The organism is Algoriphagus sp., assembly GCF_046296635.1.
GTDB lineage: Bacteria > Bacteroidota > Bacteroidia > Cytophagales > Cyclobacteriaceae > Algoriphagus.
On the sequence record NZ_JBKBKZ010000012.1, the window covers coordinates 57,672 to 114,152 of the forward strand.

Annotated in this window: 65 protein-coding genes and 2 tRNA genes (2 of these 67 running past the window's edge); 2 read left to right on the forward strand and 65 right to left on the reverse strand. The window is 40.8% G+C overall.

What is annotated here, in order from left to right:
• The 4 genes in view from ACK4HU_RS10710 to ACK4HU_RS10725 are tightly spaced (at most 3 nt apart) and all read right to left on the reverse strand, a layout consistent with a single transcriptional unit that may run on beyond the window.
• A protein-coding gene (locus tag ACK4HU_RS10710; RefSeq protein ID WP_409806614.1) for a DUF4249 domain-containing protein crosses the window boundary here: on the reverse strand, positions 1-826 show its 5' portion. 347 nt of this gene lie to the left of the window's left edge; 826 of the gene's 1,173 nt are visible here — the first part of the coding sequence; its start codon is at positions 824-826; its stop codon lies beyond the left edge, outside the window.
• Positions 823-2,496, reverse strand: coding sequence for a hypothetical protein (locus ACK4HU_RS10715; RefSeq protein ID WP_409806616.1), 1,674 nt, complete (start codon positions 2,494-2,496; stop codon positions 823-825). The genes ACK4HU_RS10710 and ACK4HU_RS10715 overlap by 4 nt, the downstream gene beginning before the upstream one ends.
• Entirely contained in the window at positions 2,496-5,228 is a 2,733-nt protein-coding gene (locus ACK4HU_RS10720) for a carboxypeptidase-like regulatory domain-containing protein (RefSeq protein WP_409806618.1), read from the reverse strand. Before ACK4HU_RS10720 ends, ACK4HU_RS10715 begins: the two co-directional genes overlap by 1 nt.
• Positions 5,229-5,231: 3 nt before the next feature.
• The gene (locus ACK4HU_RS10725) at positions 5,232-5,936 is read right to left on the reverse strand and encodes a hypothetical protein (protein ID WP_409806620.1); all 705 of its coding nucleotides are present in this window, start codon (positions 5,934-5,936) and stop codon (positions 5,232-5,234) included.
• 92 nt (positions 5,937-6,028) lie between these two features.
• Here ACK4HU_RS10725 and ACK4HU_RS10730 point away from each other — a divergent pair, with 92 nt between their 5' ends.
• Positions 6,029-6,952, forward strand: a complete 924-nt coding sequence (locus ACK4HU_RS10730; protein WP_409806622.1) for a sugar phosphate isomerase/epimerase family protein — start codon at positions 6,029-6,031, stop codon at positions 6,950-6,952.
• Between the two features lie 63 nt (positions 6,953-7,015).
• Here the strand turns inward: ACK4HU_RS10730 and ACK4HU_RS10735 are convergent, their stop codons facing one another.
• Positions 7,016-7,927 (reverse strand): hypothetical protein, encoded by a 912-nt coding sequence (locus tag ACK4HU_RS10735; protein WP_409806623.1) that lies wholly within the window; start codon positions 7,925-7,927, stop codon positions 7,016-7,018.
• Positions 7,927-10,647, reverse strand: a complete 2,721-nt coding sequence (locus ACK4HU_RS10740; RefSeq protein WP_409806625.1) for a hypothetical protein — start codon at positions 10,645-10,647, stop codon at positions 7,927-7,929. The genes ACK4HU_RS10735 and ACK4HU_RS10740 overlap by 1 nt, the downstream gene beginning before the upstream one ends.
• A 315-nt stretch (positions 10,648-10,962) precedes the next feature.
• On the opposite strand from ACK4HU_RS10740, the gene ACK4HU_RS10745 reads away from it, so the two are divergent.
• On the forward strand, positions 10,963-12,099 hold the full coding sequence (locus ACK4HU_RS10745; protein WP_409806627.1) for an ATP-binding protein: 1,137 nt from the start codon (positions 10,963-10,965) through the stop codon (positions 12,097-12,099).
• A 6-nt stretch (positions 12,100-12,105) separates the two neighbouring features.
• Here the strand turns inward: ACK4HU_RS10745 and cysM are convergent, their stop codons facing one another.
• From cysM to ACK4HU_RS11040, 59 genes are all read right to left on the reverse strand, one after another.
• Positions 12,106-12,984 (reverse strand): cysteine synthase CysM, encoded by an 879-nt coding sequence (gene cysM, locus ACK4HU_RS10750; protein WP_409806629.1) that lies wholly within the window; start codon positions 12,982-12,984, stop codon positions 12,106-12,108.
• Between the two features lie 61 nt (positions 12,985-13,045).
• Positions 13,046-13,894: a serine O-acetyltransferase gene (locus ACK4HU_RS10755; protein ID WP_409806631.1), complete on the reverse strand. Its 849-nt coding sequence runs from the start codon at positions 13,892-13,894 to the stop codon at positions 13,046-13,048.
• Positions 13,895-13,914: 20 nt separating this feature from the next.
• Entirely contained in the window at positions 13,915-14,463 is a 549-nt protein-coding gene (locus ACK4HU_RS10760) for a hypothetical protein (protein WP_409806633.1), read from the reverse strand.
• Positions 14,444-14,731, reverse strand: coding sequence for an FtsB family cell division protein (locus ACK4HU_RS10765; protein ID WP_409806635.1), 288 nt, complete (start codon positions 14,729-14,731; stop codon positions 14,444-14,446). The genes ACK4HU_RS10760 and ACK4HU_RS10765 overlap by 20 nt, the downstream gene beginning before the upstream one ends.
• A gap of 93 nt (positions 14,732-14,824) precedes the next feature.
• Complete coding sequence (gene eno / locus ACK4HU_RS10770) at positions 14,825-16,108, reverse strand: phosphopyruvate hydratase (protein ID WP_409806637.1); 1,284 nt, start codon at positions 16,106-16,108, stop codon at positions 14,825-14,827.
• 22 nt (positions 16,109-16,130) lie between these two features.
• The gene (gene carA / locus ACK4HU_RS10775; protein ID WP_409806639.1) at positions 16,131-17,228 is read right to left on the reverse strand and encodes a glutamine-hydrolyzing carbamoyl-phosphate synthase small subunit; all 1,098 of its coding nucleotides are present in this window, start codon (positions 17,226-17,228) and stop codon (positions 16,131-16,133) included.
• 117 nt (positions 17,229-17,345) lie between these two features.
• On the reverse strand, positions 17,346-17,882 hold the full coding sequence (gene rplQ / locus ACK4HU_RS10780) for a 50S ribosomal protein L17 (RefSeq protein ID WP_409806640.1): 537 nt from the start codon (positions 17,880-17,882) through the stop codon (positions 17,346-17,348).
• A 6-nt stretch (positions 17,883-17,888) separates the two neighbouring features.
• Positions 17,889-18,878 carry a DNA-directed RNA polymerase subunit alpha gene (locus ACK4HU_RS10785; protein ID WP_409806642.1) on the reverse strand — a complete coding sequence of 330 codons (990 nt, stop codon included), beginning with the start codon at positions 18,876-18,878 and terminating at the stop codon, positions 17,889-17,891.
• Between the two features lie 35 nt (positions 18,879-18,913).
• Positions 18,914-19,519, reverse strand: a complete 606-nt coding sequence (rpsD, locus tag ACK4HU_RS10790; protein WP_409806644.1) for a 30S ribosomal protein S4 — start codon at positions 19,517-19,519, stop codon at positions 18,914-18,916.
• An 18-nt stretch (positions 19,520-19,537) separates the two neighbouring features.
• On the reverse strand, positions 19,538-19,936 hold the full coding sequence (rpsK, locus tag ACK4HU_RS10795) for a 30S ribosomal protein S11 (protein ID WP_092731260.1): 399 nt from the start codon (positions 19,934-19,936) through the stop codon (positions 19,538-19,540).
• 15 nt (positions 19,937-19,951) lie between these two features.
• On the reverse strand, positions 19,952-20,329 hold the full coding sequence (rpsM, locus tag ACK4HU_RS10800) for a 30S ribosomal protein S13 (RefSeq protein WP_409806646.1): 378 nt from the start codon (positions 20,327-20,329) through the stop codon (positions 19,952-19,954).
• A gap of 2 nt (positions 20,330-20,331) precedes the next feature.
• Positions 20,332-20,448 (reverse strand): 50S ribosomal protein L36, encoded by a 117-nt coding sequence (gene rpmJ, locus ACK4HU_RS10805; RefSeq protein WP_077346330.1) that lies wholly within the window; start codon positions 20,446-20,448, stop codon positions 20,332-20,334.
• A gap of 95 nt (positions 20,449-20,543) precedes the next feature.
• Positions 20,544-20,762: a translation initiation factor IF-1 gene (infA, locus tag ACK4HU_RS10810; protein ID WP_009183359.1), complete on the reverse strand. Its 219-nt coding sequence runs from the start codon at positions 20,760-20,762 to the stop codon at positions 20,544-20,546.
• Position 20,763: 1 nt separating this feature from the next.
• Positions 20,764-21,537, reverse strand: coding sequence for a type I methionyl aminopeptidase (gene map, locus ACK4HU_RS10815; protein WP_409806649.1), 774 nt, complete (start codon positions 21,535-21,537; stop codon positions 20,764-20,766).
• 1 nt (position 21,538) lies between these two features.
• Positions 21,539-22,858: a preprotein translocase subunit SecY gene (gene secY / locus ACK4HU_RS10820; RefSeq protein ID WP_409806651.1), complete on the reverse strand. Its 1,320-nt coding sequence runs from the start codon at positions 22,856-22,858 to the stop codon at positions 21,539-21,541.
• Positions 22,859-22,862: 4 nt separating this feature from the next.
• Entirely contained in the window at positions 22,863-23,309 is a 447-nt protein-coding gene (rplO, locus tag ACK4HU_RS10825; protein WP_409806652.1) for a 50S ribosomal protein L15, read from the reverse strand.
• A 2-nt stretch (positions 23,310-23,311) separates the two neighbouring features.
• Positions 23,312-23,491: a 50S ribosomal protein L30 gene (gene rpmD / locus ACK4HU_RS10830; protein ID WP_086500303.1), complete on the reverse strand. Its 180-nt coding sequence runs from the start codon at positions 23,489-23,491 to the stop codon at positions 23,312-23,314.
• 5 nt (positions 23,492-23,496) lie between these two features.
• Positions 23,497-24,015, reverse strand: a complete 519-nt coding sequence (gene rpsE, locus ACK4HU_RS10835) for a 30S ribosomal protein S5 (protein WP_077346324.1) — start codon at positions 24,013-24,015, stop codon at positions 23,497-23,499.
• Between the two features lie 5 nt (positions 24,016-24,020).
• On the reverse strand, positions 24,021-24,371 hold the full coding sequence (gene rplR / locus ACK4HU_RS10840; protein WP_409806654.1) for a 50S ribosomal protein L18: 351 nt from the start codon (positions 24,369-24,371) through the stop codon (positions 24,021-24,023).
• A 6-nt stretch (positions 24,372-24,377) separates the two neighbouring features.
• The gene (gene rplF / locus ACK4HU_RS10845) at positions 24,378-24,935 is read right to left on the reverse strand and encodes a 50S ribosomal protein L6 (RefSeq protein WP_409806656.1); all 558 of its coding nucleotides are present in this window, start codon (positions 24,933-24,935) and stop codon (positions 24,378-24,380) included.
• 9 nt (positions 24,936-24,944) lie between these two features.
• Positions 24,945-25,340 carry a 30S ribosomal protein S8 gene (gene rpsH / locus ACK4HU_RS10850; RefSeq protein WP_409806657.1) on the reverse strand — a complete coding sequence of 132 codons (396 nt, stop codon included), beginning with the start codon at positions 25,338-25,340 and terminating at the stop codon, positions 24,945-24,947.
• A gap of 81 nt (positions 25,341-25,421) precedes the next feature.
• Positions 25,422-25,691, reverse strand: a complete 270-nt coding sequence (gene rpsN, locus ACK4HU_RS10855) for a 30S ribosomal protein S14 (protein ID WP_409806659.1) — start codon at positions 25,689-25,691, stop codon at positions 25,422-25,424.
• Between the two features lie 2 nt (positions 25,692-25,693).
• Positions 25,694-26,254 carry a 50S ribosomal protein L5 gene (rplE, locus tag ACK4HU_RS10860; RefSeq protein ID WP_409806660.1) on the reverse strand — a complete coding sequence of 187 codons (561 nt, stop codon included), beginning with the start codon at positions 26,252-26,254 and terminating at the stop codon, positions 25,694-25,696.
• The gene (gene rplX / locus ACK4HU_RS10865; RefSeq protein ID WP_409806662.1) at positions 26,247-26,591 is read right to left on the reverse strand and encodes a 50S ribosomal protein L24; all 345 of its coding nucleotides are present in this window, start codon (positions 26,589-26,591) and stop codon (positions 26,247-26,249) included. The genes rplE and rplX overlap by 8 nt, the downstream gene beginning before the upstream one ends.
• 2 nt (positions 26,592-26,593) lie before the next feature.
• Positions 26,594-26,962 (reverse strand): 50S ribosomal protein L14, encoded by a 369-nt coding sequence (gene rplN / locus ACK4HU_RS10870; RefSeq protein ID WP_026966248.1) that lies wholly within the window; start codon positions 26,960-26,962, stop codon positions 26,594-26,596.
• A gap of 2 nt (positions 26,963-26,964) precedes the next feature.
• Positions 26,965-27,228 (reverse strand): 30S ribosomal protein S17, encoded by a 264-nt coding sequence (gene rpsQ, locus ACK4HU_RS10875; protein WP_092731237.1) that lies wholly within the window; start codon positions 27,226-27,228, stop codon positions 26,965-26,967.
• Positions 27,229-27,247: 19 nt separating this feature from the next.
• Positions 27,248-27,430 carry a 50S ribosomal protein L29 gene (rpmC, locus tag ACK4HU_RS10880; RefSeq protein WP_409806663.1) on the reverse strand — a complete coding sequence of 61 codons (183 nt, stop codon included), beginning with the start codon at positions 27,428-27,430 and terminating at the stop codon, positions 27,248-27,250.
• A gap of 9 nt (positions 27,431-27,439) precedes the next feature.
• Positions 27,440-27,859 (reverse strand): 50S ribosomal protein L16, encoded by a 420-nt coding sequence (gene rplP / locus ACK4HU_RS10885; RefSeq protein ID WP_092731233.1) that lies wholly within the window; start codon positions 27,857-27,859, stop codon positions 27,440-27,442.
• Positions 27,860-27,886: 27 nt separating this feature from the next.
• Positions 27,887-28,633 (reverse strand): 30S ribosomal protein S3, encoded by a 747-nt coding sequence (rpsC, locus tag ACK4HU_RS10890; protein WP_409806665.1) that lies wholly within the window; start codon positions 28,631-28,633, stop codon positions 27,887-27,889.
• 8 nt (positions 28,634-28,641) lie between these two features.
• Complete coding sequence (gene rplV / locus ACK4HU_RS10895) at positions 28,642-29,034, reverse strand: 50S ribosomal protein L22 (RefSeq protein WP_409806666.1); 393 nt, start codon at positions 29,032-29,034, stop codon at positions 28,642-28,644.
• Positions 29,035-29,036: 2 nt separating this feature from the next.
• A complete protein-coding gene (gene rpsS / locus ACK4HU_RS10900; protein WP_074226879.1) occupies positions 29,037-29,315 on the reverse strand; it encodes a 30S ribosomal protein S19 in 279 nt (92 codons plus the stop codon).
• A 2-nt stretch (positions 29,316-29,317) separates the two neighbouring features.
• The gene (gene rplB, locus ACK4HU_RS10905; RefSeq protein ID WP_409806668.1) at positions 29,318-30,142 is read right to left on the reverse strand and encodes a 50S ribosomal protein L2; all 825 of its coding nucleotides are present in this window, start codon (positions 30,140-30,142) and stop codon (positions 29,318-29,320) included.
• Positions 30,143-30,155: 13 nt separating this feature from the next.
• Positions 30,156-30,443 (reverse strand): 50S ribosomal protein L23, encoded by a 288-nt coding sequence (rplW, locus tag ACK4HU_RS10910; RefSeq protein ID WP_409806670.1) that lies wholly within the window; start codon positions 30,441-30,443, stop codon positions 30,156-30,158.
• A gap of 4 nt (positions 30,444-30,447) precedes the next feature.
• Positions 30,448-31,077 carry a 50S ribosomal protein L4 gene (rplD, locus tag ACK4HU_RS10915; RefSeq protein WP_409806672.1) on the reverse strand — a complete coding sequence of 210 codons (630 nt, stop codon included), beginning with the start codon at positions 31,075-31,077 and terminating at the stop codon, positions 30,448-30,450.
• Positions 31,078-31,080: 3 nt separating this feature from the next.
• A complete protein-coding gene (gene rplC / locus ACK4HU_RS10920) occupies positions 31,081-31,713 on the reverse strand; it encodes a 50S ribosomal protein L3 (protein ID WP_409806674.1) in 633 nt (210 codons plus the stop codon).
• A 245-nt stretch (positions 31,714-31,958) separates the two neighbouring features.
• Complete coding sequence (gene rpsJ / locus ACK4HU_RS10925) at positions 31,959-32,264, reverse strand: 30S ribosomal protein S10 (RefSeq protein ID WP_024284766.1); 306 nt, start codon at positions 32,262-32,264, stop codon at positions 31,959-31,961.
• An 11-nt stretch (positions 32,265-32,275) separates the two neighbouring features.
• Positions 32,276-34,393 (reverse strand): elongation factor G, encoded by a 2,118-nt coding sequence (gene fusA / locus ACK4HU_RS10930; RefSeq protein WP_409806676.1) that lies wholly within the window; start codon positions 34,391-34,393, stop codon positions 32,276-32,278.
• Between the two features lie 5 nt (positions 34,394-34,398).
• Entirely contained in the window at positions 34,399-34,866 is a 468-nt protein-coding gene (gene rpsG, locus ACK4HU_RS10935) for a 30S ribosomal protein S7 (RefSeq protein ID WP_092731221.1), read from the reverse strand.
• 18 nt (positions 34,867-34,884) lie between these two features.
• Positions 34,885-35,307: a 30S ribosomal protein S12 gene (gene rpsL, locus ACK4HU_RS10940; protein ID WP_409806679.1), complete on the reverse strand. Its 423-nt coding sequence runs from the start codon at positions 35,305-35,307 to the stop codon at positions 34,885-34,887.
• A 392-nt stretch (positions 35,308-35,699) separates the two neighbouring features.
• Complete coding sequence (locus ACK4HU_RS10945; protein ID WP_409806680.1) at positions 35,700-37,304, reverse strand: trypsin-like peptidase domain-containing protein; 1,605 nt, start codon at positions 37,302-37,304, stop codon at positions 35,700-35,702.
• Positions 37,305-37,364: 60 nt separating this feature from the next.
• Positions 37,365-37,829 (reverse strand): hypothetical protein, encoded by a 465-nt coding sequence (locus ACK4HU_RS10950; protein WP_409806682.1) that lies wholly within the window; start codon positions 37,827-37,829, stop codon positions 37,365-37,367.
• Positions 37,830-37,833: 4 nt separating this feature from the next.
• Positions 37,834-38,586 carry a hypothetical protein gene (locus tag ACK4HU_RS10955; RefSeq protein ID WP_409806684.1) on the reverse strand — a complete coding sequence of 251 codons (753 nt, stop codon included), beginning with the start codon at positions 38,584-38,586 and terminating at the stop codon, positions 37,834-37,836.
• Positions 38,587-38,609: 23 nt separating this feature from the next.
• Positions 38,610-38,741 carry a hypothetical protein gene (locus tag ACK4HU_RS10960; protein WP_409806686.1) on the reverse strand — a complete coding sequence of 44 codons (132 nt, stop codon included), beginning with the start codon at positions 38,739-38,741 and terminating at the stop codon, positions 38,610-38,612.
• A gap of 344 nt (positions 38,742-39,085) precedes the next feature.
• The gene (locus tag ACK4HU_RS10965) at positions 39,086-41,317 is read right to left on the reverse strand and encodes a trypsin-like peptidase domain-containing protein (protein ID WP_409806688.1); all 2,232 of its coding nucleotides are present in this window, start codon (positions 41,315-41,317) and stop codon (positions 39,086-39,088) included.
• Positions 41,314-41,784, reverse strand: coding sequence for a hypothetical protein (locus tag ACK4HU_RS10970; protein WP_409806690.1), 471 nt, complete (start codon positions 41,782-41,784; stop codon positions 41,314-41,316). Before ACK4HU_RS10970 ends, ACK4HU_RS10965 begins: the two co-directional genes overlap by 4 nt.
• A 29-nt stretch (positions 41,785-41,813) precedes the next feature.
• Entirely contained in the window at positions 41,814-42,377 is a 564-nt protein-coding gene (locus tag ACK4HU_RS10975) for a hypothetical protein (RefSeq protein WP_409806692.1), read from the reverse strand.
• Between the two features lie 87 nt (positions 42,378-42,464).
• Complete coding sequence (locus ACK4HU_RS10980; RefSeq protein ID WP_409806694.1) at positions 42,465-42,998, reverse strand: hypothetical protein; 534 nt, start codon at positions 42,996-42,998, stop codon at positions 42,465-42,467.
• Positions 42,999-43,313: 315 nt separating this feature from the next.
• Entirely contained in the window at positions 43,314-43,628 is a 315-nt protein-coding gene (locus ACK4HU_RS10985; RefSeq protein ID WP_304902281.1) for a DUF3467 domain-containing protein, read from the reverse strand.
• Between the two features lie 68 nt (positions 43,629-43,696).
• Complete coding sequence (gene rpoC, locus ACK4HU_RS10990) at positions 43,697-48,013, reverse strand: DNA-directed RNA polymerase subunit beta' (protein WP_409806696.1); 4,317 nt, start codon at positions 48,011-48,013, stop codon at positions 43,697-43,699.
• 47 nt (positions 48,014-48,060) lie between these two features.
• A complete protein-coding gene (gene rpoB, locus ACK4HU_RS10995; protein ID WP_409806697.1) occupies positions 48,061-51,936 on the reverse strand; it encodes a DNA-directed RNA polymerase subunit beta in 3,876 nt (1,291 codons plus the stop codon).
• A 156-nt stretch (positions 51,937-52,092) separates the two neighbouring features.
• Positions 52,093-52,476, reverse strand: coding sequence for a 50S ribosomal protein L7/L12 (gene rplL / locus ACK4HU_RS11000; RefSeq protein ID WP_409806699.1), 384 nt, complete (start codon positions 52,474-52,476; stop codon positions 52,093-52,095).
• 39 nt (positions 52,477-52,515) lie between these two features.
• On the reverse strand, positions 52,516-53,058 hold the full coding sequence (rplJ, locus tag ACK4HU_RS11005) for a 50S ribosomal protein L10 (protein ID WP_409806701.1): 543 nt from the start codon (positions 53,056-53,058) through the stop codon (positions 52,516-52,518).
• A 2-nt stretch (positions 53,059-53,060) separates the two neighbouring features.
• The gene (rplA, locus tag ACK4HU_RS11010) at positions 53,061-53,759 is read right to left on the reverse strand and encodes a 50S ribosomal protein L1 (protein ID WP_409806703.1); all 699 of its coding nucleotides are present in this window, start codon (positions 53,757-53,759) and stop codon (positions 53,061-53,063) included.
• A 10-nt stretch (positions 53,760-53,769) separates the two neighbouring features.
• Positions 53,770-54,213 carry a 50S ribosomal protein L11 gene (gene rplK, locus ACK4HU_RS11015; RefSeq protein WP_409806705.1) on the reverse strand — a complete coding sequence of 148 codons (444 nt, stop codon included), beginning with the start codon at positions 54,211-54,213 and terminating at the stop codon, positions 53,770-53,772.
• A gap of 3 nt (positions 54,214-54,216) precedes the next feature.
• Positions 54,217-54,774: a transcription termination/antitermination protein NusG gene (gene nusG / locus ACK4HU_RS11020; RefSeq protein WP_409806707.1), complete on the reverse strand. Its 558-nt coding sequence runs from the start codon at positions 54,772-54,774 to the stop codon at positions 54,217-54,219.
• A 13-nt stretch (positions 54,775-54,787) separates the two neighbouring features.
• A complete protein-coding gene (gene secE / locus ACK4HU_RS11025) occupies positions 54,788-54,976 on the reverse strand; it encodes a preprotein translocase subunit SecE (protein ID WP_008203051.1) in 189 nt (62 codons plus the stop codon).
• 17 nt (positions 54,977-54,993) lie between these two features.
• Positions 54,994-55,064: transfer RNA gene (locus ACK4HU_RS11030), tRNA-Trp, on the reverse strand.
• A 111-nt stretch (positions 55,065-55,175) separates the two neighbouring features.
• Positions 55,176-56,363 (reverse strand): elongation factor Tu, encoded by a 1,188-nt coding sequence (gene tuf, locus ACK4HU_RS11035; protein ID WP_409806708.1) that lies wholly within the window; start codon positions 56,361-56,363, stop codon positions 55,176-55,178.
• A gap of 59 nt (positions 56,364-56,422) precedes the next feature.
• Positions 56,423-56,481 (reverse strand) — tRNA-Thr (locus tag ACK4HU_RS11040); it runs 13 nt beyond the window's last position.

The following is a 56,481-nucleotide window of genomic DNA, read 5'->3' on the forward strand; positions in this document are numbered from 1 at the left end:
GACTGAAGATCGAACCGATATCTTCGGTGTTCCTTTTTAGAGTTTCCCAAAATTTTACTGCATCGGCATCTATCGCTTTTTGAGAGATCAGAATGCTATAGCGCTCTTGGATTCGCTCGTTTCCCGTAGGAATTTCAGTAATGGTCTTTCTAAAGACCACCTGATCCTGAAATCTGGAACTCGTCTCAAGGAGTATTCCGGGGTTTTGCTCACTTTTAAAACAAAGCGAAATCCGTTCTGCTTCGGTTCGGTTTCTGACATTTCTGATTGTTGAATCATAGATGTAGGCAGTTCGAATTCGTGGACGATAAATCCAAGTTTCCTCGAAAGTCCACAGGAAGTCATCGGCGGTTTCATTTCCTTTAGTATTGACATATACCTCTACCCTATTTTCATCTTTGACAAAACCTGCGTCAAGAATATCTGGGGTTACAATCGGTCTAATCGGTAAGGATTCAAAACGCTCACCGCCACGGAGTTCTATTAAAATTCGATAAGTAGCATTTTCTGGAATATTTTGTGAAAATAGATAAATCCCTGGTTCCCCCTCTGTTAAGGAATAGGCAGTACCATTTTCTGAAAACACAGTCACTCTAGCCCCAACTACCAAACTGGATGACGTAGAAGAGTTAAGCGGGACAGTCCGACTGATTTTAAGTTCACTTTCCAGACCTTCGGTATCGAGATACCCTTCCACTACCAATACCGAAGAAATTGTTTGGGGAATTTCAGGATCAAAAGGTTCCCTGCATGCCAAAAAACCCAAAAAGGTAACAGCCACCAAAGCTATATGTCGGAAGGTTATTTCTAATTGTTCTAGCTTCATGGCGCAATGGTGAATTTATTCTTTGACACTTGAATCCGTCCCGACTCATCTAAATATCTGATCCAAAGCACGAAATCTCCAGATAATATTGAGGACTGAATAGGTACATTCTCGGATTTTCCCCAAAACAATACAGATCGATAGTCCGGGAATTTACCATCTACTTTAGGTCTTCTGAACTGCGATTTGTCAAGTTCGATATTTGGTTGAAGACCCAAATAGTCAAAAAACCTCGCAGTTGGCTCCAAGGGGTATAGTCCAAAATTATTTTCAAAACTTGTAAAGCTTAGTACTCCGGGATAAACCCGTTCATTGAGATAAAACTCCCTGTTTAGTACCTCCAGTTTAGCAATAAATTTGGGATTAAAGGTTGAAAGCAAATCCGAATTAAACAAAGGCATAGCATCAATCAATATCAGCGGATTCGTTTCAAAAACCGATTTCACTGCTTCATTTACCAGCCTAAACTCCTTTCTTTTATCCTGACTCCGTACAAATACACTCGGGACATATTCTCTGATGACGGTTTCCACTGTTTCAAACCGAGTATAATCATCCAGAAAGTAGGTGTGGTCTGCAACAAAACCGGTGACTATTTCCAGCGAATCCATGGAATAGTTTTCCAAATAGTATGTTTCAATGACTGCTGCTTTTTGAAGCTGGCTCAGATAATCAAGATCGCTTGGAGGAATGGTAAGGGAAGGAAATTCAAATCCCTCCTTAAATTTAGTGGTGATGACAGGAGAAATGATTTCCAAACCCTCCATTTCTGCTCCATCCTCAAGTTGGATAATCAGCCGATCCCAATGGGAAAGTCCTCCTGCATCAAATAGAATCTGCCCACTTTCATCTGCCCTATCCGTGTAAAGTGCACTTTGCTTCCCGTGTAGGGAAAGAAAATAAGTCAATGTTGTATCGGCCTTAGGTACTTTGGATTCCAAGATATGTCCGAAAAGTTCCGGCAAAAGAGTGCGCTGCTCAATTGATGCATAAGTTTCTTGAGAACTTAACTGAATTTGCTCCCCATCCAGATAGCGATTGGAAATAGAAATACCTGAGGCTATAATTTGCTCCGTATTCGTGAAAGAAATTTGAAATGACTCAGCAGATTTAGGGTTTGAAGGACTTACCTGACCAAGGACTGCTGTTGATAGCCCTTGTTTAATTGGAGAATTTGAGCTTGTAAGCTTTGGTGGGATTTTGGGATTGATAACAGTTACAAATTGTTGGGCAATTCCTAGATCCAAATCCAAATAAGGGCTAATGCGGGTATAAACCCGTAGTAAGTATTGGTCTGAGGGGATACCATCGGAAATCAAAAGGTAATTTGCGGATTTGCCATCCTCCAAAGGAACTTTGGTATGAGACACAGAATTGGAAAAACGATCTACCAATTCTGCATAAAGTACCTGAGAAGGACTGGCACTTTGGCCAATTTTCACTTCCGCATCAAACCATATCTTTTCTCCCACTAGGTAGAGCGTTTTAGGAGTGCTGAATCGCACAGTCTCTTTAGGCAAATCGGTTTGCTGGGCAAATAATTGGGCAATCGAACTAAATAGGGTAAGACTAATGAACAGTAAGGCACAAAAAATATTTTGGCCTCTCAGCTTTTGGGATTTCATTTTGAAAATCATTTTACTCGGACCTAAAAGTATTTTGATATTCATCAGAACCTGAAATTATAAGTGATAAACGGAATCGGTTTTGCAAAGATGGATAGCTGATAACCCTGCAATTTTCCTCCCTCAGGAATGTAATACACGGAATAAGGATTTGCCCTACCTAAAATATTATAAACTCCAAGTGACCACGAAGCGTGGGCCAATTTGTTGACTTTATGATTTCCCTCCAGATTTACTGAAAAGTCCAATCTGAAGTAATCCGGAATTCTGATGGAATTTCGATCTCCAAAGTAAACTCGCTCTGAGCCTCCATATTCAAACTTTGCCACAGGCAGTGTCACGGGTCTACCCGTGCTATACTTCCCGGCCAAGGTGGTATTGAGTCTTCTGCTCAGCTCATAATTCATGACCACATTTGCATTATGCGGCTGGTCAAAATTACTCGGATACCACTCGGATCGATTGATTTGTTCCTTTCCTTCACTCGGATCGGTCTGAAGAAGCGATCGGCTATACGTGTATGCAATTGACCCATTAAGTTTTCCTGTGGATTTCAGAAGATAGAGTTCGAGACCGTAGGCTCTTCCTCTGGTTACCAAAACATCCTGCTCGATACGGTCATTTAATACGATTGAAGCGCCGGATCTGTAATCCAAGAGATTTTGCATCGTACGATAGTAAACTTCTGCAGAAAACTCGATCGTGTTATTTTTCAGGTTTTGGAAATAGCCCAACGCATATTGAATTCCTCTTTGCGGAGCAATGAAAGCATCACTCAGTTTCCAAGTGTCAGTCGGTGTGATCACTGAAGAATTACTCAAAAGGTGAATATTCTGACGCATGGTATTTAGGCCAGCTTTGATCGAGGACCAATTGGTCAGGGAATATCGGCCTGAAAGTCTAAATTCCGGGCCATGATAAGAGTTGACCAATTCGCCTGAATTGTAATTTTGCTCTCCAGTAATATTGCTTGGCAAATTGGGTTCTCCAGGAGCATAAACCGGTAAAGTCTGTGGGCCGAAGTAACCGTAAAGGTTATATCGCAGCCCTCCCGTCACTGTCAATTGATCATTCACTTCAAACTCATCTCCGAAAAAGAAGGAGGTTTCAAGTGCTCGTTCTGTGGCAAGAGTCTCAGGGATCACAATACTCTCAGCACCAAATGGAGCAATTTTCCCGGGATTCAGATCATACCAAATCGAATGAACTCCGTAGGAAAAGATGTGTCGATTTCCTTTTTCCTGACGGAATTGAGCTTTCAGAAATCGCTGTCGGATATCAAAATTATATCTGTAAGAATTTAACGGATTGTCTTCTCCCTGAACTTGAAAATCATAGGCATCTTGCCCGGCAGAAAACGTTGCCTCTACCCGATCATTGAAATAATGAGTCCAGGAGAGTGCGAAATTCTGATTGGAATAGCTGTAAACCGTATCGGGGTCAAATTGGAATTTATCTTCGCTATAATATCCAGTAAATCGGAGTGTGTTTTTTTCATTGAATTTATGCTCGATAGTTCCGTTGAAATCGGCAAAAAATGCACGACTCGCACCCAAATCAGCTCGATCTTCCAAGTAATCCAACAGCCAGTCCGAATAGGTCATTCTTGCTCCAACGATAAATGTGGTTTTACTCCCAATCGGACCATCCAAACTTAATCTACTTGTTAACGGACCAATTCCCCCTGATCCACCGATTTTATCAGTTCGGCCTAACTTGGGAGTGACTTGAAGGACAGATGATAATCTACCTCCCAAACTGGCCGGAATACCTGCTTTATACAATTCAACTCCTTGAATCATATCCGAATTGACTGAGGAGAAAAATCCAAACAAGTGGGAAGGATTGAACAAAGTATTTTGATCGAAAAGGATAAGATTTTGGTCAGCTGCCCCACCACGTACATTGAACCCAACACTCGCTTCACCTGCGGTGTTGACACCAGGCATGGTCAAGATTCCTTTTAAAATATCAACTTCCCCCATGACCGAAGGCAACTTTCTCATTTGCTGTACGGAAAGTGACTGGACTCCCATCTCAGGACGGGAGACATTAGTCAACCCACCAGAACGCACTACTACTTCACTGAGCGAGAAAATGCCTTCTCCAATACTCATATTCAACTCTCCATCACCTTGAAGGTCAATGAGCCGTTGCTCTGTGTATCCACCAATATTTTGGACTAAAATGGTCTGATTTCCTTTCAAAATCGAAAGTTCATATCGTCCTTCCTTATCAGTAATTGTCTGAGTTTGGCTTAGTTTTTCATACACGATAGCCCCGACTATTGGCTCTCCCTTTTCCAGACTGATGACTTGACCTCTAATTTTGGCAATTGAAGAGGATCCGCTTGGTACACCAATTATATACCTCCGATTTCTGACAAATTCGTCTTCTGCTCCAAGCGATGCCGTGGATTGAGTATCGGATGTTGAGGTAAAAAATGATTCCGGAAAATCCACAGTAAGCTTTTGTCCCTTGCTTATGTAAACTTCTCCGGTTTTGGAGATAGAAAATTTCAAATCAGTATTCTGAAATATCAGACTCAAGACATCTTCAAGTTTATCATTGTTGGCCTGAAGGTTTACGGTAAGTCCGTCAATGTCTGTTTCTTTGAAGTAGAATTTAAAAGAAGTCTCTTTCTCTGTGAGCTCCATAAATCGCACGAATGAAATTCCGGGGAAGAATCCCGTAATTCGATCAGTTGTTTGCTGCGCTACAGTTCGCAGGGAAAGAAGACATAGGATGCAGATTAATCCTTTGGTAAACATTCTCATGGATTACTTATTCTCAGAAGATTTAGTGACTAAAAATTGAAGAAATGTTTCGGGATTTTGATTGAAATTTAGGCCAGCAGTGCGGAGCTGTTTATTGATCTCCTTCCTATTCAATCCAAGAATTTCAATTGCCTGACTTTTTTTACTGACAGGGGAAAATTTTCCATCCTTCCACAGAAAAAAATCACTTTTATCTACAAAAACCGCATCAAACTGGGACATTTCTCGTAAAGCTTTAGTGGATTTATATCGTTTGACAAGTGCTATAAACTCCCCCTCTCCCAAAATTTCATAAATTCCGTTTTGATTGTGGAGATATCCTGAATTACCGGGAATAAACCGGAAACTAGCCCCATTAGAAAGTACAAAACGATCGATTTTCTCCGGTTTAATTAGGATCTTTTGGTTGAAAATGGGATGAAATGTCACCACCTGATCCAAGTAACTGTCATAGAGTAAGGGGACTTCTGGGTAAACGATACCATTGATACTAAGAGTGCCCTTCTCAAATTGTCGAGAAGCAAAATAAGGATTACCTTGGATGAGTCTTGAGGCCTCTGCATATTGACCTCCTGTGATCAATTCCTGGAAATAAGGAAGCTGTTCCTTGTACTCCGGAAGGTATGATAAATTATCGCCAACCACTTGTGAGAATCCATTGCTCACAAAACATGTCGCGATCAAAAGAAAAAATATTATTTTTTGCATGCCGTAAAATACGATTGAAAATCCTAACCGTTTAGATTTATTCAAAATATCTATGAATGGCATTCTGTTCTTATAGATGGAAACTTTAACCCATGACGCAAGCTATGACTACCCGAAGAAACCTATTAAAAACCTTGGCCTTAGCACCATTGGCAATTACCGCCACCCCGGTTTTTGGACATAACGCTAAAAAGAAAAAAAGCTCGTTCAAATTTTCCCTGAACACCAGTACGATCCGAGGTCAAAAACTCAGCCTTCCACAGATCATTGACCTCTGTGCAAAAACAGGATACGATGGTTTTGAGCCATGGATGATGGAGATTCAAGCGTACTTGGAAACTGGAAAGACCGTGGCTTCGCTGAAGAAGTTGGCATCTGATGCCGGTATCGAATTTTTTGACTGCATCGGGTTCCCTACTTGGATGGCGCAGGATGAGGAGAAAAGTAAGGCCGGTTTTGCGCAGATGGAAAAAGAAATGGGAATATTGGCTGACTTAGGTTGTCCGAGAGTTGCCGCACCTGCCATAGGAACAGAGGCACCAATAGATCTCCTGAAAGCTGGAGAGAAATACAAAAAGCTTTTGGAGCTTGGAAGAAAAACGGGGGTGATGCCACAGCTGGAGTTTTGGGGAGCTTTTCCTTCCTTCTACCACTTGGGTCAGGCCATGGCAGTCGCTGCTGCAGCTGATGACAAAGACGCCAAGATTCTTGCCGATGTCTATCACCTTTTCCGCGGAGGATCAGGCTTTGAGGGGATGAAAATGCTGGATGGACATGCGATTGATATCTTTCACATGAATGATTTTCCAATGGAGATCCCAAGAACAGAGCAGCAGGATAAGGACCGGGTTTTCCCGGGTGATGGCGGCGCACCCATGAAGGAACTTTCGGATACATTGAAGTCAAAAGGCAAACCCATTATCCTTTCCCTCGAACTCTTCAATCCAACTTATTACGCTATGGACGCAACCTATGTGGTGAAGACGGGATTGGAGAAGATGAAGCGGTTTTTTTGATTGCGCAAACCTTTCGGGTTTAGAAAACCTGGAAGGTTTTTATCTTTATCCTAAAAAATCTTCTTACCCCAATTTCTCAACACTATAATAAGACGCCTTTTCAAGGGTCAAAATTCGATCCTTTAGATCTTGATTAAGCATGTTAAATTTTAATTCAGAGATTTTATACTTCTTTAATTGAATTACAAAAATTCTTGAAATAAAAATCATTCCATAGACAACTGAATAACAATACAATTTTTCTCTCTCATATATTGAGTCTGATTTTGAATCATTAATCTGCATTATAGAAATAGCCTCACTGTGTGCATGGTTACTCATAATAAAATATGCATCTTTTATTCCAAAAACATTCCCAAACCCCATTTCATCCAATAAGGTTACCCAAGGTTTAAAAATCCGACTATCTCCTCTCTTTAAAAGCTCATTCTGTTGTTTAGATGTTATTTTTTGAAAATATGCACTCTTCTTTATTCTCTCTCTTAAAACTTCAATTTGCAATTTCTCTTCTAAATGTATTTCTTTTGCAGAATTAGAAATTGGTTCGATTTTTTGTCTGCCAATTAAACTTGACATTATCCAAACATCATATTTAAAGGATACTTCTTCCTCATTTATAGAGGAAATAAAAATATGATTGTATATCAACAGGTTTTCGAGGATTGCTCTTAAAAGAACATATAAAGAAGAAATATCCTTACATCTACCTTTTATATCTTTCCCCTTTATTTCAATTTCGGTCCCTTTAAATAAACCCATTAAAGCAATTAAATGAAGAATAAGCTTATTCACCAATGTCTCAGAATCTTTCCACCTTGAATTTAATTTAACTTTGGCATCAGCCAGAGATTGCTGTACAGAAACAAAGGAATAAAGCATTTCCTCATACCACTTAAGAAGGTCATCATACCTTTTATGTTGTAAGTCAAAAATTAACTGAGCACTTTTCTTATGAAATTCATTATCTTCTACCATTACCCAAAATAGTTAAACTCATCCACCAATAATCTATAAATCTCGGATTTCACTAATTTAGTCAAAGTAGAAATTTCCTGAAATAGCTCTCCTAAATCCGCACTATTGTGAATCATTGCATATTTTTTGATCTGAATCAAACCTGAATTTTTGGTCAAAAAGTCCGGATAATCAAAGTATTTGAAATAGGGTTCATCGTGGAGTCCCACATGTTCCAAGATTCCGCCTTTGCAATATTCATAATTCCAAACACGGTACAATTCCTTTATTTTATCCACCAATTTTATAGCTGCAGGAGGATCAGAGACTATTTCCCGGTCCAATGTGGTATTCCAGAAGGAATCAGGGTTATTTGTAGAGAGTGGATTATTCACAAAAACTTCTGGTGCACCCAAAACAGGATTATTTGCCTCAAACTTTGTCACTACACAACGATTCTCAGCCAGCACAAAAGCAAAACATAGGGAATACCAATATTCAGCCAATTCAGGCTTAATCTCTGGAGCCCAAATATTTAACTGATTTGCCCAAATTGGGTAATTATCCAAACATTTTGTAATAGCAAACCATGTCAGAGTTTTTTTGGCCGAATGCAAATCAAATGCACAATATGACCTGTTATCACTTGGTCCATTAAAGCATTTCGATTTGTTTTTATCTTTAAAAACTGAATCAAGTCTAAACCAAATTTTTTCGATAGGCAATGAAAACCGTGGATCTTCTGGTCTGTTTTTTACCCTCACTGGGGTACAATTATCCATAAATCCAATAAATCCAGAATCTTCTACTCCATAAGTCTTTTTATTAATCCTTCTTGGGTCATTAAGTGGCAATCCTCCATAAATTTTATTTGACTCTTTTTCCACCTTTGTAGGATCTCGCTTAAAATCAAAACTATTTTGATCAAGGGAGTTTTGAATTGAAGTTTTTAAAGAGAGCGGGACTTTTATTGCCTTCTGAACTATTTTTTCACAATTATCCACTACCTGTTCCTTGACATCATTCCAATTAAAATTCAAATCCACCTTTTTCAAGTGAGTCAAATCAAGAGTTGAAACTTGGTTCAATTTTTCACCAGGTTGATATTTCCAAACTGTAAAAGCAAGTGGCCATTTACCATCTAGTTTGAAAAACTCATTACTTGTCACAATAAACCCTGTTTCATACTTGAAACTAGCATCCCATTTTTCTCTAAAACCAACATAAGTTGGACGGGGAATCAACCAAGAAGTAGGGGTAAAAATAAAAACCAAAGGAAAATGGTCTGGATTCTTTTCATTTTGGATATTAGCCAGAAGTAAAATCTGTCCTAAAAATGCCAAGTAACGCTCCTTTCCGGCATCACTTCCTGTCAGCTCCAATATTGCTGGATCTACTTCATATTCAGCATCCTTATCAGAGCGGGTTTTGACATTTTCATCCGTGTTCTTGTATGGCGGATTGAGCAAGAAAGCCAAAGGCTTATTTAATTCCTTGTGATTTACTTTCAACTCTTTTTCCAGTCTTTCCAAATATTCGGCAGCAGAAATATCCAAGAAATTCAAGCCCTTATTGTCAGATGTTTTTGGGATAATCGTAAATCCCGTTTCCATGTGATAAGGATCGATTTTCATCCGCTTTTCTATCGTTCTCAGCAAATCAGGCTGCAGCTCTGAAACAATCTTATGCTTTAATCTCCCTCTCCAACTTGTCACCAAGTTCCCGGACCCTCCAGCAGGGTCAAAAACGATGTAGTTTTCTCCAAGATCTTCTTTAAAGTAATTTTGGACAAACCACATGGCAAACTTGCTGAGATTTCCATCCGTGAAGAAAATCCCATGTTGTTTGGCATACTCCGGGTCAAGAGCGGACAAAACCTCATCAAATCTGGAAAAATAATAATCTGCAGTAAGTCCAGACCCTTCATTGGTAAAGACATAATGATTTTCAATCAGGTTTTTGAAATCCTTTTTGAATCTTGCTCCTATGTGTAATGGTTCACTGCTTTTATGACCTCTAAAACCAACCACTTGAACTGTATTAGAATAATCATTCTCTGACATAGTTGCTGTAATATCCCAGTAATTAACCACTGTGTAAAAGGCATGTATAGCATCAATGGGATATTCAAACATAGACTTCATCAATTCAATAGTATGAATGAAGTTGTGAGTATTGATCTGAATACGTGAAGAATCTAAGTTTTTGAGAACTTTTAGAATCTCGAATGCTTCTGTGGTGAGATTTTTTGCTCCAGCAAACATATCCCCCTCCATAGATTTAGGATCAAGCCAGTATATAGCAGATTCCTTAATCAGGTTAAGTTGGGCCTTTTGAGTTTTTCTTGCATTGGTCACTCCCATTTGATTGGGCGATATTGATGCGTCAGCAGTGTTGATCAGGATTGCAGCAAACTCAGGTATTTTGTTTGTCTTCCAAATTCCAACAAATTCTTGTGCGATAACCATTACAGTATTATAGGCCAAACCAAATCTCTTGCTGTAATGAAAGGCTTGATAAAATCCTTTAGCCCAGTCGGAAAAGGAAGATTTGCTTTCAACAATTATTTGACCTGGGATATATATATCCGCCCCAAAAGCAGCTGATTCAGCTCTGAAACTATCTTTGAAAAGCTTCTTGAAGAGTGGAAAAAGCAATTGACGCTTCGCGTCTTCATTTTCATTACTTTTTAAATATTTCTTGAGATCCTCAAGTTCTAAACCGTATGATGGTGCTGCCACAGTTGAAAAATTAAATTCGTTGAAGCTCTAAGTTATTTAGTTTTAGGAATATTCAACAAGATAAAAAAAGAAACTTGGTTGAAAATTGAACCACAGCTGTTTGGAAAATATTAAAAATTCCATCCATTCGGGTTTGTCATCCTTAATCTTGATTTCATTTTCCGTGAAAAATGAGAAGCAAACCCTAATTAATGGCTGAATATTTAGATCGTAATCGAAAAATTACGCCTAATATTTAGATCGTAATCGAAAAATTAGGCCTAATTTTTCGATTAGAGTTGGAAATTACTCATATTTGTAAAAATAATTTGCAAAATGGTTGTCCGACAATTGAAAGATAAAATAATTAATTCCTGTTTTAAAGGGAAAGTAATTCTGATTATTGGTGCAAGGCAAGTTGGAAAAACTACACTTTTAAAAGAGGTTGTCAAGGAATTGACAGTTGATCACAGCTGGCTAAATGCAGATGAAGCTGATATTTTGGAAGCCTTAACCAATGCTGTGACAAGCACCCAATTGAGGCAGATTATTGGACAAAACAACCAACTTGTTGTAATTGACGAGGCTCAGCAAATCCCCGACATTGGAAAAAAACTAAAGCTTATTCACGACACATTTCCAGAAATTCAAATCATCGCCACAGGTTCCTCTTCTTTTGATTTGCAAAACAAAACCTCCGAGCCGCTGACAGGAAGAAAAATAACATTCCAACTTTTCCCTTTAAGTTTCAAAGAAATCGCAGAAAACTCAAGCTTGATTGAAGCTAAAAGACTCTTGGACAGCCGACTTATCTATGGTTTTTATCCTGATGTAGTGAAGAATCTTGGAAACGAAAAAAAGATACTTATTGAAATAGCGCAAAGCTATCTTTATAAAGACATTCTCCAGTTGGATTTTATAAGAAAACCAACACATGTCGAAAAGCTATTGCGGGCTTTAGCTTTTCAAATTGGAAGCGAAGTCAACTTTCATGAGCTCGCCCAAATCGTAGGAAATATTGACACAGGCACGGTAGAGAAATACCTAGACTTATTGGAAAAAGCTTTTGTGATATTCAAGCTTCCGGCCTTTAGCCGCAACCTTAGAAATGAAATAAAAAAGGGTAAAAAATATTATTTCTATGATACAGGAATTAGAAATGTCTTGATTAGCAATTTTTCGATCCCTGAAATGAGACAGGATAAGGGAGCCTTGTGGGAAAATTTTCTCATTTCCGAACGGATGAAGGATAATCACTATGGTGGTAGATTTGTCAATTCCTTTTTCTGGCGTACCCACGATAAGGCGGAAATTGACTATATCGAAGAGGAAGATGGAATTCTGAAGGCCTTTGAATTCAAATGGAAGGAGCAAAAAGTTAAATTCCCGCTATCATTTCTTGAAGCATATCCTGACAACGAAACCAATTTGATTAGTAAATCTAATTTTGAGGGTTTTATTGGGCTTTTGTAATTTTTCTCACCTAAACAAATCTGAACTCAGATACCGATCACCTCGATCACAGGTGATACAGACGATCAATCCATCCTCCAGTTCTTTGGAAAGCTCGATGGCAGCATGAAGTGCCCCACCGCTACTCATACCAGCTAGAATGCCTTCTTCTTTTGCCATTCTTCTGGTCATTTCTGTCGCCTGCTGCTGGCTGACATCGATGACTCTGTCTACCCGAGATGACTCATAGATCTCTGGCATAAATTCCGGTGACCACCTGCGGATGCCTGGGATACTTGATCCGTCCGTGGGCTGTGTCCCAATGATCTGAATATCCGGATTGACTTGTTTCAAAAATCGGGACACTCCCATAATTGTCCCTGTCGTACCCATCGCAGAGACAAAATGAGTGACTTTTCCTGCGGTATCTCTCCAGATCTCCGGGCCGGTGGTGTAGTAGTGAGCGAGGTAATTGTCTGAATTTCCAAACTGGTTCAGCATAAAGTACCCTTGATCATCCCTCATCTTTTCTGCCAAAACTCGAGAATATTCAATGGTTTGCGCGGCTGGAGTCAGGATCACTTTGGCTCCATAAGCTTCCATGGAAAGCACCCGCTCTTTGGTGGAATTATCCGGCATAATCAAGGTCATATCCAATCCAAGTACTTTTGCTACCATCGCCAAAGCAATTCCTGTGTTACCGCTGGTAGCCTCTACTAGCTTGTCTCCTTTTTTTATTTCTCCACGGTCCAAAGCTGATCGTATCATATTGTATGCAGCACGATCTTTCACACTTCCACCTGGATTCTGCCCTTCCATTTTGCAAAAAATCTTCACTTTAGGGTTTGTTGGAATAGCTTCCAACTCCACCAACGGCGTATTTCCGATTAGTTCAAAGAGTTTCATTAGTGTGTTTAAATATTATTGGCTGAATGGAAAGAAATAAAGAAATCCCATTTCTGCCAGTCTATTGGCCTAATTGGTCCAGATCATTTTTGAATACATACACATCAGTCACAGTACCTTCCTCGTGATGCATTTGAGTTTGGTAATAGACCTTGGAACCTGGAAGTACTGACTTGGTTAACCACACATTTCCTCCGATGACACTATTCTTACCGATTGTGGTTTTTCCTCCAAGAATGGTCGCACCAGCATAGATGACCACATTATCCTCAATGGTTGGATGACGTTTGACATCTGCATCCGCCTTGTCCACACTTAGGGCTCCAAGGGTTACGCCTTGGTAGATTTTGACATGGTTCCCGATAATTGTGGTTTCTCCAATCACAATACCAGTACCGTGGTCTATGCAAAAGTATTGACCGATTTTGGCACCGGGGTGAATATCAATTCCCGTTTTGCTGTGAGCAAATTCAGTAATCATTCGTGGAATCAATTTGATCCCTAATTCCAACAACAGGTGAGCAATTCGATAGGCTGCGATGGCATAGAATCCGGGATAACTTCTTAAAATCTCAGTCCTCGACTTCGCCGCCGGATCTCCGGAGAACATCGCATCAACGTCCTGATTGATCCAGTCAAATACCAATTCCAACTCTTTAAAAAAGCGCTTTGCAAGCTTCTCTCCATCACCTGAATGCAAGTGAATATTTCGGGTCAAGATACTAGCAAGTTGCGCTTGAAGATTTTCCAATTTGGATTTGACATCTTCTTCCTCACGGATATTTTGAACAGAGTATTCAGGGAAAAGTAATCCTAGCAAATCCTCAAAATACTGTTGGATAAGCCTCGGTGAAGGGCATTCAGAGCACTCTTGATGCGCCTTATGTATTTTTTTTATTAAAGAATCCATGCATTACGAAGGTGGAATTGTTACAGAACAAAACCAACCCGAATTACATAAGGTTCAAAGTAATAGGAATTTCGGTTGTCGTGGAGAACATTGTATAAAAATGTAAAATTCGCTCCTCCTCTTGGTCCAAATGGAGCAAAATAACCACCTCCTATAAATAGGGCATTGGTCCATGTCCTTCTGAAATCTTCTACGAAGAAATTATATGCATTCCAGTTGATAGACTCATATTCTACATGAGTAAAAATATTAGGTAAAATATTGTACCGGCCAAAAACCCTTCCTCCATAAGCGGTTCCCTGTGCGCCTTGCAGTCTATTGTCATTATAGTATTGATATGTGCCACCAATCCCGCCTGATAATCTTGGAGTGATCATAACACCCACTAATGGTGAAATGTCGATCAAGGTAACAGTTCCAAATTGAAGGCCAAAGTTACCGCCATAATACAATCTATCCTTAAAGGAGGTAGAATCTCCGTAAATTTCTCGCTGTCCGAAACTGAGGTTCGAAACCAAACAGAAACTTAAAAAAAGGAGGGTAAAAAAACTACTTTTCAACAACAACATAGAGATCTTCGGTTTGTTTTTTCATCAAATACCGTTCACGAGCAAACTTTTCCAAAAGTTCAGGATTGCTTAACAACTCTTCACGTTCAGCGGTTATTCTTTCCTTTTTCTCCAAATAAAACTCTTTTTGATCCTTTAGTTGATTCAATTTTTGACTTAGTCGAAAATGATTTACCAAGTTATTGGAGTCGATAAATGTGATCCAAAAAAGGAAGAGCAAAGTAGCCAAGACGTAAAAATTGCTGCTGTATTTGATTAGTTTGTTCATACTTGATTAGAATTCAAATTCAAGTTACAAAAATGGTGCAAAAAAAAGACAGCCTACCGAAGTAAGCTGTCCAATTGATTATTGAGAAGTGAATTACTTCAGTCTACCCTTGAATACCGCAGACTCTCCCAATTGCTCCTCGATTCGAAGCAATTGATTGTATTTGGCCATACGGTCAGAACGAGAGGCAGAACCGGTTTTGATTTGGCCGCAGTTTACTGCCACTGCCAAATCAGCGATGGTTGAGTCTTCTGTTTCTCCTGATCTATGAGACATCACTGCTGTAAAACCAGCTTTATGCGCCAAACTGATTGCATTAAGCGTTTCAGTCAATGTTCCAATTTGGTTTACTTTTACCAAGATTGAATTGGCAGATTTCTCTTCGATACCTCTCTGCAAGAATTTCACATTAGTCACAAATAGATCGTCACCTACAAGCTGAATCTTATCACCAATTTTAGCGGTCAACATCGCCCAACCAGCCCAATCTTCCTCAGCAAATCCATCCTCGATCGAGTCAATAGGATATTTTTCAGCCAATTCGGCTAAATATTCCACTTGCTCTTCTCTGGACCTGATTTTGCCAGTTGGTCCTTCGAATTTTGTATAATCGTATTTTCCGTCTTTATAAAATTCAGAAGCAGCGCAATCCAATGCGATAGTGACATCATCGCCTGCTTTGTATCCAGCTTTTGCGATAGCATCCAAAATGCAACCCAAAGCTTCTTCTGTACCACCTGAAAAATTTGGAGCAAATCCTCCTTCGTCACCCACAGCTGTACTTAAGCCTTTGTCATGGAGAATTTTCTTAAGGTTATGGAAAATCTCAGCACCCATTCTGATCGCATCTGAGAAGCTTGCAGCTCCAACTGGACGAACCATGAATTCCTGGAATGCAATAGGTGCATCAGAGTGAGATCCTCCGTTGATGATGTTCAACATTGGCACAGGGAGCGTATTTGCATTTACTCCGCCGATGTAACGATATAGTGGCTGGCCTGCTTCCATTGCTGCTGCTTTAGCTACAGCCAAGGATACACCCAAGATAGCATTTGCTCCTAGTTTGCTTTTGGTAGAGGTACCGTCAAGCTCGATCATGATTTGGTCGATTGTATTTTGCTCAAATACATCCATGCCTACCAATTCAGGAGCGATAATTTCATTCACATTGGCTACAGCTTTTAACACGCCTTTGCCCAAATATTTGCTTTTGTCTCCGTCTCGAAGTTCTACTGCTTCATTAACACCTGTAGAAGCGCCACTTGGTACCGCAGCACGGCCAAATGCGCCATTCTCTGTGAAAACATCTACTTCTACTGTTGGATTTCCTCTTGAATCGAGGATTTGTCTGGCATGAATTGATTGAATCAACGTCATAGTTTTAAAAGGTTTATTAGGATTAGTTTTGATTAATTAGTGCTATAAAATCGTCGAAAAGGTATCGAGAATCATGGGGTCCAGGTGAAGACTCCGGATGGTACTGTACAGAGAAAGCGGGCTTATTTTTTAAACGAATTCCCGCTACTGTATTGTCATTCAAGTGAACATGTGTGATTTCCACTTCATTGTTCAATTCCGTATCTTCTCTTACTACATTGAAACCATGGTTTTGGGAAGTGATTTCGCTTTTGCCTGTGACCAAGTTTTTGATCGGATGATTTAATCCTCTGTGACCATGGTGCATTTTGTAGGTTTTGATACCTACTGCCTCAGCGAGTAGCTGATGTCCAAGGCAGATTCCAAATACTGGTTTTCCGGTTTCCAGAATTTCTTTCACGGTGTCCACTGCGTAATCCATTACGGCTGGATCACCTGGTCCATTAGAAAGAAAAAAGGCATCAGGATTCCAGTCTTGAAGCTCTGCCAATTTTGTTTTGGCTGGGAAAACCTTGCAATAAACACCTCGTGATGCGAGGTTTCGAAGAATGTTTTTCTTTATTCCGTAATCAAGACACGCTACTTTGATGGATGCGTTTTCATTCCCGTAGAAGTATGGCTTTTGAGTGCAAACGGTAGAGGAAAGTTCAAGGCCGTTCATATCAGGAACTTTTGCAAGCTCGGTTTTCAAGCCTTCCAGATTACCTTCAAATTCAGAACTGATGATTGCATTCATCGCACCTTTTGATCGAAGGTGTCGGACCAGCATTCGCGTATCAATGTCTGCAATTCCTGTTATTCCATACATTACCAAGTAATCCTGAAGCGATCCGGATGCGTCTAATCGGGAAAAAACATCAGAGAAACTGTTGACGACTATCCCTGCTACACAAGGATGGTCTGATTCGATTTCTTCATCATGGACACCATAGTTTCCAATATGGGAAGTGGTAGTCACCACTATTTGCCCGGTATAGGATGGATCAGTATAGATTTCCTGATATCCGGTCATTCCGGTGTTAAAACAAATTTCACCACCATTGGTGCCAGGATTGCCAATTAGAGAACCATGGAATACAGTTCCATCAGCCAGTAGAAGTGTTGCTTTTTGTTTAATCATTTTTCAAAGGATTGCTCAAAGTTAACCAAATCTTGGGAAGGAGGATAAGAGGTCTGGGTATAAAAAAAGGATTGAACGAAAGTCCAATCCTTTTGATATTTGAAATAATTTTCCAATTTATTTTTCTTCGTTTTCGCTTTCATCAGAAACTTCAGGAGCACTTGGCTCTTCAGTCTTAGCTTCCTTTGAAGGAACAGAAGCTGCTTCAACGGCTGCTGTTTCTTTCACCGCTGCAGTTCCTCTACGAGATCTTCTAGTAGTTTTCTTAGCAGGCTTCGCATCTTTCAGCATTAGCTCATTGTAATCTACCAGCTCAATTATGCACATTTCGGCATTATCACCAAGACGGAAACCAGTTTTGATTATTCTGGTGTATCCTCCTGGACGAGTGCCTACTTTCTCTATTACTTCTCCGAAAAGAGCCTTGATGGCATCTTTGCTTTTAAGATAGGAAAATGCAATACGTCTGTTATGTGTAGAATCTTCCTTAGCTCTAGTTACTAGAGGCTCAACAAACTTCTTTAATTCTTTTGCCTTGGCAAGCGTAGTTGAAATACGCTTGTGAAGAATCAGGGAAGTTGCCATGTTGGAGAGCATTGCCTTTCTGTGGGAGGCAGTACGTCCAAGGTGGTTAAATTTCTTACCGTGTCTCATTTTATATTATTCTTCGTCAAGTTTGTACTTAGAAATATCCATTCCGAAGGTCAATCCCTTTTCTTGGATCAATTGCTCAAGTTCAGCCAAGGACTTCTTTCCGAAGTTTCGGAATTTCATCATGTCCGAAATCTCAAGTCTTGCAAGATCACCAAGTGTTCTTACATCAGCGGCCTTAAGGCAGTTGAATGCTCGAACGGAAAGATCAAGATCGCTCAAAGAAGTCTTCAATAGCTTGCGCATGTGAAGAAACTCTTCGTCAATAGGCTCGGGCTCTGCAACACCGGTTTGATCTAGGACCATAGTTTGGTCAGAGAAAAGCATAAAGTGCTGAATCAAAATCTTAGCTGATTCTTGAAGCGCTTTTTCAGGATGGATAGAACCATCTGTAGAGACTTCAAGGATCAATTTTTCGAAGTCAGTCTTTTGCTCTACTCGAGTGTTTTCGACGCTGTACTTCACATTTTTAATAGGAGTGAAGATGGCATCAATCGCAATCTGACCAAAAACTTGCTCTTTCGGTTTGGATTCTTCAGCTGGAAGGTACCCTCTTCCTTTTTCGATTGTAATCTCGATTTCAAAGTTTTTGGTTTCGTCGATGTGACAGATGACCAACTCTGGATTGAGGACTTCGAAGGAAGAAGTGAACTTAGCAATGTCCCCTGCGGTGAATACAGCCTGATTTTTGATTTCAACAGTGATCTTTCCATCAAATGCATCGTGCACTTTTTTGAATCTCACTTGCTTCATATTCAAAATAATATCAGTCACGTCTTCTACTACACCCTCAATGGAAGAAAATTCGTGAACCACTCCAGGGATTTTGATAGAAGTGATGGCGTATCCCTCCAAGGAAGAAAGCAATATTCTTCTCAGGGCGTTACCAATGGTAACTCCATAGCCTTTTTCGAGTGGTTTGAAAGTGAACAAGCCATGAAAGTCATCGGCTTTTTCCATCACCACTTTTTCGGGCATTTGAAATGCTAGTATGGACATATATCTCGTTCTGTTTTTAGCTGAAAATTGTAAAATTACTTAGAGTAAAGTTCGACAATGAGCTGCTCCTTGATATTCTCAGGAATATCATCTCTGCCTGGTACACTGACGAATTTGCCTGTCAAGGAAGCATTATCCCACTCTAACCAAGGATATCTGTTTGAACCTTTTCCTGCTAGGCTGCTGGTGATCGCTTCCAAAGATTTGGAACGCTCTCGTACGGATACTAGATCACCTGGCTTTAATGTATAAGATGGAATATTTACCACTTCACCGTTAACTAAGATATGCTTGTGTGAAACTAGCTGTCTTGCGCCACGACGGGTAGGAGCAATTCCCAATCTGTAGACCGTGTTGTCCAATCGAGCCTCTAGAAGCTGGAGTAGATTTTCACCGGTGATGCCTGTTTTTCTGGAAGCAATATCAAACATTTTAGCAAATTGTCTTTCCAATATGCCGTAGATGTATTTTGCTTTTTGCTTTTCGTTTAGCTGGACAGCATATTCAGACTGCTTCTTTCTTCTTCCTCTACCATGCATGCCGGGAGGATAGTTTTTCTTTTGAAGTGCCTTACTATGCCCCTCTATTGCTTCTCCAAATTTTCTGGAGATTTTCGCCTTAGGACCTGTATATCTTGCCATTTCGTTACCTTTTTAAAATTAAACTCTTCTACGCTTAGGAGGACGGCAGCCGTTGTGCGGCATTGGAGTCACGTCTATAATCGTAGTCACGTCCAATCCTACGTTTTGCAATGTTCTGATCGCAGATTCACGACCAGACCCTGGTCCTTTTACGAACACTTCGATTTTTCTCAAACCTAAGTCGTATGCTACTTGTCCGCAGTTTTGAGCGGCCATTTGAGCAGCGTAAGGAGTATTTTTCTTTGAACCTCTGAAACCCATTTTACCGGCAGAAGCCCAAGAGATCACTTGACCTGCATTATTGGTAATCGAGATAATGATATTGTTGAAGGAGGCTCTAATATGCGCCTGACCTACAGCTTCTACCTTTACTACTCTTTTTTTACCTTTTGCTTTATCGTTTCTTTTCTGAGCCATAATCTAAATCAGGTTTTATTTAGTTGCCTTCTTTTTGTTAGCAACAGTCTTTCTCTTACCCTTCCTTGTTCTGGCGTTGTTTTTAGTGCCTTGACCACGGACAGGAAGTCCTTTTCTGTGTCTCAAACCTCTGTAACATCCGATGTCCATCAGACGCTTGATGTTCAGTTGAACCTCTGACTTCAGCACACCTTCAGTTCTGAATTCTTCAGCAATAATGTTACGAATAGCGGTAGATTCTTCATCATTCCACTCTCCGGCTTTTTTGTCGAAAGAGATACCAGCTTTGGTCAGGATCGCTTTGGCGGCACTTCTACCTATTCCGAAGATGTAGGTAAGTCCGATTTCGCCTCGCTTATTGTCTGGTATGTCTACACCTGCAATTCTAGCCATGATTAACCTTGTCTTTGTTTATACTTAGGATTCTTTTTGTTGATAACAAACAATACCCCTTTTCTACGGATAAGCTTGCAGTCAACACTTCTCTTTTTGATAGATGCCTTTACTTTCATCTTTTCTATTTGTTTAAAGTGGTAAGACGGAATCTTATATGATTTGTCACCACAATTTTGTGTGACGTTTTGATCATATTCGATTTCATGTCAGTCTATTTATATCGATATACTATTCTGCCTTTGGTTAAATCATAGGGAGATAATTCAAGCTTGACCTTATCACCGGGTAGGATTTTGATGTAATTCATTCTCATCTTTCCCGAAATATGAGCAATCAACTGATGTCCATTTTCAAGTTCTACTTTGAACATTGCGTTAGACAATGCCTCGATGATGGTACCGTCTTGCTCGATTGATGTTTGTTTGGCCATATTAGAATTTAAAGACCTCTTCTATGTATTTGTGCGTTGTCAAAACTTCTGTTTTATCTTCTAATATTGCAACCGTATGCTCATAATGAGCTGAAGGTTTCCGATCTGCAGTTCGGATAGTCCACCCGTCTCTTTCTTGCACGATGTTCCGCGTACCTAGATTGATCATTGGCTCAATTGCAATCACCATCCCTGCCTTAAGCAGGATACCACTTCCTTTTTTTCCATAATTAGGTACTTCCGGTGCTTCATGAAGTTTCTTTCCCAAACCATGCCCGACAAGCTCTCTGACTACAGTGTAGCCTTTGGCTTCGACAAATTTTTGGATAGAAAAACCAATGTCACCAATTCGATTCCCAACTACAGCTTGCTCAATTCCTAAATAGAGCGAATCTTGAGTGGCCTTTAATAATGCTTTGACAGAAGGGGAAACCTCACCGATAGGATACGTATAAGCGGAATCGCTATGAAAACCTTGGTGAAAGACTCCACAATCTACTGAGATTATATCGCCATCTTTCAATTCATAATCACTTGGAAAACCATGAACAATTACCTCATTCACAGAAATACACAGTGAAGCGGGAAAACCATTGTAGCCCTTAAACGAAGGCACTCCATTGTGATCCCTAATAAACTCTTCAGCAACTTTGTCAAGAAAAGAGGTCTTTACCCCTTCTTTGATATGCTTGGCTACTTCTCCATGAGCTCTACCAAGTATATCGGCACTTTGTTTTATCAATTGAACTTCTTCCGAAGTCTTGTATTGAATCATATTAAGCTACTTGGTAATTCGAAGGATTATTCTTCAGATTACCACTTTTCATCATTCCCTCATAATGTCTCATCAACAAGTAACTTTCGATTTGTCTAAGGGTATCCATGATCACACCCACCATAATTAATAGGGAAGTGCCACCATAGAAGTACGAGAACTCTTGTCCAACCCCACCTAGAACCGCAATCGCTGGAAGGATCGCAACAACAGCTAGGAGTATAGAACCTGGTAAAGTGATTTTCGAAATAATTCCATCAATAAATTCAGAAGTTGGCGCTCCCGGTTTAATTCCAGGGACAAACCCGCCATTTCGCTTCATATCTTCCGCTATCTGCTCAGGATTAACCGTGATTGCTGTGTAGAAGAATGTGAACACAATTATCAGAACAGCGAATAGCACATTGTATTGCCATGATATTGGATTACTGAAAGTTGCACCAATATAGTTAGCAATGTCACTATCCTGAGACCAAATACCAGAAACGACAGCTGGCACAAACATCAATGACTGAGCAAAAATGATCGGCATTACACCGGATGCATTTACCTTGATCGGGATATATTGACGTTGTCCACCATACACTTTGCCTCCTACTACTTGCTTAGCATATTGCACAGGAATTCTTCTTGTAGCTTCCGTTAGAGCAATAACTCCAATTACTACAAAGAACAATACCAATGCCTCAATAATAAGAAGCAACATCCCTGATGTACCTTTTTCAAGTCCTTCAGCTATTAAAGCACCTGGAAATCTTGAAATGATACCAATCATAATTAGCATTGAAATCCCGTTGCCGATACCTTTTTCAGTAATTTTTTCACCGAGCCACATGCAAAACATGGTGCCTGCTGAGAGCAATACCAAAGAACTAAACATGAATAGCGAAGTACTCACCATTACCGCTCCTGTAGGAATGATAGTGGCAGAAACATAGCCAATACCCTGCGCAATTGTGATGGCAATTGTGAGGACTCTGGTGATCTGATTGATACGTTTTCTTCCAGATTCACCCTCCTTTTGCATTTTCTGAAAATAGGGTACTCCGACAGTCAATAACTGCAGCACAATTGATGCAGAAATATAAGGCATGATTCCCAAACCAAAGATGGAAGCATTGCTGAATGCACCACCTAGAAAGGTATCAATCAATCCAAAGATTCCCTCTGGCGCATCTCCCAATCTGGAAGGATCCACTCCTGGGAGTACGATGAATGAACCTAATCTGAAAATAATCAAGTAGCCAATTGTGTTAACAATTCTAACTCTTAAATCTTCGATTGAGAAAATATTCCTAATTGTCGAAATAAACTTTTTCATTTACTTAAATCTTGTTTACAGAACCACCAAGTTTCTCAATGACTTCAACAGCTGAAGCTGAAAACTTGTGGGCAGTCACATCTAATTTGGCTGTGAGTTCGCCACCGCCTAGGATTTTGATTTTGTCATTCTTTGAAGCAATACCATGTGAAACCAAAGTTTCCATATCGATTGCGGCAAGATTGAATTCATCAGCTAGGGACTGCAAGGTATCCAAATTTACCGGCTTGAACTCAACCCGATTGAAGGATTTAAAGCCAAATTTTGGAACTCTTCTCTGAAGTGGCATTTGACCACCTTCAAAACCTATTTTAGACTTATATCCAGAGCGAGATTTTGCTCCTTTATGACCTCTTGTTGAAGTTCCACCTCTACCCGAACCGGTACCACGACCAATTCTTTTGCGGTTTTTGGTAGAACCTTCTGACGGAGTTAATGTATTAAGTTTCATAGTTAAGCTTCCTCCACTTTTACAAGGTGATTAACTTTATTTACCATTCCTGCAATCTGTGGTGTATTTTCAACAACAACAGATTTGCTGATACGTCCCAAACCTAAAGCAGTGATTGTTGCTTTCTGATCCTTAGGTCTGTCGATCGTACTTTTCGTTTGTGTGATCTTGATCTTCGCCATGATGATTATCCGTTAAAGACTTTAGCCATTTTCACACCACGCTGCTGCGACACAGCGATTGCATCTCTTAATTGAGTCAGCGCATCAATGGTTGCTTTCACCACGTTGTGTGGATTAGAGGATCCTTTTGATTTTGCTAATACATCAGTGACACCGGCACTTTCTAACACAGCACGCATCGCACCACCGGCAATTACACCAGTACCTGCTGCGGCCGGCTTGATCAATACAAGTCCACCTCCGAATTTACCAATCTGCTCGTGAGGAATAGTGCCTTTCAAAACTGGTACTTTTACCAAGTTCTTCTTTGCATCTTCGATACCTTTAGTGATTGCGTCAGTTACTTCGTTGGCTTTACCCAAACCATAACCTACAACACCTTGGCCATCTCCTACTACTACAATTGCGGAAAATGAAAATCTTCTACCACCTTTCACCACTTTGGCAACTCGGTTGATAGCTACTACTTTCTCCTTTAATTCTGTATCTGTAGCCCTAATGGGTTTTCTTCTTACTTGAGACATAATGATTAAAATTTAAGGCCCCCTTCTCTGGCACCTTCGGCCAAAGCTTTCACATTACCATGATATAAGTAGCCATTTCTGTCAAAAACCACTGAAGATACGCCATTTGCTACAGCTCTTTCTGCTAGTTTTTTACCTACTTCCTTGGATACACCAAGATTGGTGTTTGCTTTTGAGCCAAGTTCTTTAGAAGAAGCTTGAGCCAAAGTGAGACCTTTAAGGTCGTCCACCAATTGCGCATAAATGCCTGTATTACTTTTGAATACTGACAGACGAGGTCTGGAATCAGTACCGGAAATTTTTCTTCTGATACCCTGTTTGATTCTAAGTCTTCTGGAAGTCTTATTAAATGCCATAACCTATTATTTTTTACCGGCAGTTTTACCAGCCTTACGTCTAACTTGTTCACCAACGAAACGCACACCTTTACCTTTGTATGGTTCCACTTTACGTAGAGATTTGATCTTTGCAGCTACCTGACCGATCAATTCTTTGTCAATACCTTCTAAAGAGATAAATGGGTTTTTACCTTTTGGAGTCTCAGTTTTAATAGAGATTTCGTTTGGCATCGCCATAAAAATACTGTGAGAATAGCCTAAGCTAAGCTCTAGTATTTGCCCTTGATTAGAGGCCTTGTAACCTACACCTACTAATTCCAAGTCTCTTTTGTATCCTTCAGAAACACCGATAACCATATTGTTGATCAATGATCTGTATAGACCGTGCAAAGACTTATGTCTTTTAGACTCGGTAGGTCTAGCAACGATAATCTCGCCGCCTTCGACTTTCACTTGAATATCAGGATTCACATCCTGAGTCAGTGTACCCTTAGGACCTTTAACAGTGACAGTTCCATGAGCTGACACGTCTACAGTAACACCGCTGGGTATATTTATTGGTTTTTTACCTATTCTAGACATGATAGTATATTAATAAACGTAGCAAAGTACTTCGCCTCCGATACCTTCGGTACGTGCTTCTTTGTCAGTCATCACACCTTTGGAGGTGGATACGATTGCTATTCCCAAGCCATTGATGACTCGTGGGAGCTCATCATGCTTTACATATTTTCTTAAACCTGGTGTACTAACTCTCTCAAGGCTTACGATAGCATTTTGCTTGCTTGTAGGATTGTACTTCAAAGCGATCTTAATGGAACCCTGAGGTCCATTTTCTTCAAACTTATAGTTTTGAATATATCCTTTGTCGTGCAATACTTTCGTAATCTCCTTCTTGATATTAGAGGCAGGTATCTCAACGATTCGGTGAGAAGCCTTGATGGCATTTCTCAATCTAGTCAGATAATCAGCTATTGGATCAGTCATGGTATTTTTAGTCTAGCTCCACCCGTTTTGGGCGTGCAAAGTTACGAATTGATTTTTATAATAAAAACTACTGTCGTTATTTTACCAGCTGGACTTTGTAATACCAGGGATCTTGCCTGCTGAGGCCATTTCTCTGAAAGTTACCCTGTTGATACCAAACTTTCTCATGTAGCCTTTTGGACGACCGGTTAGTTTGCAACGATTATGTAATCTTACCGGCGAGGAGTTCTTTGGCAATTTGTCAAGACCTTCGTAGTCACCGGCTGCTTTAAGCTCGGCTCTTTTCTTAGCGTACTTGGCTACCAGATGCTCTCTCTTTCTCTCCCGAGCTTTGATGGATTCTTTTGCCATGATTATTGTTCTTTATTTTTGTTAGCGAACGGCATTCCGAAAGCTTTCATTAATGCAAGACTTTCTTCGTCAGTTTTGGCTGAAGTAACAAATGTGATATCCATACCAGAAATTCTATTTACTTTTTCGATAGAAATCTCAGGGAAGATAATCTGCTCAGTTACGCCTAGTGTATAGTTACCTCTTCCGTCAAATCCTTTATCGGAAATGCCTTTGAAGTCACGAACACGTGGTAGAGCGACAGTGATCAAACGATCAAGAAACTCGTACATTTTCTCACCTCTCAAAGTAACTTTAGCACCGATCGGCATGCCTTCTCTCAACTTAAAGTTGGATACGGCAATTTTAGATTTGGTTGCCACTGCTCTCTGACCTGTGATCAATGAAAGCTCTTCGACACCCTGATCTACCAATTTCTTATCAGCTACCGCAGCTCCGATTCCTTTGTTGATAACGATCTTAGTCAGTTGAGGAACTTGCATGACAGAAGAGTACTGAAACTTTTCTTTCAAAGCAGGGACGATATCGCCCACATACTTTTCTTTCATTCTTGAATTAGCCATTGATCACCTCCCCAGTTTTCTTTGAGAATCTTACTAGTTTTCCATTTTCACCTGCTTTTCGACCTGTTCTAGTGGCTTCACCAGTCTTAGGATCTACAAGCATCAGGTTACTGATATGTAGCGCAGCTTCTTTCTTTTCGATGCCACCTTGTGGTTTTGAAGCTGTAGGCTTCACGTGTTTGGTGATCATATTGATACCTTCCACGAAAGCTCTTCTTTTTTCAATAACTACAGAAAGCACTTTTCCTGTTTTTCCTTTGTCGTCACCGGCGATTACTTTAACCGTATCACCAGTTTTGATATGCAGTTTTGTCTGCTTGTTCAATTTTCTTTCCATGATTAAAGTACTTCTGGGGCCAAGGAAATGATTTTCATGAACTGCTTCTCTCTAAGCTCTCTGGCCACGGGTCCGAAGATACGTGTACCTCTTGGCTCGTCGTTGTTGTTTAGCAACACGGCAGCGTTATCCTCAAACCGAATGTAGGATCCATCTTTTCTACGGATTTCCTTCTTGGTTCTTACAATTACCGCTTTTGATACGGTACCTTTTTTCATGTTGCTGGAAGATAGGGCCGACTTTACAGTCACGACTACTTTATCACCGATAGAAGCATAACGCTTCCCTGTTCCTCCCAATACGCGGATAACGAGTACTTCTTTAGCACCTGAATTATCTGCAACGCCTAGTCTGGATTCTTGCTGTATCATGATTACTTAGCCCTTTCAATAATTTCAACTAATCTCCAACGCTTGTTCTTGCTCAGCGGACGAGTCTCACTAATTTTCACCAAGTCGCCCGGGTGACACTCATTGTTCTCGTCATGAACCATAAATTTGGTAGTCTTAGCCATAAATTTACCATAGATAGGGTGCTTCACTTTACGTTCCACAGCCACTGTTATGGATTTATCCATTTTGTCGCTTACAACTTTCCCAATTCTCTCTTTGCGAAGATTTCTCTCAATCGTAGCCATTTTCTTTTCTGTTAGCTAGTTATTTAGAAGCTAATGCAGTCTTCAATCTTGCGACAAGACGCTTGGCTTCTTTGATTCTGTTAGGATTCTCTATTGGAGTAATCGAGTGAGCAAACTTCAGTTTGCTAAGATTCTCCTTCTCAGCGACTACTCGCTCAGCGATCTCACTTGCGGAAAGGGATCTGATTTCTGTATTTTTCATTGCTTATGATTATTCTGCGTAGTCTCTACGAACAACAAAACTTGTACTTACGGGTAGCTTCTGCTGCGCAAGTCTCAATGCATCTTTAGCAACCTCCAGACTCACGCCTGTAGCTTCGAAAAGTATCGTTCCTGGTTTGATAACAGCTACCCAATATTCCGGAGCACCTTTACCCTTACCCATCCGTACTTCTGCGGGCTTTTTAGTGATCGGCTTGTCAGGGAATATCCTGATCCAAACCTGACCTTCTCTCTTCATAGCTCTTGTCATGGCAATTCTAGCTGCCTCGATTTGGCGAGAAGTAATCCATCCTGGCTCAAGGGATTTGACACCAAAGTTGCCAAAAGAGAGTTCAGCCCCTCTTGTAGCAAGACCTTTGACGCGGCCCTTGTGCATTTTTCTATATTTCGTTCTTTTCGGCTGTAACATGATTTCTCACTTATTCGGTGAAAATAGTTATTTCTTATTTCGGCGTCTTGGACCGTTATTGTCTCTCTCTCCTCGACCACCCTTAGGGTTTGGACCACGCTGACCTTTTGGCTCATTCGCAGCACCTTGGTTAGGAGATAGGTCTCTCTTTCCGTATACTTCACCTTTGAAGATCCAAACTTTGATTCCGATAATTCCATACACTGTTAGTGCTTCGGAAAGTGCGTAATCAATGTCAGCTCTAAGTGTATGAAGAGGAATTCTTCCTTCTTTGTACATTTCAGATCGGGCCATTTCAGCTCCACCTAATCGTCCGGAAAGCTTAACTTTAATTCCCTCTGATCCCACTCTCATGGATGCAGCAATTGCTTGCTTCATTGCTCTTCTGAAGGAAATTCTAGCTTGAAGCTGCTGTGCGATAGACTCACCTACTAATTTCGCATCCAATTCAGGACGTTTGATTTCGAAGATATTGATTTGAATATCCTTGTTGGTGATCTTCTTAAGCTCTTCTTTTAGCTTGTCTACTTCGGCTCCGCCTTTACCAATTACTACACCCGGTCTAGCGGTATGGATTGTCAAAGTGATTCTTTTAAGCGTACGCTCAATGATTACTTTTGAAATACCTCCTTTAGGGATTCTGGCAAGGACATATTTACGGATCTGCTGATCTTCGTATAGTTTTTCAGCAAAGTCTTTCCCACCATACCAGTTGGAATCCCAGCCTTTGACTACACCAAGTCTAAATCCTATTGGGTTAATCTTTTGTCCCATAGTCTTTCTTAATTTGCCTTTTCGTTTGTTTCAACTAAATCAGCGGTAACGTCGCCTGTGATGAATGCATCAACTACAAGGGTTACATGATTGGATCTTTTGCGGATTCTATGACCACGTCCTTGAGGAGCTGGTCTTAGTCTCTTAAGTGATCTACCTTCATCCACCATGATGGTTTTGATAAATAGATCAGCTTCCTCAAGCTTTTCTTCAGGATTTTTTGCCTGCCAGTTGGCTACCGCAGAAAGGAGAAGTTTCTCCAATTTCATCGCTCCATGATTGGGAGTGAATTTCAAAATGCTAAGTGCCAATCCTACTCGCTTACCTCTCACGAGGTCAGCCACAAGGCGCATTTTGCGCGGGGATGTAGGAACGTTTTTTAATCTTGCTACTGCTTCCATGATTATCTCTTTCCTTTATCTTTTTTAGCAATGTGGCCACGGAAGTTTCTAGTCGGAGCAAATTCACCCAGCTTGTGACCTACCATGTTGTCAGTGACAAACACCGGGATAAATTTATTTCCGTTATGCACTGCGAAGGTATGGCCTACGAAATCCGGAGAAATCATAGATCTTCTTGACCAAGTCTTGATGACAGATTTCTTGCCTGACTCGTTCATGACATCTACTTTCTTCACCAGATGGTGCTCGATATAAGGACCTTTTTTTAATGAACGTGCCATAATTATTTAGATCTTTTGCTGATGATGAACTTGTTTGAATACTTCTTAGGTGATCTGGTTTTCTTTCCTTTAGCAAGAAGTCCTTTTCTTGATCTAGGATGTCCACCTGAAGAACGGCCTTCACCACCACCCATAGGGTGATCAACTGGGTTCATGGCCACACCTCTTGTACGAGGTCTTACTCCAAGCCATCTTTTACGACCGGCTTTACCTAACACCACGTTCATGTGATCTCCGTTGGAAACAGTACCTACTGTTGCCATACAAGTACCCAAAACGAGTCTCATTTCGCCAGAAGGAAGTTTTACAGTTACGTATCTCGCATCACGAGCTACAATCTGCGCATATCCTCCGGCACTTCTTGCCATGGCTCCACCATTACCTGGCTTCAATTCCACATTGTGTACAATCGTACCCATTGGGATGTTTGCCATTGGCATAGCGTTGCCCACTTCTGGAGCAACTTGCTCACCGGAAATCACTGTCTGACCCACTGTCAAACCTTCCGGGGCGATAATATAGGCCTTAGCACCATCTGCGTAATATAGTAGGGCAAGACGTGCTGTTCGGTTTGGATCGTATTCGATAGCTTTCACTGTCGCTGGTACGTCAAACTTGTTTCTTTTGAAGTCTACAATTCTGAGTCTCCTCTTATGACCGCCACCGATATAGCGAGCAGTCATTTTGCCTGTATTATTTCTTCCGCCTGATTTCTTCAAAGGAGCAAGAAGTGATTTTTCCGGCTTTGACTTAGTAATCTCGTCAAAAGCAGGAGCCACTCTGAATCTTGTCCCTGGAGTTACAGGCTTCAACTTTTTAATTGCCATGATATTGATTCAATTAAATTTCTCCGTAAAAATCAATTACCTCACCGTCAGCTACCTGCACAATTGCCTTTTTGAAAGCATTCGTGTAGCCAGAAACGATTTTATTCTTGGTGTAGCGAGTCTTATGCTTTGCAGCATATCGTATCGTACGAACAGACACCACTTTCACGCCGTATGTTTTCTCTACAGCATTTCTAATCTGGATCTTGTCAGCGGTTTTTTCTACAATAAATCCGTAGACTCCTCTTTCGTTACCAGCAGAAATTTTTTCTGTAATCAAAGGCTGCTTTAGAATATCCATTGTCTTATTTCGATAAAATGGTTTCCAACTTACTTAATGAACCTTCACACAAAACCAATTGGTCAGCATTAAGAACTTGGTAAGTATTTACATCATTTACAGTCACAACTTTCGCCTTTGGTAGGTTTCTGCTAGACAAGAACACATTCTTGTCTTCTACTGGAAGAACCAAAAGGGTCTTCTTATCAGTAAGAGAAAGTCCATTTAATAAGGCGATGTAGTTTTTGGTCTTTGGAGCGTCAAAAGTGACATCCTCCATGATCACCAAGCTGTTTTCTATCACCTTATATGAAAGTGCAGACTTACGAGCCAACTGTTTTACTTTTTTATTCAGTTTGAAAGAGTAGTCTCTTGGTCTAGGACCAAATACTCTACCACCACCACGAAAGTGAGGCGCTTTGATAGATCCAGCACGCGCACCACCGGTACCTTTTTGCTTTTTGATCTTCTTAGTAGAGCCAGCTACTTCGTTTCTTTCTTTTGATTTGTGAGTTCCCTGTCTTTGGTTGGCCAGGTACTGTTTCACGTCCAGGTAGATTGCGTTATCGTTAGGTTCGATTGCGAAAATCTCGTCAGAAAGTGTCACCTTTCTACCTGTATCTTCTCCTTTGTGATTGATTACTGCTAATTCCATGGCTTATTTCTCAAGAATTACAAAAGAGTTCTTTGGGCCTGGTACTGAACCGGAAACCAACAATAGGTTCTGCTCAGGATAGACTTTCAATACTCTTAGGTTGATTACTTTTACTCTGTCACCACCAGTTCTACCGGCCATTCTCATGCCTTTGAATACTCTGGATGGCCAAGAACATGCACCAATGGAACCTGGGTGTCTAAGTCTGTTATGCTGACCGTGAGTTTGTCCACCCACACCAGCAAAGCCATGACGCTTTACAACACCTTGGAAACCTTTACCTTTTGAAGTACCAATGGCATCAACGAAGTCACCTTCGATAAAAACCTCTTTGGCATTCACTGTCTTTCCGAGCTCCACTTGGCCTTCAAACTCGACCCTGAAGTCACGGAATTCAACAACTTTCTGCTTTGGCGTAGTACCGGCCTTTTTAAAATGACCGATTAGTGGCTTAGGAGTGTTTTTCTCCTTACGCTCACCGTATGCCAACTGCACTGCGTTGTACCCGTCTGTTTCAACGTTTTTTACTTGCGTCACTACGCAAGGACCAGCTTCTATTAGCGTGCATGCGACGTTACGTCCATCGGCACTGAAGATGCTAGTCATTCCTACTTTTTTTCCTATAATACCAGACATCTTTATTAAGATAATTTGATAATCCACAAGAGATTACACACTTGGGCCCTTTTTAAGGACTGCAAAGTTACTGAAATAAAATTTGGCAACAAATCCCAACTCTAATATTTTCAAACAATTAGGTAAAATGATTTGGTTTCGCTCCAAATAGTTCCCTTTCACTGATAGAAAATTTTAAAATATGGCAGAAAACAAAAGACCTGCAGGGTATGCAGGCCTTTTTGAATTGAAAACTTTAAGTCCTATCAGACTTTGATCTCTACATCTACACCACTTGGAAGCTCGATTTTCATCAAAGCATCCACAGTTTTCGAAGAGTTTGAGTAGATATCTACCAGCCTTTTATAAGTACATAATTGGTACTGATCTCTGGCTTTCTTATTTACGTGTGGAGATTTCAACACAGTAAATTTTTCCTTTTTTGTAGGCAATGGAATAGGTCCAACTACTACCGCGCCAGTGGCTTTGACAGCCTTCACGATCTTTTCTGATGACTTATCCACCAGGCTGTGATCGTATGATTTTAGTTTTATTCTGATTTTCTGGTTCATTTTCTTGAAGATTAGGCTTTTTCACCTTTTACTTTAGCAATTACACCTTCGGCTATGTTGTTTGGAACAGGCTCGTAGTGAGAAAAGGTCAATGACGCTGTCGCTCTACCAGAGGTAATTGTTCTCAAATCAGTTACATATCCAAATAATTCGGACAAAGGAACATTAGCTTTAACTACAGTAGAGGAACCTTTCGTATCCATTCCTTTCATCAAACCTCTTCTTCTGTTCAAGTCACCTGTGATTGGTCCGGTGTATTCATCCGGAGTAACCACATCAACCGCCATGATTGGCTCAAGTAAAGCAGGCTTACATTTCTTAGCAGCTTCTTTGAAACCAATTCTAGCAGCCAATTCAAAAGAAAGTGCATCTGAATCGACATCGTGGAAAGATCCATGAAACAATCTCACTTTCATTGACTCGATTGGATAACCGGCCAAAGGTCCGTTCTTCATAGCTTCCTGGAAACCTTTCTGTACTGGAGCGATGAATTCTTTTGGAATTACACCACCAACGATACCATTGACAAAGTCAAGGCCTGCTTTGATCTCACCTGTTTCAGCATCTGGATCTTTTGGACCCAATTCAAAAACAATGTCTGCAAATTTACCTTTACCACCTGTCTGCTTCTTGTAAACCTCTTTGTGTTCTACTGAACCAAATAAAGCTTCTTTGTAAGCAACCTGAGGAGCTCCTTGGTTGATTTCAACCTTGAATTCTCTCTTCAGACGGTCAATGATAATTTCAAGGTGAAGTTCTCCCATACCTCTCAAGATGGTCTGACCAGTTTCGTGGTCAGTATTTACTTGTAGCGTAGGATCTTCTTCGATCAATTTGGCAATTGCCATACCTAGTTTATCAACGTCAGCCTGAGTTTTAGGCTCGATCGCATATCCGATAACTGGTTCTGGGAATACCATAGACTCCAATACTACCTTACGCTTTTCGTCGCAAAGCGTATCTCCAGTTTTGATGTCCTTAAAACCAACTACTGCACCAATATCACCAGCAACCAATCTTTCAATTTGGTTTTGCTTATTAGCGTGCATTTGGAATACGCGGGAGATACGTTCTTTATTACCTGAACGGCTATTGAACACATAAGAACCTGACTCAAGCGTACCTGAATATGCTCTTACGAAACAAAGACGACCTACAAATGGGTCAGTAGCAATTTTGAATGCCAAGCCAGTGAATGGCTCTTTTTCGTCAGGATTGATCGCAACGTCCTCATCCGTATCTAAGCTTGTCGCAACGATCGCTTCTTTATCCAAAGGAGAAGGAAGCAATTCCATTACCAAGTCAAGCATGGTCTGCACACCTTTGTTTTTGAAAGAAGAACCGCAAACCATAGGGACAATTTTCATGTCGATGGTAGCTGCTCTAAGCGCTTTCAAAATCTCAGCTTCAGTGATTGAGTTTGGATCTTCGAAGAATTTCTCCATCAAAGACTCATCGTAATCTGCAACTGCCTCCAATAGATATTCTCTATATTCAGCAACTTCTTCCAGCATATCTTCTGGAATCGGAACTTCTTGGAATGTCATTCCAAAATCATCCTCGTTCCATACTATTCCACGGTTGTTGATCAAATCAACTACACCACGGAATTTGTCTTCTGCTCCGATTGGAAGCTGCAATGGAACTGCATAGCTTCCTAGCATTTCCTTTACTTGCTTACATACTTCCAAAAAGTTAGCGCCAGCACGGTCCATTTTGTTAACGAATCCAATACGGGCAACTTTATAATTATCTGCCAATCTCCAGTTGGTCTCAGACTGTGGCTCTACACCGTCCACAGCGCTAAACAGGAAAACAAGACCATCAAGGATTCGAAGTGAACGGTTAACTTCAACAGTAAAGTCAACGTGTCCAGGCGTATCTATGATGTTAACGTTGTACTTGTTGTCACGGTAGTTCCAAAAAACTGTGGTAGCTGCTGAAGTGATGGTAATCCCTCTCTCCTGCTCTTGCGCCATCCAGTCCATTGTTGCAGCACCGTCGTGAACTTCACCGATCTTGTGACTTACCCCTGAGTAAAAAAGGATTCGCTCAGTTGTAGTCGTTTTACCAGCATCAATGTGAGCGGCAATACCAATATTTCTGGTATATTTTAAATCTCTTGCCATTCTAATTAAAATCTAAAGTGTGAGAATGCTTTGTTAGCCTCAGCCATTCTGTGCGTATCATCTTTCTTCTTGACAGCGGCTCCTTCGCCTTTTGCTGCCGCGATGATTTCACCTGCTAATCGGTCCATCATTGTTTTCTCACCTCTTCTACGAGCGTAGTTGATCATCCACTTGATACCAAGGGACACTTTTCTTTCAGGTCTGACTTCCATAGGAACCTGGAATGTAGCACCACCAACTCTACGACTCTTTACCTCTACGGCAGGAGTAATATTGTTAAGCGCTTTTTTCCAAACTTCAAGACCATTCTCGCCTACTTTAGCTTCTACTTTTGCAACTGCATCGTAGAAAATGTTGTAAGCAATACTCTTCTTCCCGTCAAACATCAGACAGTTTACAAACTTGGTCACCAAAGTATCATTGAACTTTGGATCAGGAAGAATATATCTCTTCTTTGGTTTCGCTTTTCTCATTTCTTTTAAAGTGTTTTATTATTTCTTTTTGCCTGGAGCACCTTTGGCTGCTACTGGAGCACCTTTACCTGCTTTCGGTCTTTTAGCACCATACTTAGAGCGACCTTGCTTACGGTCTTTTACTCCTGCTGTATCTAGTGCACCTCGGATGATGTGATATCTTACACCTGGTAGATCTTTTACACGACCACCTCTGATCAATACGATCGAGTGCTCCTGTAGATTGTGACCTTCACCTGGAATGTAAGCATTCACTTCTTTTCCGTTCGTCAATCTTACCCTTGCCACCTTTCTCATCGCGGAGTTTGGCTTTTTAGGGGTCGTAGTGTATACTCTGGTACAAACACCTCTACGCTGAGGACATGCGTCCAAAGCCCGAGACTTTGATTTGATTTCCAGTGTAGTTCTACCTTTTCTTACTAACTGTTGAATAGTAGGCATTAACTGATGATATTTAGTTTTCCTGTAAACTGTTAAATTTTGGACTGCAAAGGTAAAGAAAGTAATAAGAGTAACAAAACTAAGCGGTTATATTTTTGTTAGGCTTTTCCAAGGAATAAACCGCCTTAGATTTTCCCTGCTATGGAAGACCGGAATACCGTGTCAATACCCCAAATCGGAAAAGTGGCTGATGTCGCATTCACTTCCATTCTTTTAGTTTTTTATAAGGGAGAGTCAGCTGAATTTTTTATGGCAGCATTCAACGCTCAAATAAATTTGCCTGATCCAACCTGGGAGAAGCTAGCCCACTAGAAAAACAAAGGTCTGTGCGGACACAGACCTATATTGTGAGCAACGATTGCTTTTACTCCGAAATATCCTTTCCCTAGACTCTAACGCTCAATTCGGATTTGCCTTCTGAGAATGCCCTCCTTATGAATTAGATGCAGGTAGTAAAACCCGTTTTTAAGGGATCGAACATCAAATAGGGTCTTGACTGAAGACACTGGCTGGGAAAGGAGTTCTTCACCCGATGTGGTATACAATTTCAGTTCGTATTGGGCGAATCCACGGTCAATCGAAGAAACATTGGCTGTATCCAATTCTACAGTGACCATTTCTGCTGCTGGATTGGGATAGACTTTTAAAGCCAACTCATTGCCACAGGCAGGATCAGAAAAACACTGACAATAATACCCAGCGGTATAGGAACTGATCGTGCGGCTGGTGGTGCAGTTCCCATCGGATATTTCCAAGGTTATATTAAAATACTCGGGATTATACGATAGTACCGAAGTGATGGATTGGCCATTGCTGGTCAGCCATACATTGGGATTATCCACAGACCAATTGTAGGTAAATCCGGGCAGGCTGATGGTAGAATAATAGGGATTGGCGGTACATGGGTCTATTCCGGGTGGATGGTAAGTAAGCTGAGGTGGCCCTATCCAAAAGGTCTTATCCACCTGGATATCCCCACAATCGGTGGAAATGGTAAAGACAATTCTGGGAGCTCTAATGCCTGTGTAATTTCCTGACAGCTGCATAAAGGCCGATGTTCCCGTACCGGAACCGTTGACAAACTGGGAGGCAGGGATCACTGACCAAGTCGCAGTACTTCCGGCAGGAAGATTTTGAAGGGTATAAGTCCCTGGGGAGCAGAGAAGGTCGGGACCGGAAATGCTGGGAAGATTAATCGTATTGGTCGTCATCGCCCCTGTATTGTTGGGGTCAAGCCAATTGCTTAACCTTGTTGCATTAGTTCCGCCTCCTGTCCATGAAATATCAAATCTGCCAAAAAAAGCATGATCATTCGTCGTGCAAATATCTGCTGGATTTCCTCCTGTAAGTTGCCCAATGATCCTTCCGTTGTTGTCATATAATGGCCCGCCTGATGACGTTGGTTCCACTGTCCCACTTACCCAATTGGCCCTCCAAGTATCGGCTCCCAAAGCAGTTTGCTGAGTTGTAGGTGTGTTATAAGTAGCCACTTTCATTACGTCACCTCTGGGATGAGTTATGCTTACTCCTGAAGGCGAAGCTGTACTTACTCTTGACCATCCAGAAAATGTAATCCCTGAATTTCCAGGTGGCAGCTGATTAAGCTCAACTAGGCAAAAGTCGCTTGCTGCATTTCTTGCTCTGAAGGCAGAGCCATTGAAGGTTATTCCATTTGAATTCTGTGAAGGAGTACACGTGGGACTCCAAGCTTGAAATGTGAACTTCCATTGAGCTACATCTTGTTGTGGGTTTGTATCGAAACAATGATTGGCAGTCAGTAGATAAGGAATACTTAGATTACAAGTGTTATTCACTAGCGCGCCACTGCAAAGGCTCGTACTATTTGCATCTAAAATTAACGCGACTGAATTCCTTTCGTTTTCCCACCCATTACCTTCTGGGCATAGTACGTTAATATTACAGTTTGCTGATGACCCAAAATCGGAAACATAAAGTTCTTTGTAGCCATAGGCTATGCTCGATATACGGAGTTTCAATGAGGTTTTGCTCTCAACAGGCGTTTTTAAATCAACTGTTAACCTTTCTCCCTTATACACCTATGTTCCCCAAAAATTATTTTCGTTGTTTTCTGCTTCAGTTATTGGTCCTGTTATCATTTCTCCATTTTCACTATATACGTACAATTCAGCCCCTTTCGGTAAATAAAACTGATCGAAGTTAGCACTCACAGATTTGGCATCTGTCGCTACAAATGTAAACTTACCGAAGGCAAACCCATCAGCCTCAATCCAGTCAGCTTCCTTTACTACGTCAATATCTACTTTAACCGCTTCAGCTATTTTAAATGGTTTTGGCTTCTCGGAGAGGTTTTCCAATTCATCTTTGTCAAGCAATGCCTGTATGTCTTGGGCAGGAATTGTAAAAGGCCTTTTACCACGATAATTTTTTGAAAATTTTCCTTGTTCAGTAATTACATCACTGTTGTTGAAATTCGTTTTAACTTGAGCGTTTGCCAAACTGGCAAAAACAAAAAGCAGAATTGAAAGTAAAAATAGTCTCATATCATTAGAAGTTTATTGATTGATATTTATCTTTTAACTTATAAGCTATAGTAATCGAAGTGCCCAAGCTAAAACCAGGGCTTGAAAATGTAGATGGGTCATCGTCGAAAATATTATCGTTACGCCAGCGGGTATATACCGGACTTACAATCTGCACACCTAAAGATAGTCTTTGCCCTAAGTCCCTTTTTACTCCAAGGCTTAGGGAAATCATTCTACCGAAATTTATTTTATCACTATTGAATTGAGTAAATCCGTCAAAACCACGATTAGGAGAGCTATAAGTGGGAGTGTAGCTTTGACGAAACGAGTTAAGTTGATAATAAAATAAATTACTAATTAAAAAATATTTTTCACCAAGGGGAAATTCATACGTTAGTCCTACGGATAAGTTTAAACATTGATATGCATAATGTTCAGTGTAATAAGGAATATATAAAAAAGAATTGTAATTGAAAGGTCTTGATACATCGAATCTTTGATTAAAATATCCCGCTCCAAAATTTACAAAAAAGTGTTTGTCTTTAATAACTAACCTAGGCTGAAACGTATAGTTTATATTGACCCCATAACCAAAAGCAGAACCGTCCAAATACTCTTTATAGTTAAGCGCGGTAGGCGGTGTCCAATTATCCATCACTTTAACATTGCTCCAAATGGTTGGAAAAGATACTGACAGGCTACTCTCCCTCCTCTGGGCGAACAATGGTGAATAAAAGAAACAGAAAACCAAAATAAACAATAAAATTCTAATCATGATCTTGAAATTATATTTCGAATTTAACGAATATGAACAAATATAATATCATCTACTACCATAGTCAAACCCGAATCAAGACGTGCTTCACTTTCCTGGCAAGATGAAAGCGTCACCCCGATGATCAATAGCAATAGTGTGAATAGGTTTTTCATGTGATTATAATTTGATTTTTAGAGGCCACACCTGCCTGCCGGCAGGCAGGTGGAATCTTCGCATGACAGATAATCATTCCTCTGTGTGTCGCTTTGGGTCATGCTCGATTTCATACAATCAAAAATTAGTTTACTACCCTATGGACGGCAAAAGTGACCAGAACGCTTCAACAAATTACAAAAAAAAGATAAAAAAACCCAAACACAGCTAACTGAATTGCAATTGAATACGAAAACATCCAAGGTGAATCGAGCCCCCACTGGAAAAACATAGGTCTGTGCGGACACAGACCTATGTTGTGAGCAGCGATTGCTTTTACTCCGAAATATCCTTATCGCTGACTCTAACGCTCAATTCGGATTTGCTTTCTGAGAATGCCTTCTTTATGAATTAGATGTATATAGTAAAACCCGTTTTTAAGGGATCGTACTTCAAGTAGGGTCTTGGCTGAAGTCACTTTCTGGGAAAGGAGTTCTTCACCTAATGTGGTATACAATCTCAATTCGTATTGAGCGAATCCACGGTCAATTGAAGAAACATTGGCCGTATCCAATTCTACGGTGATCATTTCTGAGGCTGGGTTGGGATAGACCTTTAACGCCAACTCATTGCCACAGGCAGGATCAGAAAAACATTGACAATAATATCCATCGGTATAGGAGCTGATTGTGCGGCTGGTGGTGCAGTTCCCATCGGAAATTTCCAAAGTGATGTTAAAATACTCCGGATTATACGACAGTACTGAAGTGATGGATTGGCCATTGCTCGTCAACCATACATTGGGATTATCCACTGACCAATTGTATGTAAATCCGGGCAGGCTGATGGTAGAGTAATACGGATTGGCGAGACAGGGATTCTCTCCCGGTGGGTGATAGGTGACTTGAGGTGGCCCTATCCAAAAGGTCTTATCCACCTGAATGTCTCCACAGTCAGTAGAAATAGTAAAGACAATTCTGGGGGCCCGAATGCCAGTGTAATTTCCTGACAGCTGCATAAAGGCCGATGTTCCCGTACCGGAACCATTGACAAATTGGGAGGCAGGGATTACTGACCAAGTCGCAGTACTTCCGGCAGGAAGATTTTGAAGGGTAAAGGAACCTGGAGAGCAGAGGAGGTCAGGACCGACTATACTAGGGATATTAATTGTGTTGGTCGTCATCGCCCCAGTATTATTAGGATCAAGCCAGTTACTTAATCTTGTGGCATTTGTTCCGCCTCCTGTCCAGGATACGTCAAATCTACCGTATTGCCCACGCCTATTTTCACAATAATCATTGTTTGTATTTAAATAATCTCCATGTAGTTGTCCCACAACTTGATGGTTTTGATTAAAAATTGGTGAACCAGATGACCCTGGCTGAACAGTACTTGCGTCTATACCTATAGCAGGGCTATCAAAAACGGTGTTCCAGTGCGTATTAGGAGGGTATTGAACTGTTGGATTACCAAAAGCATCCACTACCCATGTTGTCGTTACATCAACATTTGTCAAAGGATTATCATCGATTGATATTTTCTTAACATCCCCAGCAGGGTGGTGTATGGCCACTGCAGAAGTTGCAGCCACATTAACTCTTGACCAGCCTCCGTAAGTAACTTCACCAGTTGGGCGATTATTAAGAAGAAGCAATGCAAAATCAGTAGGCTGAAAAGCTGCCCTAAACGCAGAGCCGTTTATCGATTGGAACACCACGTTATCTCCACCCCCACAACTTGGACTTTCATATAAGAATCGGAACACCCAGTTATTGACCTGATTTCTTTCAGCATCTACCAATAATCCATTCTGATTCAGATCAAGACAATGAAATGCTGTTAAAAAATTAGGTTCAAGATTTTGACAGACATTATTCAATAATGAACCTGAACAAAACCTAGTGCCATCTGCCAAAAGTATCATTCCTACAGAATTCCCTTCAATCCTCCAATCGTTACCCTCAGGACAGGCAATGTCTCTGTTACAATCAGCAGACTGACCAAAACCGACAAATGTATTTCTGTAACCATGGATAGCCTTTTCAATGTGTATTTCTGTTTCTTTTGTATCCTCACCAATTAATGTAAGTTGAAGTATTATACTTTCACCTTTGACTAAATCTGACCAAAAGATTCCATTTTCAGGGTTATTCCCTTTTTCAATAGGACCATAAACCATTGATCTGTCTTCATTATAAATTAGGAGACTTGCATTTGAAGCCAGCAGAAATTTATCAAAAATGAGGTTTATACTGAATGCTTTTCTTGATGTAATTTGATAAAACATCAATGTTGTATCTTTGTTAGTAACCTTTGTAGCCGCGTTGATAAAATCGACATTTACCTTAGTCGCCTTACCAAACCTAAATGGTTTTCCTTGAGATTTCTCTGTTGAATCCTCTTTAAGTAATTCCTGCACATCAATATTGGGAAGTATATAACCCGAAATGGAATTGGTTTGGTTTATTTTCACACCGTGCTCTCCAGCTGCTTTCGGCTCAATGATCCTGTTTTGTATCTGACCATTCGCTATGTTGGCAGAAAGTATCAGAAACACCGCAATAATTAATAGGACAAGGTTATTCCTAGTTTTCATTTCAGGCAGGGGTTTTCTGAAATGAATGTAATAGTAATAAATGCAGATGGTTCGCAATTACTAAATTGCTTTCTTACATATCCTCCATCCCTGTATTTAAAGTAAAATTCCACACCTGGGGAAAAAAAATCAGGATCTATCTCCTTAGCTATTAAAGTATCTATACTTGCCACTACAGAGTTTGTATAGGTTTCTGGCCCAAAAGTTGTAAAAGGATTATTCCAATCCCTTCCGATTTTATGATCATCCAGGATTTGAATAACTGCCCCTTCGCAATAGTCTCCGATATATTTGCCGTGTAAGCAGTCTGAATGTAAATCTTGGTCTTCGCAACTAAATGAAAAAAAACCGATTGACAATATTAGTAAAACTATCTTTTTCATAAACGTGCATTTATTGTCAATCGCCTTCTTACAGCTTTTAATTGTACCAAATGTTAATAAGCTGAGATTTGGCATCTTTTTCATAACCATTGGAGTTTCTTAATTCTATTAATCTATCTACTCCTAACCTCAAAATCAATTTTAAACTTTCGATAAATAGCCTCATACTGGGCAAAGGTGATCCCCTGTTCGAATTCCACAAAGTATTTTCCCGGTGAAAGGCTTTCCCTTTCATGATAATAAATTAACCAATTATCGAACATGTATGTGTTTTCACTATTTCCTTTCCACGACATTAGGATACGCATTTCTCCACTGGCAGGAATAATTCTCCCCAGTCTGGCGTCTCTTTGAATTTGTGAAGTTTGCGGAGTGCCAATTTTTATTATTTCGCCGCCCGGCCTCTCGGGACTTGGATTCTCAACTTTATAAACAGTAAACATATTGTGGTAACTAAACGCACTATCAAAATACCAAGTGACTGTTTCGTCTATTAGGTTAATGATTTTATAATCAAAAAGAATATCTTCTCCCTCCTGAAATATGGCAGTGGCTTTACCATCAGCATCTGTGAGTTGGAACTCTACTTCTACAGGGGCTCTTGGAACTTCACTTTCCTGGCAGGATGAAACTGTCATCACAATCAACAATACCAATAATGTGAATACGTTCTTCATTCAATCAAAAATTAGTGCACTATCCTAAAGACGGTCTAAGTGACCAAAACGCTTCAACAAATTACAAAAAAGATAAATTGCCAATTTTTAATCCATTTCAAATTCTATAGATGTGTCTATAAAGATTTCAACCCCTTCTAGATCGGCGGTATCCGTAAAAGACGAGAAATACTTCCCTTTTTTGATGGGCTGGTTTTCCGGCCGGAAGGACCAAAAAAAGCCAAATATCATTTCTCGTTCTCCCCGAGGGGGAATTTTTGTCGCTGGGAGATTAATATCGACAAAATTGAGCGAGATTTTTGAATCGTAGGGTTTCCCGATAAGATTCGTGGTCTCAGATTCCATCTTATACACCTGTAAAAAATCTTCCCTTCCGTAAAACTGCGTTAAAAGCCGTCTGTAATCACTCCATGAAAAATACAGCGTGTCCTTGGTATGGTTGATTAGATCTAAGCCTATCGAAAAATCCTCCCCGGCATTTAAAGAATTGGTTCTTTCACCCAGTTCATTTAATACAACCAGTTGAAATTCCATTCTTGGGTCAGGAGAAAGATCACTTTCTTGGCAGGATGAAACTGTCACCCCAAAGATTAATAGCAATAATGTGAATACGTTTTTCATACAATCAAAAATTAGTTTACTAACCTATGGACGGCAAAAGTGACCAGAACGCTTCAACTAGTTATAAAAAAAGATAAAAAGAACCAAACACAGCTGCCTGAATTATAACTGAATACGAAAACATCCAGCGAAAAAGAGAGTCCAGCTGGAAAAACAAAGGTCTGTGCGGACACAGGCCTTGGCGGAGAAATTTGCCCTCCAGAACACCTTCAGGTGAATCTTTACCTCAACTGGATTCAAATTACCGATTTTCCGTGAGTGAGACACTCACGGAGGCGATAATGAAAACTATTTTATTAGCTTTTCAGCTAAAAACTAAGCCTCCCCCGGAGTTCCAAATGAAATCGGAAATGAAGGAGCTCCTCCACCTTGGTTGATTTTGCCAAAGGCAGCCTCGTATTTTTCAATATTATCTTTGAGTGCAGCTAGCAATCTTTTGGCATGATCCGGAGTCACAATGATTCTGGACTTCACTTTAGCCTTAGGCACTCCCGGCATCAATCGGATAAAATCAATTACAAATTCAGAATTGGAGTGAGCAATCATCGCCAAATTGGAATAAACTCCCTCGGCGACTTCTTCGGATAGCTCCACATTGATCTGCTGATCAAGTCTTTTGTTGTCTTCCATATTGTTTTTAGGATTAAAAAAAGGCCTGTATGATTAGTACAGGCCTTTTGATTTATATACTAATGCTATTAAAGGATAGCTTCGCTTGATCTTTTGGAAGAAGATGTCTTCTCCATGTTTTCAGAAAGCTTATCGTATTCTTCCTGAGATCCAACGATCAGATTACGCAATCTTCGCTGACCGGTACCTGCTGGGATCAAATGACCTACGATCACGTTTTCCTTCAAGCCCAATAGCTCATCACGCTTACCTCTGATAGCTGCTTCGGAAAGCACTTTGGTAGTTTCCTGGAAGGAAGCTGCAGAAATAAAACTTTCAGTTCCCAAAGATGCTGCAGTGATACCCTGAAGAGTTGGCTTGGAAACCGCAGTTTCAGCATCTCTTACTTGGACTAGCTTCAGATCTTTACGCTTCAAGCTAGAATTCTCGTCTCTCAATCTTCTTGCAGAGATGATCATTCCTGGCTTCAAAGTAGAAGAATCACCCGCGTCCATTACCACCTTCTTGTCCAAGATATTGTCGTTTTCCTCACGGAACGCCCACTTATCTACGATTTGATTCTGAAGGAATCCTGTATCACCAGCATCCAGAATTTCTACTTTCTGCATCATTTGGGTTACGATTACCTCGATGTGCTTATCATTGATCTTCACACCCTGAAGTCTGTAAACTTCCTGGATTTCGTTTACCAAATATTCCTGAACAGCAGTTGGTCCTTTGATGGAAAGGATGTCGTTTGGAGTAATTGCTCCATCCGACAATGGCTCACCCGCACGGATGAAGTCATTTTCCTGAACCAAGATGTGCTTCGAAAGGGATACCATGTATTTCTTGATCACACCATCTTTTGATTCGATGATGATCTCTCTATTACCACGCTTGATACCACCGTAAGTTACCACACCGTCGATTTCAGAAACTACAGCCGGATTGGATGGGTTTCTTGCTTCGAACAATTCTGTAACTCGTGGAAGACCACCGGTAATATCTCTTGTCTTACCTACTGATCTTGGGATTTTCACCAAGATTTGTCCGGACTTCACTTTTTCACCAGCTTCCACAGCAAGGTGAGCTCCAACCGGAATGTTGTAAGATTTAGCATCTTCACCATAGTTGATGATGATCGCAGGGTTCTTTGTTCTATCCTTAGTTTCAATAATTACTTTCTCACGGAAACCAGTCTGATCATCGGCAACTTCTTTGTAAGTGATACCTTCTACGACTGCCTCGAATTCAACTTTACCGTCAAATTCAGAAAGGATAACTGCGTTGTAAGGATCCCAAGTACATAGTGAGTGACCTTTTGCTATTTTCTGTCCATCCTTGACATTCAACATCGCACCGTAAGGTACGTGGTTTGAAACTAAGGTTTTGCCAGTTTTCGCTTCATTGATCTTAATTTCTCCAGAACGACCCATGACCATAGTCACTGCTTCGCCGTCTTTGTTTGTCGTCTCGATGTATCTCAATTCTTCATCGAATTCGATCACACCGTCAAACTTAGCATTGATAGAAGCATCAACAGCCATGTTGGAAGCAGTACCACCTACGTGGAATGTTCTCAAAGTAAGCTGAGTACCAGGTTCACCGATAGACTGTGCTGCAATTACACCAACAGATTCACCTGCCTGTACCATATTACCGGTAGCAAGGTTTCTTCCATAGCACTTTGCACAAATTCCTCTTCTGGTTTCGCAAGTCAATCCTGATCTGATCTCTACTTCTTCGATAGCAGATTCGTCAACCATTTTGGCAACGTCATCTCCAATTTCTACTCCAGCAGGGATAATTAATTGATCTGTGATCGGATCATACACATCGTGTACCGATACTCGACCAAGGATTCTTTCAGAAAGAGGCTCAACGATTTCTTCATTGTCTTTCAAAGGCTGAACTACAAGACCTCTAAGGGTACCGCAATCCTCTTCTGTGACAATCATATCCTGAGCAACATCTACCAGACGACGAGTCAAGTATCCCGCATCGGCAGTTTTCAAAGCTGTATCCGCAAGACCTTTTCTAGCACCGTGAGTAGAGATGAAGTACTCCAATACATCCAGACCTTCTTTGAAGTTGGACAAAATTGGGTTTTCAATAATTTCACCTACGGAACCTTGAAGGTTTTTCTGAGGCTTAGCCATCAGACCTCTCATACCACCGAGCTGACGAATTTGCTCTCTGGAACCTCTAGCTCCTGAGTGCATCATCATATAGATGGCGTTGAATCCTTGCTTATCCTCTTCCATCTGCTTCATTAGATTATTAGTCAAATGAGAGTTGGTACGAGTCCAGATATCAATTACTTGATTGTATCGTTCGTTGTCCGTGATCAGACCCATGAGGTAGTTGTTCCAAACTTGGTCCACTTCCTCTTTAGCCTTTGCGATCATCGGTACTTTTTCATCAGGGATGATGACGTCATTCAATCCCATTGACAAACCACCCTGGTAAGCCATTTGGAATCCTAGATGCTTAATATCATCCAAGAACTGAGCAGTACGAGCTATACCACAAACTTTCACCACCTCCGCAATAATCTGCTGAAGTTTTTTCTTAGTCAAAAGTTCGTTTACATACCCTACTTCCTCAGGCACGAATTGGTTGAAGATCAAACGACCGGCAACAGTTTCGATGATTTTATCAGCGATTACTCCCTGTGCATCTTTCACTCTTACCTTACATTTGATATTCGCGTGCTTGGAAATTTTGCCTTCGTTCAAAGCAATAATCACTTCTTCCTGACTGTAGAAAGTCATGCCTTCACCAGCCACGATTTCTTCAGGAGTGGATTTTTTGCCCTTAGTCACATAATATAAACCAAGAACCATGTCTTGAGAAGGCACCGTAATCGGAGCTCCGTTAGCAGGGTTAAGGATGTTATGAGAAGAAAGCATCAAAGTCGAAGCTTCCAAGATTGCCTCGTGTCCAAGTGGTACGTGAACTGCCATCTGGTCACCGTCAAAATCGGCGTTGAATGCAGTACATACCAATGGGTGAAGCTGGATTGCTTTTCCTTCGATCAATTTTGGTTGGAACGCCTGAATACCTAGTCTGTGAAGTGTTGGAGCACGGTTCAAAAGAACAGGGTGTCCTTTCAATACGTTTTCCAAAATATCCCAAACTACTGGATCCTTACGATCAACAATTTTCTTGGCAGATTTTACTGTCTTAACAATGCCTCTTTCGATCAGTTTTCTGATGATAAACGGCTTGAAAAGCTCAGCTGCCATATTTTTAGGAAGACCGCACTCGTGAAGCTTCAATTCAGGTCCTACGACGATCACAGATCGACCGGAGTAATCCACACGCTTACCGAGCAAGTTTTGACGGAATCGACCTTGCTTACCTTTCAACATATCAGAAAGGGACTTCAAGGCACGGTTTCCATCGGATCTTACCGCATTTACTTTTCTGGAGTTATCAAAAAGTGAATCCACAGCTTCCTGTAACATTCGCTTTTCGTTTCTCAAAATCACCTCTGGAGCTTTGATATCGATCAATCGCTTCAGACGGTTATTTCTGATGATTACTCTTCTATAAAGATCATTCAAATCGGAAGTCGCAAAACGACCACCATCCAAAGGAACCAATGGACGCAATTCCGGTGGAATCACAGGAACCATTCGAACCACCATCCACTCAGGACGATTTTCGATTCTAGTTCTTGCATCACGGAATGCTTCAACAACTTTCAGACGCTTCAAGGCCTCAGCTTTACGCTGCTGCGAAGTATCTGTTGCTGCCTGGTGACGAAGTGAATAAGAAAGATCATCCAGGTCAAGTCTTGCCAACAACATTTCAAGTGCCTCAGCACCCATTTTGGCAATAAACTTATTTGGATCAGCATCATCAAGGGCATGGTTTTCCTTAGGAAGCTTGTCCATGATGTCCAAATATTCGTCCTCAGTCAAGAAATCCAAATATTGAACTCCTTCCTCTGCTTTGATACCTGGCTGCACTACAGCATAACGCTCGTAGTATACAATCTGGTCAAGTTTTTTGGTAGGAAGTCCAAGAAGATATCCGATTTTATTAGGAAGAGATTTGAAGTACCAGATATGTGCTACAGGAACTACCAACTCGATATGTCCCATGCGCTCACGACGCACTTTTTTCTCAGTCACCTCTACCCCACAACGGTCGCAGATGATGCCCTTGTATCTGATTCTTTTGTATTTACCACAATGACATTCCCAGTCCTTCACAGGGCCAAAGATCCGCTCACAGAACAATCCACCCATTTCAGGCTTGTAGGTTCTGTAGTTGATTGTCTCTGGCTGGGTTACTTCACCGTTTGAACTATCCAGAATAGATTCTGGAGAGGCCAAGCTGATCGTAACTCTGGAAAAATCGTTGTTGAGTTTTTTATTTTTTCTAAACGACATAGTTATTTGAGATATGTTAAGGGCGATTGCTCGCCCTATGAGCCAAATTAATCTAAGGTAATTTCAAGAGCCAAACCTCTCAACTCATGAACCAATACATTGAATGATTCAGGAATGTTTGGTTTAGGAAGGTTTTCACCTTTCACGATCGCTTCATAAGCTTTCGCTCTACCGATTACGTCATCAGACTTTACAGTCAAAATCTCCTGGAGAACGTGTGATGCACCAAATGCTTCCAGTGCCCAAACTTCCATTTCTCCAAAACGCTGACCACCAAATTGCGCCTTACCACCCAGCGGCTGCTGCGTAATAAGCGAGTATGGACCAATAGAACGTGCGTGCATCTTGTCATCAACCAAGTGACCAAGTTTCAACATATAAGAAACACCTACTGTAACCGGCTGATCGAATCTGTTTCCAGAAAGACCATCATACAGGTAAGTTCTTCCATAAGCAGGAACTCCAGCCAGCTCCAATTCTGCTGCAACTTCTTCTAAAGTAGCACCATCGAAAATCGGAGTTGCGTATTTTTTGCCCATTCGCTGACCAGCCCAAGCCAATACAGTTTCGAAGATTTGTCCGATGTTCATTCGCGACGGTACCCCGAGTGGGTTCAATACGATATCCATTGGAGTTCCATCTTCTAGGAAAGGCATATCTTCGTCTCTTACGATACGCGCAACAATACCTTTGTTTCCGTGACGACCTGCCATTTTATCCCCCACTTTAAGCTTACGCTTTTTAGCGATGTAAACTTTAGCAAGCTTCACGATACCAGCCGGCAATTCATCACCTACTTCAAGTGTAAATCTGTCACGCTTGAATAGACCGGAAATCTCGTTTCTAGAATTGACGAAGTTCTTCACCAATTTCACAACCAATGAATTGGTATGTGCATCATCAGTCCAGTCATCCAAAATGATGTCTGAAATCAAGTTTGCTTCCTCAGGTACATTGTAGTTAGACTCATCTCTATAAGGATTCTTAGCAGGGAAAAGATTATTTTCAATGTTCTTCAGATTAAACTTGGTGCCTTTGGTAATGATTTCATCACCAAACTTGTGACGAACTCCCAAAGAAGTTTTGCCATCAAGAATCGTCACCAACTTGTTGATCATTCGAGCTCTAATTCCTAGGAGATCCTTGGAATATTTACCTTTCAATTTTTCAACTTCAGCTTTTGACTTTGCTCTGTTATCCTTATCCTTTTTAGGTCTAGCGAATAATTTGGTTTCGATAACCACACCGTTCAAGGATGGAGAAGCTTTCAAAGAAGCATCTTTCACGTCACCAGCTTTGTCACCAAAGATTGCTCTCAAGAGTTTCTCTTCAGGAGTTGGATCAGTTTCACCTTTTGGAGTGATTTTACCGATAATAATATCGCCTTCTTTTACTTCAGCTCCGATTCGGATAATTCCATCTTCGTCCAAGTGCTTCACAGCCTCCTCAGAGACGTTTGGAATTTCAGAAGTCAATTCTTCTTCACCACGTTTGGTATCACGAACTTCCAATTGGAATTCTTCGACGTGAATGGAAGTAAAGACATCTTCACGAACTACGCGCTCAGAGATTACGATCGCATCTTCGAAGTTATATCCTTGCCAAGGCATGTAAGCCACCTTTAGGTTTTTACCCAAAGCCAACTCCCCATTATTGGTAGAATAACCTTCTACAAGAACTTGTCCCTTCGCTACTTTTTCACCCTTCAACACCAAAGGCGTCAAATTGATCGTAGTATCCTGGTTAGTTCTTCTGAATTTAATCAGATCGTAGCTCTTATATTCATTTGTGAAATTCACCAAAAGTTCATCTGAAGTCAGATCGTATCTGATGGTGATTTTCTTAGCATCTACATATTCAACAACACCATTTGCTTCCGCGATAATCAGTGCTCTTGAGTCAATTGCAGCTTTTGCTTCCAAACCTGTACCCACGATTGGGGCTTCAGCTTTCAACAATGGAACTGCCTGACGTTGCATGTTAGAACCCATCAAGGCTCGGTTGGCATCATCATGCTCCAAGAATGGAATCAACGATGCCGCAACAGATACAATTTGATTTGGAGCAACATCCATGTAAGTAATTTCGCTTGGCTCAAGAACCGGGAAATCCCCTTCAAACCTTGCTTTTACTTTTTCATTGATGAATTTTCCAGCATCATCAAGGGGTGCATTTGCCTGAGCGATGTTATGGTTGTCTTCTTCTTCTGCGGTCAGGAACACAATGTCATCTAATTTCATCCCTACTTTGCTGTCAGCTACCTTTCTATAAGGAGTCTCAAGGAAGCCCATGGAATTTACTTTCGCATGAACACAAAGGGAAGAAATCAAACCGATGTTTGGACCTTCTGGAGTTTCGATTGTACACAGACGACCGTAGTGCGTGTAGTGAACGTCACGAACCTCAAATCCTGCTCTTTCTCTGGAAAGACCACCTGGACCCAAAGCTGAAAGTCTTCTCTTGTGAGTTAACTCTGCCAGAGGGTTAGTCTGATCCATGAATTGAGAAAGCTGGTTGGTACCGAAGAAGGAGTTGATAACCGATGAAAGTGTTCTTGCATTGATCAAATCGACTGGTTTGAAGTCTTCATTGTCACGCACGTTCATTCTTTCTCGGATTGTTCTGGCCATTCTAGCCAAACCAACACCAAACTGGCTATATAACTGCTCACCTACAGTTCTCACACGTCTGTTTGACAAGTGATCAATATCATCAACAACAGCTTTTGAGTTGATCAAACCGATCAAATATTTCACGATGGAAATAATATCCTGCTTGGTCAAAACAATTTTTTCAGGCTCGATATCGAGTCCCAGCTTTTTGTTGATTCTGTATCGTCCTACTTCACCTAGATCATATCGCTTGTCTGAGAAGAACAAACTCTGAATTACTTCACGAGCTGTAGCTTCATCAGGAGCTTCAGTATTTCTAAGCTGACGATAGATAACTTCTACCGCTTCTTTTTCAGAGTTGGAGTTATCTTTTTGTAGTGTATTATATATGATAGAGAAATCGGCCACGTTCACATCTTCTCTATGGAGAATGATGGACTTGGAACCTGAATCCAAAATCATTTCAATGTCTTCTTCAGTAAGAACGGAGTCTCGCTCAAGGAGAACTTCATTTCTATCGATAGAAACTACTTCACCAGTATCCTCATCAACAAAATCCTCTACCCAAGTTCTCAATACTCTTGCGGCTAATTTTCGACCTCCTACTTTTTTGAGAGCAGCCTTGGTTGCAGCAACCTCTTCGGATAATCCAAACAAATCCAGAATATCTTTGTCAGAACCGTAACCGATTGCTCTTAAAAGCGTGGTAACCGGAAATTTCTTTTTACGGTCGATGTAGGCATACATGACATTGTTGATGTCAGTTGCAAATTCAATCCACGAACCTTTGAATGGGATAATTCTTGCGGAGTAAAGCTTAGTACCGTTGGTATGCTTACTTTGAGCAAAGAATACTCCTGGAGAACGGTGCAATTGGGAAACAATTACTCGCTCTGCTCCATTGATTACAAAGGAACCTTTTTCGGTCATGTAAGGAAGATTTCCAAGAAACACCTCTTGCTCGATGGTTTCGAAATCCTCATTGTCCTCATCATGACAAAGAAGCCTTAATTTAGCTTTCAACGGTACAGAGTAGGTCAATCCTCTATCGATGCACTCTTCCACACTATATTTAGGTGGGTCTACTGCATAGTCGATAAATTCCAAAGTAAAATTTTCTCTGGAATCACTGATGGGGAAGTTTTCAGCGAAAACTTTGAACAACCCATCAGCCCGTCGCTTTTCCGCCGGTGTATCCAACTGAAAAAAGTCTTTGAAAGACTGCAGTTGAATATCGAGAAAGTCGGGATAGTCTTTGACCACCTTAATGGAGGAGAAACTTTTCCTTTCGGTTTGATTCTTGATAGCCAAGGTAGTGTATAGTTTATGGTGAAATTTAATATCAGAAAGTGACAATAATCACTTAGAATAATGCAATTATTAACCTGAGCATAAACAGGAAAAGACCTGACTTAGAAAGTCAGGTCTTAGGGCTAATTTCGAACCTAAGGGCGCGAAATCAGCAAATTATTTGATCTCTACTTCAGCACCAGCCTCTTCAAGAGACTTTTTCAACGCTTCGGCTTCGTCCTTAGCAATTCCTTCTTTAAGGGCTTTAGGAGCACTGTCTACAAGATCTTTTGCTTCTTTCAATCCAAGTCCGGTCAATTCTTTAACTAATTTCACTACTGCAAGCTTAGAAGCTCCAGCTGCTTTAAGGATTACGTCGAAAGAAGTTTTCTCTTCTTCAGCAGCAGCCTCGCCAGCACCAGCTCCACCACCGGCTACCATTACAGCGCCAGCAGCAGCAGGCTCAATGCCATACTGATCCTTGAGGATGTCTGTTAATTCTTTAACTTCTTTTACAGTCAAGTTTACCAACTGTTCTGCAAGTTGTGTAAGATCTGCCATTGTATTATTATTTAATTGTTTTTGAATGATTTGATAAGATTATTTTGATTCTCGCTCAGCAAGAGTCTTAAGAACACCAGTAAGGTTGTTCTGTCCTGACTGCAATGCGGATACAAGATTCTTAGCAGGAGATTGAAGCAATCCGATAAGATCGCCTAGCAATTCTTGCTTAGACTTGAGGTTAGAGAGTAACTCAAGGTTGTTTTCGCCCAGAAACACATCTGAATCGATACCTGCACCTTTGAATACTGGTCTAGTCTCTTTTTTACCTATTTTCTTTCTGAAATCCAGCAATACTTTCGCTGGAAGGTTACTAGTCTCTTTTGAGAAAATAATTCCAGAGAACCCTTTCAATGCACCACTCGCTAACTTGGAGTAGTCTGCATCCAGATTTTCAAGAGCTTTTGCGATAAGGGTGTTTTTATACACTTTGTATTCCACACCTTTTTCATAACAAGTTCTTCTGAACGCGTTCACTTGAGCTACAGAGAAACCGGAAGCATCAGTGATGTAGAAGAAAGGGTTTTCCTTTAGTTTCTCAGTCAGACTGTCGATTATAACTTTCTTTTCGTCTCTAGTCATGATTAAATACCTTGAATGCTACCCTTGTCTACAGCAATACCCGGAGACATTGTGCTTGACAAATGAATACTTTTGAAATATGTACCTTTTGATGAAGTTGGCTTCAGCTTGGAAATAGTCATGATAAGTTCTTTCACATTTTCCTCGATTTGCTCAGGGGAGAAAGATACTTTACCAATACCGGCATGGATAATTCCAAATTTGTCAACTTTAAAGTCGATTTTACCAGCTTTTACTTCTTTTACTGCTTTAGCTACATCAAGAGTAACTGTTCCTGATTTAGGATTTGGCATCAAGCCACGAGGACCTAATACTCTACCTAACCTACCTACCTTAGCCATCACGTTAGGCATAGTGATAATGACATCAATGTCAGTCCAACCGCCTTCGATCTTAGCTATGTAATCGTCCAAACCTACGTAATCTGCACCTGCTTCGGTCGCTTCTGCTGCTTTATCAGGAGTACAAAGCACCAATACTTTGATGTCTTTGCCAGTGCCATGAGGAAGTGCTACTACACCTCTTACCATTTGATCAGCCTTCCGAGGATCAACGCCCAAACGAACGTCAACATCCACGGATGCGTCAAACTTAGTCATGGTAATTTCCTTAACCAGTGAAGAAGCTGCCTCCAGGGAGTACACTTGGCTTGCGTCGTATTTAGAAAGAGCTTCTTTTTGCTTTTTTGTTAACTTAGCCATTGTTTTTTATTTATACTTCCCAAGGGGCTTTACCAGATACTGTTATACCCATGCTTCGTGCAGTACCAGCTACCATTTTCATGGCAGATTCTACTCTGAAAGCATTAAGGTCAGGCATTTTCGTCTCAGCAATCACTTTTACCTGATCCCAGGTAACTGATCCTACTTTCTTTCTATTTGGTTCTGCTGAACCGCCTTTGATTTTTGCAGCTTCCAAAAGCAGGTTTGCTGCAGGAGGAGTTTTTACTACAAATTCAAAAGACTTATCAGAAAAAACCGTAATCAGTACAGGAAGCACGGTACCCATTTTTTCTTGGGTACGAGCATTGAACTGCTTACAGAACTCCATGATGTTCAAACCCTTGGAACCAAGAGCTGGACCTACTGGAGGCGACGGATTAGCCTGGCCACCTTTCACCTGCAGTTTTACATAACCAGTGATTTCCTTAGCCATTGCTTAGTCTTGTTTTTCTACTTGTATAAAATTTAATTCGACAGGAGTATTTCGGCCGAAGATCTTAACCATAACATTAAGCTTCTTCTTTTCCTCAAATATCTCCTCAATTGTCCCGGTAAATCCACTGAAGGGTCCGTCCATTACTTTTACGGCCTCTCCAACTATAAATGGTGTGTCCTGCTTCTCGGCAAACTCATCAATCTCTTCAACCTTACCTAAAATACGGTTGATTTCTGATTGGCGTAATGGTTCAGGGGTTTTGGAAGCTCCCCCTGTGCTTGATCCAAGAAACCCGATGACACCCGGAATGCTGGTTATTACGTGATTGGCTTCACCATTGGAAAGATCTGCGTTGACCAAAACATAACCTGGAAAGAAATTTCTTTCACGAACACGCTTCTTGCCATTTCGCATTTCATATACCTTCTCAGAAGGAATAAGCACTTCAGGAATATATTCTTCGATTTTCTGTCTTTGGATTTCGTTATCCAAATAGGTTTTCGTCTTTTTTTCCTGTCCCGCTACTACCCTGAGTACGTACCACTTATGTTCAGCCATTCTGTAATGTCAATTAGAATAAATCATAAAACCATGTCATGATGTTCTCAAATCCCAAATCCACCACACCGATAAACAATGCGAAGATGAGTGATGCAACTAACACCAATACGGCACTATTTTGAAGAAATGAATATTTAGGCCAAGTGACCTTATTTTTCATTTCGTCGTATGACTCTAGGACAAAGTTTTTAAGATTCATAGTCTACTTACTTGCTGCACGGGCAGAGAGATTCGAACTCCCATCAACGGTTTTGGAGACCGCTATTCTACCATTGAACTATGCCCGTGTGAATTAACGCTCCGTAAATGGGAACGCAAAATTAGGAATAATGTCTTTAGAAACAAATGCGATCCCAAATTAATTTGGGATCGCATAGTTTACTTGAAAATAAGTATGATTAGTCTAGAATTTCGGTAACCTGACCGGCACCTACTGTTCTACCGCCTTCTCTGATTGCAAATCGAAGACCTTTTTCCAATGCTACTGCATTTAGAAGAGTAACTTCGATAGTTACGTTATCACCTGGCATAACCATTTCAACGTTTTCTGGAAGTTTGATCTCGCCAGTTACGTCAGTAGTTCTAAGGTAGAACTGTGGTCTGTATTTGTTGAAGAATGGAGTGTGACGTCCACCTTCTTCTTTTGAAAGCACATAAACTTCAGCCTTGAAGTGAGCGTGAGGCTTCACAGAGCCTGGCTTGCAAATGATCATTCCTCTTTTGATTTGAGATTTTTCAATACCTCTAAGCAATAGACCAACGTTATCACCTGCTTCACCTCTGTCAAGGATCTTACGGAACATCTCAACACCAGTAACTGTTGACTTCAAGCCTTCAGCACCCATACCGATGATGTCTACACCTTCACCAGAGTTAATTACTCCTCTTTCGATTCTACCTGTAGCTACAGTACCACGACCTGTGATCGAGAATACGTCTTCTACTGGCATCAAGAATTCTTTGTCAACTAGACGTGGAGGAATTGGAATGAAAGAATCAACTGCATTCATCAACTCCATTACAGTGTCAACCCACTTCTCTTCGCCGTTCAAAGCTCCAAGTGCAGATCCAGCGATTACTGGAATGTTGTCACCGTCAAAATCATAAAATGATAGAAGTTCTCTGATCTCCATTTCCACAAGCTCAAGAAGCTCAGGATCGTCAACCATATCAACTTTGTTCATAAATACTACAAGCTGAGGTACGCCTACCTGACGAGCCAAAAGGATGTGCTCTCTGGTCTGCGGCATTGGGCCGTCAGTTGCAGCTACTACAAGGATAGCGCCGTCCATTTGGGCAGCACCAGTTACCATGTTTTTAACGTAGTCAGCGTGACCAGGGCAATCTACGTGAGCGTAGTGTCTGTTCTCAGTTTGATATTCTACGTGCGAAGTATTAATAGTAATACCTCTTTCTTTCTCTTCAGGAGCGTTATCAATTGAAGAGAAATCTCTCAGTTCAGAAAGACCTTTTTTAGCCAATACGGTAGTGATGGCGGCAGTCAGGGTTGTTTTGCCATGGTCTACGTGTCCAATCGTACCGATGTTAACGTGCGGCTTGGAACGGTCGAAGGTTGCTTTTGCCATGCGTGAAAATCCTCAGTTTAAGTTTAAAGATATGTTTAGATAATAATTCTCTGTAATTGAGCCAACGACGGGAATTGAACCCGTGACCCCTTCCTTACCAAGGAAGTACTCTACCCCT

Bases quoted from the DNA above. Each gene is read 5' to 3' on its own strand.
- ACK4HU_RS10715 (WP_409806616.1), bottom strand. From the start codon at position 2,496: ATGAATATCAAAATACTTTTAGGTCCGAGTAAAATGATTTTCAAAATG.
- ACK4HU_RS10720 (WP_409806618.1), bottom strand. From the start codon at position 5,228: ATGAGAATGTTTACCAAAGGATTAATCTGCATCCTATGTCTTCTTTCC.
- ACK4HU_RS10725 (WP_409806620.1), bottom strand. From the start codon at position 5,936: ATGCAAAAAATAATATTTTTTCTTTTGATCGCGACATGTTTTGTGAGC.
- ACK4HU_RS10730 (WP_409806622.1), top strand. From the start codon at position 6,029: ATGACGCAAGCTATGACTACCCGAAGAAACCTATTAAAAACCTTGGCC.
- ACK4HU_RS10735 (WP_409806623.1), bottom strand. From the start codon at position 7,927: ATGGTAGAAGATAATGAATTTCATAAGAAAAGTGCTCAGTTAATTTTT.
- ACK4HU_RS10745 (WP_409806627.1), top strand. From the start codon at position 10,963: ATGGTTGTCCGACAATTGAAAGATAAAATAATTAATTCCTGTTTTAAA.
- cysM (WP_409806629.1), bottom strand. From the start codon at position 12,984: ATGAAACTCTTTGAACTAATCGGAAATACGCCGTTGGTGGAGTTGGAA.
- ACK4HU_RS10755 (WP_409806631.1), bottom strand. From the start codon at position 13,894: ATGGATTCTTTAATAAAAAAAATACATAAGGCGCATCAAGAGTGCTCT.
- ACK4HU_RS10760 (WP_409806633.1), bottom strand. From the start codon at position 14,463: ATGTTGTTGTTGAAAAGTAGTTTTTTTACCCTCCTTTTTTTAAGTTTC.
- ACK4HU_RS10765 (WP_409806635.1), bottom strand. From the start codon at position 14,731: ATGAACAAACTAATCAAATACAGCAGCAATTTTTACGTCTTGGCTACT.
- eno (WP_409806637.1), bottom strand. From the start codon at position 16,108: ATGACGTTGATTCAATCAATTCATGCCAGACAAATCCTCGATTCAAGA.
- carA (WP_409806639.1), bottom strand. From the start codon at position 17,228: ATGATTAAACAAAAAGCAACACTTCTACTGGCTGATGGAACTGTATTC.
- rplQ (WP_409806640.1), bottom strand. From the start codon at position 17,882: ATGAGACACGGTAAGAAATTTAACCACCTTGGACGTACTGCCTCCCAC.
- ACK4HU_RS10785 (WP_409806642.1), bottom strand. From the start codon at position 18,878: ATGTCCATACTAGCATTTCAAATGCCCGAAAAAGTGGTGATGGAAAAA.
- rpsD (WP_409806644.1), bottom strand. From the start codon at position 19,519: ATGGCAAGATATACAGGTCCTAAGGCGAAAATCTCCAGAAAATTTGGA.
- rpsK (WP_092731260.1), bottom strand. From the start codon at position 19,936: ATGGCTCAGAAAAGAAACGATAAAGCAAAAGGTAAAAAAAGAGTAGTA.
- rpsM (WP_409806646.1), bottom strand. From the start codon at position 20,329: ATGGCTAGAATTGCAGGTGTAGACATACCAGACAATAAGCGAGGCGAA.
- rpmJ (WP_077346330.1), bottom strand. From the start codon at position 20,448: ATGAAAGTAAAGGCATCTATCAAAAAGAGAAGTGTTGACTGCAAGCTT.
- infA (WP_009183359.1), bottom strand. From the start codon at position 20,762: ATGGCCAAACAAACATCAATCGAGCAAGACGGTACCATCATCGAGGCA.
- map (WP_409806649.1), bottom strand. From the start codon at position 21,537: ATGATTCAATACAAGACTTCGGAAGAAGTTCAATTGATAAAACAAAGT.
- secY (WP_409806651.1), bottom strand. From the start codon at position 22,858: ATGAAAAAGTTTATTTCGACAATTAGGAATATTTTCTCAATCGAAGAT.
- rplO (WP_409806652.1), bottom strand. From the start codon at position 23,309: ATGAAACTTAATACATTAACTCCGTCAGAAGGTTCTACCAAAAACCGC.
- rpmD (WP_086500303.1), bottom strand. From the start codon at position 23,491: ATGGCGAAGATCAAGATCACACAAACGAAAAGTACGATCGACAGACCT.
- rpsE (WP_077346324.1), bottom strand. From the start codon at position 24,015: ATGTCTCAAGTAAGAAGAAAACCCATTAGGGCTACAGATACAGAATTA.
- rplR (WP_409806654.1), bottom strand. From the start codon at position 24,371: ATGGCATTTAATAAGACTTCCAGAAGACTTAGAATCAAACAGGGTATC.
- rplF (WP_409806656.1), bottom strand. From the start codon at position 24,935: ATGTCTAGAATAGGTAAAAAACCAATAAATATACCCAGCGGTGTTACT.
- rpsH (WP_409806657.1), bottom strand. From the start codon at position 25,340: ATGACTGATCCAATAGCTGATTATCTGACTAGATTGAGAAATGCCATC.
- rpsN (WP_409806659.1), bottom strand. From the start codon at position 25,691: ATGGCAAAAGAATCCATCAAAGCTCGGGAGAGAAAGAGAGAGCATCTG.
- rplE (WP_409806660.1), bottom strand. From the start codon at position 26,254: ATGGCTAATTCAAGAATGAAAGAAAAGTATGTGGGCGATATCGTCCCT.
- rplX (WP_409806662.1), bottom strand. From the start codon at position 26,591: ATGGAAAGAAAATTGAACAAGCAGACAAAACTGCATATCAAAACTGGT.
- rplN (WP_026966248.1), bottom strand. From the start codon at position 26,962: ATGATACAGCAAGAATCCAGACTAGGCGTTGCAGATAATTCAGGTGCT.
- rpsQ (WP_092731237.1), bottom strand. From the start codon at position 27,228: ATGGCTACGATTGAGAGAAATCTTCGCAAAGAGAGAATTGGGAAAGTT.
- rpmC (WP_409806663.1), bottom strand. From the start codon at position 27,430: ATGAAAAATACAGAAATCAGATCCCTTTCCGCAAGTGAGATCGCTGAG.
- rplP (WP_092731233.1), bottom strand. From the start codon at position 27,859: ATGTTACAGCCGAAAAGAACGAAATATAGAAAAATGCACAAGGGCCGC.
- rpsC (WP_409806665.1), bottom strand. From the start codon at position 28,633: ATGGGACAAAAGATTAACCCAATAGGATTTAGACTTGGTGTAGTCAAA.
- rplV (WP_409806666.1), bottom strand. From the start codon at position 29,034: ATGGAAGCAGTAGCAAGATTAAAAAACGTTCCTACATCCCCGCGCAAA.
- rpsS (WP_074226879.1), bottom strand. From the start codon at position 29,315: ATGGCACGTTCATTAAAAAAAGGTCCTTATATCGAGCACCATCTGGTG.
- rplB (WP_409806668.1), bottom strand. From the start codon at position 30,142: ATGGCAATTAAAAAGTTGAAGCCTGTAACTCCAGGGACAAGATTCAGA.
- rplW (WP_409806670.1), bottom strand. From the start codon at position 30,443: ATGGATATTCTAAAGCAGCCTTTGATTACAGAAAAAATTTCTGCTGGT.
- rplD (WP_409806672.1), bottom strand. From the start codon at position 31,077: ATGGAATTAGCAGTAATCAATCACAAAGGAGAAGATACAGGTAGAAAG.
- rplC (WP_409806674.1), bottom strand. From the start codon at position 31,713: ATGTCTGGTATTATAGGAAAAAAAGTAGGAATGACTAGCATCTTCAGT.
- rpsJ (WP_024284766.1), bottom strand. From the start codon at position 32,264: ATGAACCAGAAAATCAGAATAAAACTAAAATCATACGATCACAGCCTG.
- fusA (WP_409806676.1), bottom strand. From the start codon at position 34,393: ATGGCAAGAGATTTAAAATATACCAGAAATATTGGTATTGCCGCTCAC.
- rpsG (WP_092731221.1), bottom strand. From the start codon at position 34,866: ATGAGAAAAGCGAAACCAAAGAAGAGATATATTCTTCCTGATCCAAAG.
- rpsL (WP_409806679.1), bottom strand. From the start codon at position 35,307: ATGCCTACTATTCAACAGTTAGTAAGAAAAGGTAGAACTACACTGGAA.
- ACK4HU_RS10950 (WP_409806682.1), bottom strand. From the start codon at position 37,829: ATGAGACTATTTTTACTTTCAATTCTGCTTTTTGTTTTTGCCAGTTTG.
- ACK4HU_RS10955 (WP_409806684.1), bottom strand. From the start codon at position 38,586: ATGATTAGAATTTTATTGTTTATTTTGGTTTTCTGTTTCTTTTATTCA.
- ACK4HU_RS10960 (WP_409806686.1), bottom strand. From the start codon at position 38,741: ATGAAAAACCTATTCACACTATTGCTATTGATCATCGGGGTGACGCTT.
- ACK4HU_RS10965 (WP_409806688.1), bottom strand. From the start codon at position 41,317: ATGAAAACTAGGAATAACCTTGTCCTATTAATTATTGCGGTGTTTCTG.
- ACK4HU_RS10970 (WP_409806690.1), bottom strand. From the start codon at position 41,784: ATGAAAAAGATGCCAAATCTCAGCTTATTAACATTTGGTACAATTAAA.
- ACK4HU_RS10975 (WP_409806692.1), bottom strand. From the start codon at position 42,377: ATGAAGAACGTATTCACATTATTGGTATTGTTGATTGTGATGACAGTT.
- ACK4HU_RS10980 (WP_409806694.1), bottom strand. From the start codon at position 42,998: ATGAAAAACGTATTCACATTATTGCTATTAATCTTTGGGGTGACAGTT.
- ACK4HU_RS10985 (WP_304902281.1), bottom strand. From the start codon at position 43,628: ATGGAAGACAACAAAAGACTTGATCAGCAGATCAATGTGGAGCTATCC.
- rpoC (WP_409806696.1), bottom strand. From the start codon at position 48,013: ATGTCGTTTAGAAAAAATAAAAAACTCAACAACGATTTTTCCAGAGTT.
- rplL (WP_409806699.1), bottom strand. From the start codon at position 52,476: ATGGCAGATCTTACACAACTTGCAGAACAGTTGGTAAACTTGACTGTA.
- rplJ (WP_409806701.1), bottom strand. From the start codon at position 53,058: ATGACTAGAGACGAAAAGAAAGTTATAATCGACAGTCTGACTGAGAAA.
- rplA (WP_409806703.1), bottom strand. From the start codon at position 53,759: ATGGCTAAGTTAACAAAAAAGCAAAAAGAAGCTCTTTCTAAATACGAC.
- rplK (WP_409806705.1), bottom strand. From the start codon at position 54,213: ATGGCTAAGGAAATCACTGGTTATGTAAAACTGCAGGTGAAAGGTGGC.
- nusG (WP_409806707.1), bottom strand. From the start codon at position 54,774: ATGGCTGAACATAAGTGGTACGTACTCAGGGTAGTAGCGGGACAGGAA.
- secE (WP_008203051.1), bottom strand. From the start codon at position 54,976: ATGAATCTTAAAAACTTTGTCCTAGAGTCATACGACGAAATGAAAAAT.
- tuf (WP_409806708.1), bottom strand. From the start codon at position 56,363: ATGGCAAAAGCAACCTTCGACCGTTCCAAGCCGCACGTTAACATCGGT.